The organism is Leisingera sp. ANG59 (genome assembly GCF_013317235.1).
Classification (GTDB): Bacteria; Pseudomonadota; Alphaproteobacteria; order Rhodobacterales; family Rhodobacteraceae; genus Leisingera.
The window spans coordinates 57,095-112,632 of record NZ_WLCM01000014.1; the positions used below are offsets into that span (position 1 = coordinate 57,095).

Consider the following 55,538-nt stretch of genomic DNA (forward strand, 5'->3'; position numbering starts at 1 on the left):
GAGGAGACCGAAGAGCAAGGTGTAGCCATCGGCATCGGCTGTCGCGGCTGTGCGATAACCAATGTTTGAACTGGCGCCCGGCTTGTTCTCAACGACGACCGGTTGTCCGAGTTTCTGTCCCAACCGGTCCGCGACAAACCGCGCGGTCGTGTCCGCGCTGTTTCCCGGCGGAAGTGTCATGATCATCTTGATTGGACGGTCCGGATAGGACCCCTGGGCAAAACCGGGGCGTGTAGCGAGCACGGCCGGTGCCGCGATCAAAGTTGACAGCACCGTGCGGCGCGTGAGCGTATTTTTCGTGTCGGTCATAGGGTCTCCTCCCTTTATGGATCAACTATGCCGTCCAGGAACGGATAGTCGGTATATCCCCGGTGATCCGGAGAATAGATGAAGTCCTTGTTCAACGGGTTCAGTGCGGCGCCTGCTCTCAAACGGGCGGGCAAATCTGGATTGGCGATGAAGAGACGCCCGAACGAGATCATGTCCGCATGGCTAGCCAACGCCGCCTCGGCCTTGGCGAGGCCGTCGAAACCATTGTTCGCCACATAAAGCCCCGGAAACAGCCGACGCAGAGTGGGGTAGTCCAGTTCATGCGTGGCTGGGTCCGCTGTTGTACTGCCTTCGACCATGTCGACATAAGCGATGCCAAGCATGCCGAGTCCGCGCAACGCTGTCGCCACAAGTGTGGCCGGGTCGCTGTCATGTAGGAAATAGACCGTCGGGTTGGTGAGCGACATGCGCACCCCGACACAGTCCTTGTCCCAAACCGAACACACCGCTTCGACCACTTCGAATAGCAATCGGCAGCGGTTTTCCGGCGTGCCGCCGTAGGCGTCATGGCGCAGGTTGGCGCTATCGCGCAAGAACTGGTCGAGAAGAAATCCGTTGCCCGCATGCACCTGAATGCCGTCGAATCCGGCACGGCGTGCGTTTTGCGCAGCCGCACGGTATTCGTCAACGATGCCCCCGATCTCAGTGACGCTCAACTCGTGGGGAACCTCAAGCGGCTTGCGCCCATCCAATGTACGGATCGTGCCCGGTGGCAGGACCGCCGACGGACCTACGGGTCGCGCGCCTCCCGGCTGGGTTAGCACATGCGAGTTGCGCCCGCAGTGCCAGAGCTGGCAAAAGATGCGCCCGCCTTTGGAATGGACTGCATCCGTTACCAAACGCCATCCCGCAACTTGCGCATCCGAGAAGATGCCCGGCGTATTCGGCCAGCCAACTCCCCGCGCTGAGACCGCCGTCGATTCGACAACCACCAGTCCCGCCCCTGCGCGCTGCGCATAGTAATGCGCGTTCAGAGCGGTCGGGAGACCGCCGAAGGATCGGTCCCGCGACATTGAAGACATCACGATACGATTTGGTAGGGTCAAGGGCCCGAGCTTGATGGGATCGAACAGGACGTGGGCCATGGGTCAGGCGAAGCCCACGCTTTGATCTGACAACCGAATGTTAGCACGGATATTGCCCTCGTTTACGCGCCATCGATGCAAGGTATAGGATCGGATGCCCTTGGCATGGAAAGGATCACGGTCCGCGATTGCTCGCGCCTCGTCAAAGCTATGGGCACGGATGACGATCATGCCCGCGAGCGGCGTGTCGGAGCCATCCAACGTCAAGGGTCCGGCTAGGAACAAGATGCCTTCGTTCTCAAGCCGCACCTGATGGTCCAGATGTTCCGGCAGGACGGCGAGAGTTTCGGGCGATCGTGCCGGGGAACTGGTGATAACGTAAAGCTCAAGCCCAAGCATTTCGCGGGTCAGTGTGGCTTCATCCTGAGAGGAGTCCATATCATGATCCTTTCTCTTCGCGGACTTGCGGAACAGATCGGCAGCTACGGCAGGAGGCGACATTCGGGCCTTAGGACACTCGGCCCGAATGGTTTACTTCCGCTCGATGCCCGCGGCGTCGATGGCCGAGTTCCAGTTGGCGATCTGGGTGGCAACGATCTGCGCCATCTCGTCCGGTGTCGAGGCAGCGGCTTGTCCCCCGAGCGCGGCCAGCTTGTCGGCAATGGCCGGATCATCCAGTGCCGCGACCACAGCCCCGTTCAGGGTCGACAGCACGTCGTCGGACAACCCGGCGGGACCCGCCAACGCGATCCAGGAGAACACGTCGAAGCCTGGCGCAACCGTTTCAGCAACCGTGGGAACCTCCGGTGCGCTCGGCCAGCGTTCGGCTGAGCTGACCGCGAGAAGTTCAACCTGCCCCGACTCGGCCTGCGAAAAGAGGCTGGTGCCGACAGCAACGACCATATCGACCTCGCCGGACATCAGCGCGGCGACCGACCCTGCATCGCCCTTATAGGGAATATGCTTGATATTGGCGCCGGTCGTCTGCGCCAGAAGCTCGCCGGTCAGGTGTTGCGTAGTGCCGAAACCCGCGCTGCCAAAGGTCAGACGATCTGCCTTGCCGGCCTTGATCAGCTCATCCAGCGACGCGAACTTGCCGGGCTGGACCGCGATGAAGAACGGGAAGAATGACAGCCGCGACACAAAAGTGAAGTCCTCGACCGGATCGAAATCAAGCGCGCTCATCATTGCGCCAGAAACAGCGTGACCACCCGTCAGAATGATCAGGTTTTTGCCATCCGGCTCCTGCTTGGACAAGTAGGACGACGCGACATTGCCCCCCGCGCCCGGCTTGGGTTCGACGACGAAAGGCTGGCCCAAGGCTTCGGTCAACGGTTCTGCGATGATCCGCGAAACCGTATCCGCATTTCCACCCGCAGAGAAACCGTGGAAGATTCGGACCGGGCTGTCCGGGTAAGTTTGGGCGATCGCACCACCCGCTATCATGAGCAACAGCATCGTGACGCATGCAAAGAGTGTCTTTTTCATTTTCAGTCCTCCAAAATTGTCGTGGTTTCGCCTGTTTTGGCCCTGCGGCGACGCGTCAGCGCCGCGAAGACCGGCAGTAGAAGAAGAAGGATGGTCCAGGCCATGAACACGCCGCTGAGAGGGCGGGTGAAGAACACGCTCAGATCGCCGTCATAAAGCAACATCGTTCGGCGCAGATGCTCTTCGAGCATCGGTCCCAGGATGAAGCCAAGAAGGAGCGGAGGTGCCGGGAATTTCAGCCGCGCCATCATCACGCCGAGCACGCCGAAAGCGAGCGTCGTGTAGACGTCCACGATGTTGTTGCGGAACGAGTAGACCCCAACCATCAAGAAAACCAGTACCGCCGGGTAAAGCGCCCAATATGGAATGGTCAGGAATTTGACCCAGAGCCGGATCAACGGAAGGTTCAGCAGGACCAGCATCAGGTTGCCCACCACAAAACTGGCGATCACGCCCCAGAATAGCTCGGGATTCTCCGTGACGACCGTCGGTCCGGGCGTAATACCGTTGATTATCATCGCACCAAGCATCAGCGCCATGACCGGGTCGCCTGGAATTCCCAGCGTCAGGGTGGGAATGAATGCGGTGATCGACGCCGCGTTGTTGGCCGATTCCGGCCCCGCAAGCCCCTCGGTGCGTCCAGTGCCAAATTCTTCGGGCCTCTTTCCAATTCGCGCTTCCACCGCATAGGAAACGAATGTGGCAATGGCGGCTCCAGTGCCAGGCAGAGCGCCGAATACCGAACCGATGACACTACCCCGCGCAGTTGCTGCCGGAAAGCCCTTGAGATCCTTGCGCTTTGGAAAGATGTCGAAAATCCCGCTGGACCTTTCGATCTTTGCAGCTTTCCCGGAGACACCGATGTTGCCCAGAATTTCGGCGACGCCAAATATGCCCATTGCCATTGCCATCAGACTGATGCCGTCCGCAAATGCGTCATGAGCAACGAAGCGGTAGACCCCGGTATTGATATCCGTGCCGATGAAGCCTAGCAGAATTCCGAGAATCGTCATTGCGATTGCACGCATCGGCTTGCCGGTGGAGACAACTGAGGCACCTACTAGACCGAGCAGGATCAGCGCAAAATACTCAGGCGCACCAAAACTCAACGCGAAACGTGAGACGGGAAGCGCGCCAATAGAGACGATTACCATGCCAAACACACTGCCGATAAGGGAAGCGAAAGCGGCGATCTGCAGCGCCTTCCGGGCTTGGCCCTTCTGGGCCATTGGGTAGCCGTCGAGACAGGTAATCAGGGCAGTAGGCGTTCCCGGAAGTTTCAGCAGGATCGATGCAATGGCCCCACCATATTGGGAGCCGTAATAGATACCCGCCAGCATGATCAGAGACTGCGTCGGGTCCAGATAGAACGTTAGCGGCAGCAGGAGCGAAATTGCAGTCATCGCTCCGATACCGGGCAGCACGCCAACGGCCTGACCGAGCAATACGCCGAGAAATACATAGAACAGGTTGTCGACCTGTAAGACGGTCGCAAAGCCCAGTTGAAGGCTGTCAATCAGGGTCATGGACTATCCCCCAAAGGCCGAAACGGAGATGGAAAGCAGCCGAATGAAGAGCACATCGGCCAAGATGGTGATCCCTAGGCTGACCAGCAAGACACGAGCGGGGCGCACCGGCCGCTCACCAAGCATAGCAAGTAGCGACGCCACGAACACGGCCGGGTCAAGACCTGCGATCTCGACGAGAAGTCCGAAGGCCAGCATGGCCGCGCTGACCCAAATTGTCGCCTTCCAGTTGGTGGCCTGAGGTGGGTCGTCATTGTGACGAGAAAGCGCATCAAGCGTTTCAACACCGCCAAGAACCAGGAGCAATATGCCGAGACACATGGGAAGGAAGCCGGGGCCCATATCGCTGATCGAGCCAAGGTCAAAACGGATTGCGCCGATTGCGAAACCTAAGCCGGTGAGAATAAGTGCGATCCCACCGCCAACGTGCCAGGATCTCTCGGTATCTCGCACCAATGACCTCCCCCTCATCTCGTCGAGCACCCAAGCGCGGCCTCCCGTCCGCGGCTCGGACTGTCTGGACTCTTGACGCGCACGCCCGACACCTGACATATACAGACTTTTACGCCATTATAAAATATTTTCGAAAAAGTTCCCTACACTCTACAATTGGCGCCTCGGTCTGGCAGTATTGCCAGATCCGCAATGGGCGTATGCCAAGCGATAACAATTGCTGAAAGAGTCCGACGCCGACGCTTACGCTCGTACGAACTCCGCGAATGCCGCGATCCGTTGGGTCACGAACTCGGCGGTAGAGAGGTCAGTTAGCCGCGAAGGGTTAGGAGCAATCTTAGCTTTGACGTTCGAAATCTGCACCTCTGGCCGAGCCAGAATTCGGCAGTCGAGCGCATGCAACACGTTGCGAATCGGCGGATGCGCCCGCGCACCACCAAGCAGACCAGGAGAACAGGTGAATATCGTGACGGGCTTGTCGACGGTCGGCTTAGATTCAAGCCGCGACAACCAGTCAAGTGCATTCTTGAGCGCGCCCGGAATGGACCAGTTATATTCGGGCGAGACGATGATAAGCCCATCGACGGCGCGCACAGCCTCGGCAAGATCGGCAACCGTTTGCGGCACGCCATCTTCATCGAGCAAGTCCTGATCAAACAATGGTAGTGCGCCGACCGTCGGCATCTCCGAGATCTCGATATCCGCACCGGAGAGCGCAGGTAGGCTTTCAGCCAACACACGGCTGAAGGACCCCTTCCGCAAGCTTCCGGTAATAGTTCCGATGCGCAGTTTCGGCTCTTCTGTTGACATTGCGACCCTCCCATTCAAGGTCAGTAGATCAAGTGGACGAGCCAGAGCGACAGGAACGGCAGCGCGGTCAGCAACACGACACGCAGAATGTCTGAAATCACAAAGGGTGTGACCCCGATGAACGTCTCGCGGAGCGTGATCTCCTTCGACATCGACTTGATGACGAACAAGTTCAGCCCCACCGGCGGTGTGATCAGGCCGACTTCAACCACGACCAGAACTAATATGCCGAACCACAAACCGAAATCGTCGCCCTGCAGACCGAAATCGAGTTGCGAGAGAGCCGGATAGATGATCGGGATCGTCAAGAGGATCATCGAAAGGCTGTCCATCAAGCAACCGAAGATCAGATACAAAAGCAGGACAACAACCAGAATGAGCCACGGGCTGACCGCCAGAGTGACCGCATAATCTGCTACATTCTGCGGGACCTGTGCAAGCGATAGGAAGTTGTTGAACACGGAAGCGCCGATCACGATCATGAAGATCATCGCCGTCGACTTTGCTGTCGCCTCAAGCGAAGTCCTCAAAGCCCTGAAGCTTAGCGTGCCGTTTATTACAGCGAGTAGCGCGGTCGCCGCAGCGCCCACGGATGCGGCTTCGGTCGGTGTGAAAATCCCCGCGTAGATGCCACCGACAACCACCACGAAGACCGCGATCACGGGAAGAACTGGCCCGAGCCCGCGCAGCCGATCGACGTAGTTGGCCCGAGGCCCACGGGTCGCGGAGTCCGGGTAAAGCCGTACATAGATTGCGATGGCGATCATGTATCCTGCCGCGGCCATCAATCCGGGAATGAAAGCCGCAACAAAGAGCTTGGCGATGTTCTGCTCGGCGAGGATCGCATAGATCACCAGCACGACCGATGGCGGGATCAATACACCCAACGTCCCACCCGCCGCCAATGTGCCCGCCGCCAGCCCGTTGGCATATCCGTATTTTCGCAATTCCGGCAGGGCCACCTGCCCCATCGTGGCGGCTGTCGCCATGGACGAGCCGCAAATCGCGCCAAATCCAGCGCAGGCTCCGATAGCTGCCATGCCGACGCCACCCTTGCGATGACCCAACCATTGCTCGGCGGATTTGAACAGAGCGGCAGACATGCCACTGATGGTCGCGAATTGTCCCATCAGCAGGAACAGCGGCACTATCGATAACGAGTAGCTGGAAAAGGTTGTGACCGTCAGTGACTTGAGCTGATTGAGGATCGCCAGGGGCGTGCCCATCACTATCCAATTGCCGACGAAACCGACAGTGAACATCGCGATCCCGATGGGCATGCGCAGGAACAAAAACACCATTAGGATCGGAAACGAGATCAGACCAAGATCGAAACTAGACATACTTCGTTCGTCCCCAAGCAACGATATCCCGCACCATGCAATAAATCGCTGTCAGCAGAAGTCCGACCGCCCCGAACAGGCACAGCGCGTATTGGAGCCAGACAGGAAATCCGATGATGAGCGTTGTCTCGGCATAGAGATGCTTGTCGAGCATACCCAGCATAGTCCGCCAGGTGATGAGGGCCGCGAAGCCGAGCATCAGCAAATCGGCCGTCAGGTCGAGCAGGCGATTGAACCATTGCGGATAGCTCGTCGCGAACAGATCGACCGTCGCGTGGGACCGCGCGAGATGACAAAGCGGCAGGAAACAGAACACGGCGAAACCAATCCCGATTTCGACCCATTCGAAATCCCCAGATACCGGGCCAAGCCCAAACCCGGACAGCGACCGCCCGGTGATACTGATGCAGGTCAGCACGATCGTCGCCAGCAGGGCCAGACCGCCAATCCACGCACTGAGCAATGCTAGGCCGCGTGTCAGTCGGCTGAACAGTTCGAACATATGATGTCTCCGGCGCGTCTAGGCAGCGCCGGCCGACGCTGCCCGTTGATTTGGCTTGAACGGTTACTCGCTATGCGCCAAAATCGAGGCCGCGACCTGATCAACAAGCGCTCGCCCGTCGATGTCCCGCGCTTTCATAGCTTCGTACCAACGTTCGTAGACCGGCTTGGCGGCGGCTTTCCAGCGCGCAACCTCGGCTTCGTCAAGTACGATTATTTCGTTGCCGCTGCTCTTCGCGGCGTCACGCCCAGCCTGGTCGTTCTCTTGCATGATCCGGCCGGCGGTGGCGCTCAGCTCCATGCCGGAATGCTTGTCGAGAATGGCGCGCAGATCCTCGGGAAGACCGTCATATTTCAACTTGTTCATAACCAGAACGATCGCGGTCGTGTAAAGACCGTTCGCGCCCGCGAAATCAGTGTGATACCCGACCAGTTCGTTCAGCCGCAGGGCGGGCACGACTTCCCATGAGATCACGGTGCCGTCAATGACACCCTTCGACAACGACTCGGCGGTCGCCGGGAGGGGGATGCCGACGGGTGTCGCGCCCAGCTCTTTCAGCAGGTCGTTCGATACGCGGGTCGGCGCTCGCAGCTTTTGGCCAACGAGATCCTCAAGCGACCGGACGGGGTTCTTGGAGTGGATAGCGCCGGGTCCATGGACCCAGCCAGCGAGGACCTGGACATCCTTGAACTCACCGTCCTGAAGCTCGCTTTCGATCAAATCCCAATAGGCGCGAGAGGTCGCCTCTGCGGAGGTCATGATGAAAGGCAGCTCAAACACTTCGGTGCGCGGAAACCTGTTCGGCGTGTAGCCGACGATAGCCATGGTAATGTCCGCAACGCCGTCACGGGCTTGATCCATCAGCTCGGGCGGCGTGCCTCCAAGGCTCATTGCATCGAAATGCTGGATACGCAGACGACCACCCGAATCTTCTTCAATTGCTTCGGCCCAGGGCTTGAGAATCTGTGCAGGTACCGTTGCGGGTGCGGGCAGGAACTGGTGCAGCCGGAGGGTCACATCCTGTGCCCACACACCCGATGCAAGACCAGCGCCAACAACTGCCGCGATCACTATTGATTGTCCGATTTGTTTAATCAGCTTCATGGCTTCCTCCCAATGCGTCGCACGTCGAGCGTCTGAACTCGAAGCACAAGATGCAACTTTTTTCGCAACAGTCAATCATTTTCGAAACTACTAGAAAACGTCCGCTGTTTTTGGTACTTGGCGAAACTGGAGAGGCGATGAAGTTAGCCGTGACAAAGAAGCAGGGAGTTTAAGATTCGATATGATCGATAGTGTACCGACCGCCACAGGAAGCTTGGCTGATCAATATGACGTAGCGATCATTGGAATGGGCCCGGTCGGCATCACGTTGGCCAAACTGCTAGGCAGTTTCGGTGCAAATGTGTTGGCAATCGACGCTGCACCGGACATATACGACTTGCCACGGGCCATCGGGATGGACCAGGAGGTCATGCGCGTCTTCCAACAGATCGGCGTGGCCGACGACCTTGCGCCTTTCATCAGTACCTACCGCCCGTCCGAATATCGCACCTCGGGTGGCGAGGTCATTCGCCGCTTTACCTCGCAGACGCCGCCCTACCCGTTGGGTTGGGCGCCGTATCTAACGTTTCTCCAGCCTGATCTCGAGCGTGTGCTCCGTCACCATGCCGCGACCGATTCCAACATCGACATGCGCACCGGGTGGGAGCTGACCGACATCAAAACGGACGGTCAACTTGCGACCCTAACTCTGCGCGAAATGGTTACTGGAGTGGTTCACACGACCGCCGCGCGCTTCACCGTCGGCTGTGACGGCGGCACCAGTTTCGTGCGCAAGCATCTAAATATCGCGTTCGAAGATCTCATCTTTGACGAGCCGTGGCTGGTCGTGGACATGATCGTGAACGAAGACGTCGAGCTTCCGGATGTAAACATCCAGTTCTGCGATCCCGCGCGGCCTCACACCTTCGTTGTCGGGCCGAACAATCTACGCCGTTGGGAATTCATGCTCATGCCAGGCGAAACACCGGACGAAATTTCAGAAGTCGACTCTGTCTGGACCTTACTCAAGCCCTGGCTCGACCCGTCGCAAGCGCGCCTCTGGCGTGCAGCGACCTATAGGTTCCACGCGCTTGTGGCCGAGAATTGGCGCAAGGGTAACGTGTTCCTTGCTGGCGATGCTTGCCATATGACGCCCCCGTTCCTCGCACAGGGCATGGTTCAGGGCATCAAGGACACGGTCAATCTGGCTTGGAAGCTCGATGCCGCCCTGAAAGGCGCCGACCCCGCCCTGCTCGACAGTTACGAAGGCGAGCGGCGCCCCCTCGTACGAGAGGTGATCTCGGTCACCAAAGATCTCGGGCGGATCATCTGCGAAACGGACGTGGACAAGGCCGAAGCGCGCAACGCGCAGATGCGGCAGGACATGGTCAAGGGTCGCGGCGAAACTGTTCGGCAGAACCTATTCCCGCCGATTGGACCCGGCCTTTGCTGCATGGAGAGCGACACATCTGACGCGCCAGGGCGACCCGCGCCCCAACCCCGTGTGGAAACGGCGAATGGCTGGCTCTTGCTGGACGAGATCACAGGCCCGTGTTGGACGGTTCTGGCTACGGACACATTCGATATCGCCCCAGAGACGCGCGCCAAGGCAGAGGCCCTGGGCGTGTCCGTCAACGCGATCGGCCCCGGCGGGCTGAGCGAGGAAGACAGCGTCTTCGTCGACTGGATGACCACGCACAAAGCCAAGGCCGTCGTTACCCGCCCCGACCACATGGTCATGGCCGCGCTCGACCACCCCTCTGGTCTGGATGCCGTCCTCGACAGGCTTGCAAGATTGCTATCACCTACATCGTAGCCTCCGGTGCCCACATGACAGCGTTACTCTACTTTGACGATATCGAAATCGGCCGCCGCGACGTCTGCGGTTCGGTCACAGTCGACGGCGACGACATGCTGGCCTTTGCCCAAAAATGGGACCCGCTGCCGATTCATGTCGATATGGTGGTAGCGCAACGCGCAACCGGTGGATTGACCGCGCCTGGGCTCTATGTGCTCGCGCTTAAACAGAGGCTCGTGCACGCTGCTGAAACCAAGGCGGCGGTCATAGCGTCGATGGGCTACGATGAGGTTCGTTTCCACAAACCGGCCCGAGCGGGCGACAGGCTGACGCTGACGATCGACTGGACCGATAAACGTCTTTCGAGCTCGCATCCGGATCGTGGGATCGTGACGCATCGCCTGTCTCTTCTGGACGATAGCGGCGATCCAGTGATGTCACATTTCGACACCATTCTCGTGAGGCGGCGCTCCCCGGACTAGTCCAGGGAGCGCGTTCGATCAACTTTCGGCCAGCTTCACCTTGTGCCAAGCGATCATATCCATGATCTCGGGCGAAAAGGCATCGTAGGACGGGATACCGGCGTCCGAAAGCTGTGCGCGAATAGCGCCCATGCGCGCAGGTTCTGTGCCCGTTTCGACTAATGACGATACAAACCCCGCGAATTCAGGACGCGGTGCGGGACCGTCCACCAACTCGGGATGGATGAAATCCAATCCGTAGAAGTGGTGATCAGCATCGTCGACCCGGCCATACATGTGCGTGCCGCAATCGCGACAGGCATAGCGAACGATCTTTTGATCGCCATCCACCGCCGCGAGCTTTTCGCCACCGCTGGTGACCTCGAGATTGCCTCCGGAAACGACCGCGATCATCGCTAGCAGTGCTTCGGCTGGCTTCCAGCACTTCGAGCAGCCGCACAGGTGGTTGTGATAAACTGGACCATTAATTTTCACCTCGACTTGCGCGCAGGCACAGCCGCAGCGCAACGTCTGCCCCACAAGAGATTCGGAGGCGTAGCTGCCGCCATCCACGGCAGGGTGGAGTGCGGGTTTCTCGCTCGCGTAGCTTTCGGCGCGCAACTTTAGCGCTTCGTTCATTTTTTCATAGGCCGCGCGACCGAGTGTGTTGATCGGCTCCCAGACCTGTTCGAGGAACGTGCCCGCGAAGTCCTCGTTGTGGGTCAGGTTGGTAATGTCGTCGTTGGTCTTATCGAGGACAAAATAGTGCTCCGCGCGGAACTCGCCCGGCGTGGGTCGCTCCGAAAGCCAGCGCAGTTCGCGTGCGCCCACGATCGCGGTAAGTGTCGGCTTGAGCGGTACAGTCGGCATCCCCTCGCGGGTCAACACACCCTCAACCTGCTGGTCCACGGTCGTGCGCCCGCCAAGTTCGGGCACTAGCGGGTTCCACTCTGGGTAGCGTGCGATGTCGTCCAAAATGGCCCAAACCGTATGCGCCGGCGCTTCGATTGTAATGTCTGTGTCGAGCGTTTCTTTCATGGGCGTCTCCCTGTCTTTGATTAACGTGCGAACAGCGCCGCGCGAGTCTCGTTGAAAATGTCCTTGATCGGGCGGTGCGGGTCGGCGATTGCCCCGGGGTCGGGGGTGAGTCCGTCGAGGATCAGCTTGCGCCCGACCTGATAGGCGCGCGGCGAATTGAGAGCGTCAATCGCCGCAAGAACCCCATCCCGGTAATACCAGTGCGAGCGGGCGCCTATGGTCGAGATGCGAACGACAATCATGTCGCCCGGCTGCGCGCGCCCGGCGATTTGGAGCTTGAGATCGAATTGATCCGACCAGAACCAAGGCTTTGGGGTGTATCCTGCGCCGCTCTCAAGAATGGAACCCGCGACAACCTCGCCCGTGTCGATGGCATTGCCCACGCTTTCCAAGCGCAGGTCGCCATCGGGCAGCCGATAACAGGCGCAGTCGCCCGCCGCGTAGATTGCAGGGTCGGAGGTCCGCCCGGTCGCGTCGACGAGGATACCGTTGGCAATGTCCAAACCGGCGGCCTCAGCCAGAGCGGTGCGCGGAGCAGCACCTATGCCGACGATGACAACATCGGCGGAGATCTCGGTACCATCAGCCAAGCGCGCACCGGTCACTTGGGTTTCGCCGGTCAGTTCTGTGACTCCCTGCCCAATGTGAAGCCGCACGCCCCGCTCCTCGTGCAACTCGGCAATGGCAGCAGCCGTTTCGCGGCAGGCGACACGGCCCAAGAGCGCCGGGGCCGCCTCAACGACATTGACCCCAAGGCCAAGCCCGCGTGCGACCGCAGCCATTTCCAACCCAATGTAGCCGCCTCCTATGACCAACACGCTTTGGGCTGCGTCCAGTTCGGGGCGCATCATTTCGATATCAGAACGGTCGCGGATGGTATGGACGCCGCTGCGGCCACCCAAAAGGTCTTCGGGCAAGGGCCGTGCCTCGGCACCGGTGGCTAGTACCAACGCGTCATAGGACAATGATTTACCGTCCGACAACGTGACAGCCTTGCCTGCGCGGTCGATTGTGGCGACCGCGACGCCGGTGCGCAAATCGACCTGATGTTGGTCATACCACGTCAGCGGGCGAAGCAGCAGCCGTTCGGCATCAAGATTGCCGAGCAGGTAAGCTTTCGACAAGGGCGGACGCTGGTAAGGCGCGTCCTTCTCATTGCCAATCAGGGTAATCTCACCCTCAAAACCGTCCGCGCGAAGCTTCGCCGCGCAGGAAAGCCCAGCCTGCCCGGCGCCAATAATTACGATTTGCTTCATGTCTCTTCCTCCGTCTTGGTCAAAGCCGCGCCGCGTGCCACGCGATGTGATCGGCCATGAAGCTGGAGATGAAGTAGTAGGAGTGGTCGTAGCCCTCCTGGATACGCAGAGTGAGCGGTTGGCCTGCGGCGTCACACGCCCGTTTCAGAAGCTCTGGCTTAAGCTGTTCCGTCAGGAACGTGTCCGCCGTCCCATGATCGACCAGAATATCAGTCACTCGTGCGCCATCCTCGATCAGAGCGCAGGCGTCATACGCACGCCAGCTCGCCTGGTCGGACCCGATATACCCACTCAGAGCCTTGTCACCCCAAGGGCAATTCAATGGCGAAACGATCGGAGCAAAGGCGGAAACCGACTTGAACCGGCCAGGATTGCGCAAGGCGATCGTCAGCGCGCCATGTCCTCCCATTGAATGCCCTGTGATGCCTTGCCGGCCCATGTCCGCGGGAAATTTCGCCGCGACAAGGGCGGGCAGGTCGATTTCGATATAGCTGCGCATCCGGTAGTGGCGCGCCCAGTGCGGTTCAGTGGCATCCACGTAGAAGCCGGCACCCAAGCCGAAGTCATAGGCGCCGTCTGTGTCGTCCGGCACTTCGGGGCCGCGCGGCGAGGTGTCGGGGGCGACGAAGATCACCCCGTGCTCGGCGCAGGCAGCGCGGTATTCGCCCTTCTCGGTCACGTTGGCATGGGTGCAGGTCAGGCCCGAGAGATACCACAGCACCGGAAGCTTTGCCCCCGGCGCGTGATCCGGCACGAAGACGGAGAAGGCCATCGCCGTCCCCGTCGCCTGGGAATGGTGCTTGTAGACCCCTTGGGTGCCTCCGAAGGCCCGGTTTGTCGAAAGGGTCTCCATCAGAAGACCACCACCGAGCGGATGCTTTCGCCGGCATGCATCAGGTCAAAGCCCTTGTTGATCTCTTCCAGCGTCAGGACATGTGTGATCATCGGGTCGATCTCGATCTTGCCATTCATGTACCAGTCGACGATCTTCGGCACGTCCGTCCGACCCTTCATCCCGCCGAAGGCCGAGCCCTTCCAGACCCGTCCCGTGACCAACTGGAACGGACGGGTGGAGATCTCTTTCCCAGCCTCCGCCACGCCGATCACGGTGGAGACGCCCCAGCCGCGGTGACAGGCTTCCAGCGCCTGGCGCATGACGGTGGTGTTGCCGGTGCAGTCGAAGGTAAAATCGGCGCCACCGTCTGTCATGGCGACCAGGTGGCACACGATGTCGCCGTCGATCGTCGTGGGGTTCACGAAATCGGTCATGCCGAACTTCCTACCCCAGTTTGCCTTGGAATCGTTGATGTCTACGCCGATGATCTTGTCCGCACCGACCATCCGCGCACCCTGGATCACGTTCAGCCCGATGCCGCCTAGGCCGAAGACCACGACATTCGCTCCCGGGGTCACTTTGGCGGTATGGGTCACCGCGCCCACGCCGGTGGTTACGCCGCAGCCGCAGTAGCAGGCCTTGTCGAAGGGCGCGTCCTCGCGGATCTTCGCGACGGCGATCTCCGGCAACACGATGAAGTTCGAGAAGGTCGAGCAGCCCATGTAATGATAGATCGCCTCGCCCTTGTAGGACATACGCGAGGTGCCATCCGGCATCACGCCCTTGCCCTGCGTGGCGCGGATCGCAGTGCAGAGGTTGGTCTTGCCGGAGAGGCAGCTTTTGCACTGGCGACATTCCGGCGTGTAGAGCGGGATGACGTGGTCGTCCTGTTTCACCGACTTCACGCCGGGACCCACTGCGCGGATCACGCCCGCGCCCTCATGACCCAGAACCGACGGGAAGATGCCCTCGCTGTCGAGCCCATCGAGGGTGTAGGCATCGGTGTGGCAAATGCCCGTCGCCATGATCTCAACCAGCACTTCGCCTTCCTTCGGACCTTCCAGGTCGATCTCGACGATTTCCAGGGGTTTCTTGGCCTCAAAGGCCACGGCTGCGCGCGATTTCATTTATTCTGTCCTTAGGCTGTGGGGACGCGCACGATGATGCCGTCCATGTCCGGGGTCACTCGCACCTGGCAACTCAAGCGGCTGCAGGTTTGGCGCGGAGCATCCGCGAAATCGAGCATGTCTTCCTCATGCTCCTCGGGCGCACCCAACCGGTCGAAGACTTCCTGCGGCAGCACTACATGGCAGGTCGCGCAGGCCGCAGAACCGCCGCACTCCGCAACGATCCCAACAACTCCGGCCCCCTGGGCCGCTTCCATGAGGCTGCGACCGTTCATTGCCGAAACGAGTTTCTCAGATCCGTCCGGCTGGATGAATTTGATAGTAATCATAAGTAGCTCCTCTCAGACGTCCCAGACAACCGGCAGCGACGTCGGACCGCGGAACACCCAGCCACGTACCGTCACCAGGTCCGGATTTTTCAGGCGCAGGTTCGCAAGACGCGCGAAGACCTGCGGCGCCACAACCTTCGTCACCATGATCCGCGCTACCCAAGTGCCCGCGCAGAAATGTGGACCGGAGCCAAATGCCAAGTGTGGCGTCTTGGAACGGAATGCGTTGTATTCTTGTGGAGCCTCGAAACGCGGCTCCTCGTGGTTCGCCGCGGCTACCGAAAGACCGATCTGTGTGCCCTTGGGCAAGATGTGCCCGCCAAGATCGACGTCGCGGGTCAGGAGCCGCGGATACATTCCGATTGGGGAAATCCAGCGCACGGCCTCTTCAAACGCCGGCTGCCACAGCGCCGGATTGGCTAGAACCTTTTCCTTTTGGTCCGGGTTCAACAGCAGCCCGTAGATCAACGACAGGATCGCATCGCGTGGCTCATTGTAACCGCCGCCGACAGCAACTTTGGTATTGCCATAGATTTCCTTGGTGCTCAGACCCGACTGCAGCATCGAAGACAGAAGCGACTCGTCCGGTGCATCGAGCAAACGCGGACAGTTTCGGTCGACAGCCTCTTCGATCTCGCGGCTGACTTCCAGCGCACGGGCCGTTAGCTTGGGATCGCCGGAGTAGTTCCCCGCGCCGTCCATCATACCTTGTGACCAAGCGGCGATGGTTTGCCAACTGACGTCTTCGAAGCCTACTATTGCGGCAAGCGCCCGACCGGAAATCGGGGCGGCGAGCGCATCGAACAGGTCCGCTTCGCCATCCCTTTCAAAGGCGGAAATCACCTCGTCGACAATGCCTTCCAGCGCCGGCCCCCAGCAGCGAGTCGCGGTGCCCGGGCGCACCGTCGGCTCGATCGCCTTTCGTTCGCGCTGATGCGCCTCTCCATCTTTGCGCATGAGGTTGGGCCCGAAAAGCTTGACTACGTTCGATTCAGGATTGTCGGAAGAAAATGTTGCTGGATCGCGTTCGATCGCGACGATGTCCTCGAAACGCGTCACAAGCAGTAGGTTGGCCGCCTCTATCCTAACAACAGGCCCCAAAGCCTGCGCGCGTTTATAGATCGGATAGGGATCCCGCATCAGGTCTTCGAACGAGACGTCGATGATAGCGGGAATCTCGTTGCGTGGAATCGTGCTTTCCATATGCTCCTCCCAAAGCTGTTTTTCGAAAATTACGTGAATTTCGTCATTTAACAACACGATTGATTCAATCCGTTAGATCGATATATTCAATCCAAACAGGCGGAGGTCGTAAAGTGAGAGACTTGGGGAAACTCGACGTCAATGCTCTCCGTACGCTGGTTGCTATCTATGACAGGCGCTCTTTCACCGAGGCAGCGAAGCTAACCGGAGTGAATCAATCAACCACCAGTTACGTGGTGAAAGCCCTGCGCGACACATTCGGAGACGCGCTTTTCATACGCTCTGGACACAAGGTAGTGCCCACAGAACGTTGCCGTGAACTCGTTGATGGGTTGCGACCAATTCTCTATGGTCTGGATGGTCTCGCCGCACGAGCGCCGTTTGACCCGTCCAACACATCAGGAGATATCGTCATCTCGTGCAACTATCACGAGCGCCGCGCAATCCTGCCCGACACGATCCGCAGTCTGCTCGCAGCAGCGCCAAATTTGCGCATCCAGCTGCACGAAGCGGCCGTGGACGGGAAGCGCCAATTGATCGAAAACACCGTCGACATCGTTCTGGGGCCGGTCAGTATCCTGGGCGACATCTTTTACCGCAGACACTTGTTCACTGATCGGTACGTCTGTGTCGTTGACCGCGCCCATCCGCTCGCAACTGTTCCGATGACACTCGCCCGTTTTGCGGAGGCCAGGCATCTTGCGGTGACGCATAACGGGCAGTGGGAAGCCATGTTCTATCCCATCCTCCGCAATCAGGGTATTGATATTCGGCCCGTTGTGTCGGTACCCAGCCATGACAACATATCCGACATGCTGCGTGGCACGCAGCTTTTGAGCTCGATCCCTCAGCGCCTTGCCGGCGCGTTTTCAGACGAGTTTACGATCCTGCCTTTTCCCATCGACGTGCCGATTGCCATCGACATGTATTGGACGGAGCGGACCCATCACTCGGGTCCGCACCAATGGGTTCGCCAAATCTTGGGGCAGAATGCACAGTGTCTTTAGGGCGATTGAGCGATGCCGGGGATCAGAGGCCGCCCCGCAGAAGGGTCGTACCCTTCTCATCGATGATAATCTGCGTGAGATCCTCGGCAACGACGAGGGGTCCCGAGTAGGTCGTACGCGTGCGGTCGACGATTTCCCGCATCGAGATGCGTCTGTCCTTGCCGAAAAGCCTCACGACGTGGGAGTAAACAGCAAGACCCGGCTGCGCGTCGCTAAAAACACGGCCGACATCCTCGGGGCTGGTATGATGATCAAGGATATTCTGGATGATCGGATTATCCATGACATCCTGTGGGGCTGCGCCGGCTTCGTGCACTAAGACATCGGCACCGCGACCTGCTTCGATGACTCGCGTGTCATACTTCGTGTCGGAGCTGAACACGACAGAGTGACCGTTATACTCGATGCGATAACCGACCGAGGGGTCAATCTTCTCGCCATGTAGCACCTTGAACATCGTCACCCGCACACCACTCCGCTCAAACACAACCCCCTCATCGAATTCATGAGCATTGATCGACGTGGCCGCCTCGGGAACTCCTTCGTCCAGCATGCGCGTATCAATGTCGGATTTGAAGGCGAGCCGCAGCCCTTCGGCCAGACGCGCGGTGCCCGCTGGGCCGTAAAGCTCAAGGGGTTCGGTGCGCCCGCCAAGTGTGGGCACGCGGATATAGCCGGTAGCAAACACGTCTCCCAGACCGATGGTATGATCGGAATGGAAATGGGTGAGAAACACGCCATCGACCTTGCCAAGGGGAATGCCGAGCTGCCCCAGTCGAATACTCGTGCCCCGACCAGCGTCGATCAGCAGCGTCAGCCCCCCGGCCTGAACCAGATTCGAGAAGCTGAACCGGTCCGGTTCGTTCAATGGCGTCCCGGTGCCCAAGAGCGTGACGACAAGCGCGCCATCATCCTGCGCCTGTGCGGGCTGTGCCACTGAGAACAAAGCCAACGTCGCGGCCGTAAGCGCCACCCGGGTTGTGCGAACGAGCGCCTCAGTCAAGGTCATTTCTGTCTCCTCTTTGCCTATAAATTCCGGATCAGTGACCGAGGAAGGCCTCCGCGATCATCGGGTCATTCATCAGCGTGTCCGCATCGCCCTCGCCCACAATCCGTCCCGCCTCGATCACATAGCCGCGCATGGCAAGGTCAAGGCTGGCATGGACATTCTGTTCGACGATCAGGATCGACATACCCGAATCACGCACCCGCTTGAGGGCCTCAAACATCTCGCCGACGACGATGGGGGCGAGGCCGAGGCTCGGCTCGTCGAGTAAAAGCAGGTCTGGTTGCGACATTAGTGCGCGGGCGATGGCGACCATCTGCTGTTCACCCCCTGACATGGTACCGACAATCTGTCGGCGGCGCTCGGCCAGCTTGGGGAACATCTCCAATACTTCGCCGCGGCGCTCATTCTGCGAGCTTCGCGCTCGAACCGGGTTCCCTCCGAGACGTAGGTTGTCCTCGACACTCATTTTGGTGAACACGCCKCGACCCTCAGGCACATGAGCGATGCCCAATTCGACGATGCCAAAAGCCGGCACATCGCTGATGTCCTGCCCACGATAGCGAACCGACCCGCCTTGCGCACGCGGGGTCAGCGCCGTAATGCCGCGCAAGAGCGACGACTTGCCCGCCCCGTTCGCGCCAAGGATGACGACGCATTCGCCCTCACCCACGCTGAGCGAGACGTCGTCGAGCGCCAGGTGTTTGCMATAGCGAACCGAGATGTTGCTTGCCTCAAACATGCGCTTTCCCCAAATAGGCTTCGATGACATGCGGGTCTGCAAGCACGGTGTCTGTTGACCCGTCGGCGATCTTGGTGCCTGCACTCATCACGATGCAGCGTGGGCAGAGCGCGCGGACGGCCTCCATTATGTGCTCGACGAGAAGGATGGTCATGCCACTGTCCCGCAGTCCCGCGATCAGCTCCATGGCGGCGCGCAGTTCCGTCGGGTTGAGCCCCGCCATCCATTCGTCGAGCAGAAGCATCTTGGGATTGGTGACAATCGCGCGGGCCAGTTCGAGCCGCTTCTGGTCGATATAATTGAGGTCGTGGACCAGTCTGTCACCACGCCCCGCCAGCCCAACCTGTTCGAGTGCTGCGTCGGCGCGTTTTTCCGCTTCTCTGCCGAACACCGGGAATACCCCAAAGGCCAGCGGCAAGATCACGTTGTCGCGGATTTTGAGCGACGGCGTCAGCCGCACAAGCTGGAAGGTACGCGACAGTCCAAGCTTGGCGATGCGATGCGGCGGCCTGCGGTCGATACGCTGCCCGTCGAAATCGATCTCGCCCAGGGTGGGCGGCAGGGCTCCCGAGATCAGGTTCATCACTGTGCTCTTGCCCGACCCGTTCGGCCCGAGCAGGCCGACCACCTCCCCCTCCTCAACACTGAAATCGACGCCATTTACGGCAACGAGACCTCCAAAGCGTTTCGTGAGATTGACTACTTTAAGCATGGGACTGCTCTCCGGATCCGCGCGCGCGCCATTTGTCGATCAGTGACAACAGACCGCCGGGTACAAGAAAGACGATGGCGACGAACACCAGTCCGAGGATGACTGCGTTCTGGTCGGGAAAGCGCGTGGCAATCCACTCAAACAGAAAATACAGCGGCACGGCGCCTGCAACCGGTCCCCACATACGCCCCGGCCCGCCCAGAAGCGCCATGACCAAAGTGATAAAGCTGATCGTCGGGTTGAACACGATGGACGGCTCGACATAGGTCCAGCGAGGTGCCTGGATCGCACCCGCGAGCGTGATCAGAACCGAGGACACAGCGAACAGCGCCAGTTTGACGCCCGTTACATTCACCCCCGCGTGGCGCGCCACAGTTTCGTCGTCGCCGATGGCATGAACCGCCAAGCCAAGGCGGCTCTGTTCGATCCACCAACGCAGGGCCAGTGTGATGACCGCGAGGCCGAGCAGCAGCCAATAAATCTGGACGGTGGTGATCTCGACAAAGATGTAACGTCCGAGCGTGTGGGTCACACTGGTCTCGAACCAGGTGATGAGCTGGCGCACCAGCTCTGCGAGTCCGAAGCTAAAGATCACGAAATAGACCCCGGCGAGCCGCAGCGTCGCCATCCCGACCAAAAGCGCGACGCCTAGCCCGATCACACCGGCAACTACGAGGATTGCGCCGAACGGCAGGTGATCGGCCAGCACCGCCACCGTGTATGCGCCGATACCGAAAAAGGCGACGGTAGCCAGAGAAACATAGCGCGTCGGCCCCGAAAACAATGCCCAGGCCGATGCAAGCACGATATAACTCATCATACCCACGAGCACGCCGTGGCCGTATTCACCGATACCGAAAGGCAGCGCGGCCATGGCTGCGGTAAGTACGACAAAGGCTAGGATTCCAAATTGTTTGCTCATCTGTTACCCCTTTCAGGCGAACAGGCCCTTGGGTCGCCACAAGAGCACGCCAAGGAAAATCGCGTAGGTTGCGGCGAGCGTCAGCCCGGGGTCGATGGCATAAGACACAAAAGCCTCGACCACGCCGATCAACAGACCCGCCATCAGTGCACCGCCGAGGTTGCCGACACCGCCCATGATCACGATGACCAGCGCTTTCATGGTCAGAAATCCGCCGTCGATGGCCGTAAAGGGCTGATACATCGACAGCACCGCGCCGCCCGCCGCAGCGATTCCACCGCCCAGTCCAAAGGCCATACGCGCCGCCCGGTCACGGTCGATTCCCACCAGCGGCGCGAACTCGGGATGGTTGGCAACCGCGCGAAGGTTCACGCCCCAACGCGTGCGCTGCATCGCAATCCACAGCCCGCCACCGATCAAAACCGCGATCACAAGGCCAAGCATGCGTCCCGCCGCTATCTTCGCGCCGAGCAGGTTCACCGGCACCTGAAGCCAGTTGTAGCCCTTGAATTCTGAGCCGAAGAACATGGTGAACAGACCCTGCGCCAGAAACATCAGCCCGAAGGTCACAAGGATCGAGTCGATCTCAAGCTGGCCGCCATGGGTCGCACGCTTGACCAACGGGTGCAGCACGACGCCATAGACCAGCCACGAGATCGCAAAGCCGAGTGGCACCACTAGTATCAATCCAAGGATCGGACTGAGACCCATGGCCGACACCAGCATGAGGACAAAGAAGGCTCCGGCGATGGTGATTTCGCCGTAAGCCAGATTCATGATCCGGGCGATGCCGTACTGGATGGTGAGGCCAAGCGCGATGAGCGCATAGGTCCCCCCCAGTACAAGCCCGATGACAAGCGTCGACAAGAACATCGCCCGAACCTTTCTCAATTCCAGTCAGGTTTGGGAATGACGGCGTCTGCAACACCCGCCTTGTCTGTCGGCGAGATGCCCACAAAGTTGCCGTTCTGCCATTGGCCGATATACCAAAGGTCCTTGAGCTGATTGTCCTCGAGCGACAAGCTGCCGAGAATGGTATCGAACGTACCGCTCGCCAGTTCCGCACTCACCGCTTCGCGGTCAAGGCCCTTGCGTTCGATTGCCTGCTGCAACATCTGAAGCGAGGCATAGATCACCGGGCTCGCCCAGCTGTCAGGTGCCTTGCCCAGGATCTCGGCATGGCGCGCGAGGTAGTCCTGAATTGCCGGGCTGTTCGCGTCGATCCCTCCCAGGCTCATCACGCCTTCCACTTTGCCGTCGTTCATGGGTGCATAGACCGGGAAGTTGGTCCCGACCCCGGGATGGAAGACCTTCGGATTGTAAGAGGCAAGCTTGGCCTGTGCCGTGATCGCAAAGGTGTCGCCCGGATAGGAATAGGCGACGAAGATGTCCGCGCCGCTTCCCTCTGCTTCTTGCAGAAGCGTTGCGAAGTCTTGCGTTCCGAGCGGATAGGTCTTGTCCATGACCAGATCGAGTCCGGCGTCTGTGAACGCCTCGCGGGCTCCGGAAGACAGTTCGATCCCGAACCCATCAGCGATGGAGATCATTGCCACCTTCCCGTTCAACGCACCATTGTCGACGGCCGGTTTCAGCACATCGACCAGCGAGTGTGCGTACGCCTCAGATGAACCGAGCAGCCAAAAGCTGTTGGGCCAACGATCCGACAAGCCGTCGATATTGGGCACCACCGAAGTGCCTGCAAGCTGCGGATAGCCAAAGCGCGCAAACAGCGGCGCGACGGCCAGGTTGAAACCTGTGCCCCAGGGTGCGAGAATGAAATCGACCTCGTCCTGCCGAGCCAGACGCTCGACCGAACGTACAAGATCTTCGGTCGCGGAGCGGTCATCATAGGCGATGATCTCAAGCGGCAATTTCGAGCCGTCGGGCAACGTAAGACCGCCCGCGGCTTCGACATCTTGCGCCCAAAGCTCGTAGTTGGGAATTGTCGTGGTGTTTGCTCCGGCCGCATTCACGCCTGTCTTGGATACGGCATAGCCGATCCGGATGGACGTGCGATCCTGCGCCGCGGCCATACCCGAAAACGAAGTTAAAGTGAGCGCGCATACAGCGGTTGCAGCCACGAGGCCGCGTCGTGTGAAGTCCATGTTTTCCTCCCTTGGAAAAAGACAATTCGTAGCCATCACGCTGAGGTCAGCGCGGGGAACACTCTTGTTCGGTGTTTTAGGTCACAGTGCCTGTCCCGGCCGGCCGAACCCGATCCGCCGAGTGCTCTAGATGATCAAGCGCTTTTTGCGCCGAGCATCACGAACGAAACCGTCGCTGGCTCCGTCCCCGGATTGCGCCAAGCGTGGCGCACTCCGTGCTGGACGACTGCATCGCCCTGCTTCAAGGTGACCGTTTTGCCATCGTCGAGTTCGAGCACGACCTCGCCTTTAACGACGGTCGCAAAATCGAGCGTCGGGGTCGTGTGCATCCCCGGATTGTCCATCTCGAACGTCTCGACAATGCCCGGTGCGCCCTTCATGTGCTCCATGCCTGCCTTTTCGGGATCCCAGCCCGGCTCAAACATCACTGAGTCCGGCGGGAAGGTGACGACAAGGAACACCGCGCCACCTTCGGGGGCGAGGATGCTACCGTCGCCGTCCATTGTCTCGGCATGGCCCTTGGTCAGGTCCGGGGTTTCCTCCACCATCCAAAGCGGCGACGAGACAAAGCCCTTAGTGTGCTCAAAGACCAGTTCGCGCGGCGAATGGCCATCCGAGATTACGACAGATTTGCCGGCGTCGTTCTTTGCGGTGACGATACGTCTGATTTGCATTGGGTCTCCTCCCTGCAAGCGTGAAGCTGCCCGGCCTCTCCCCCAGGCCGGGCATGCATGTGTTACGGATGGATCACGAAGTTCGAGAAGCCGCCATGGCGCTCTGCGATACCCGAGATCGCTTTGTTCACGTCCGCCAGCGGCGTCGCATGCGTTTCGAGGACAGAGAAATCGACAATGCCGGACCCGATCATATCGGCCATTTCCTGACCCTCATGGGTGGTGAACCATGCCGAACCCTGAAGCCGCTGGTTGCGGTCCATCATTGTATGCACGTCCATCGGAATCTCGCCCATGACCGCACCGATATCGACAGCGATACCGCCCCGGCGCAACGAGCGCACGCCTTGTAGGAAAGCATCGTGACCGGCACCCGGACCGTTGCAGTCGAGGAAGGCATCGACGCCTTCGCCATTTTCGGTATGGCTGCGCGCCCACTGTTCGATGTCGCCATCGCTGATCGAAAATGTTTCGATCCGGTTCGGAGCGAGCGCCTTGAATTCGGCGAGCAGATCTTTGTTGCGCGCGGTGCCGAGGATCTTCTTCGCACCCATCGCAAGTCCGAACAGCGCGCAGGAAATCCCAAGCGTTCCGGTAATGCCATTGACCAGGATGGTGTCGGTCGGGCCGACACCCGCCTTTTTCAGCGCCGAGTATCCAGTTCCCATATACCCCAGACGCGCGGCCTCATCGAAGCCGAGGTTGTCGGGCAGCTTAACGATAGCATTGGCTGGCGCGGTCATGTATTCACCCAAACCGCCAGTGTCATAGTCGCCATAGGTCTGCAGTGCGTGCTGCGAAAAGCCGAAATAGCCCTGGAATGCGTAGTGTTGGCACGACAGGCCGTCGCCTCGGCGGCAGTGGCGGCACGACCCACAGGACCGCCCCGGGTTTACGTATACTCGATCGCCAGGCTTCAGGTTGTGCACCTGATCGCCGACTGCGGCGATTTCACCCGCCGGGTCGAGACCGAAGATCGCCGGCAGCGGCGGCAGGGGCATGTGCGGAAACCACGTGGTCCAGTTGGCCAAGATATTTCCGAGGTTAGGCACAATACCGCAAGCCCGGACTCGAATGAGCACGTCCATCGAGCCAGGCTTTGGAGTCGGTACGTCCTCAATCTTGAGTTCACCGCCCACCTCGTGCATCCGCGCAGCCTTCATGGTTTGCGGAATGACATCAACTTTCACGTTCATAGTTTTCCTCCCGTGTTCAATGGGCCGAACAACGTTAGAAGTACGACCCAAATTCTTCCTCGTCGCCCATCATTCACAGACTTTGCGACAAATCAAGTCTTTTTCGAAATTATTGGATTGCGACTGCTGGACTTGCTTTCACTGGCTTGATGCATATCCCATCACGCACTAACCCAGGTTTCCGGGAGCGCTATCAAATGGCTAGATGTTAACTTTTAGAAACGTCGGAGTGACGAGGTCTTCGCTATGCGACGGACGCGGCGGCTTCATCTTGCAAAAAAAGATGTCCGGCAAACTCGATGACGTTCTCGGTCGTTTCGCGGATATGGCGTTCGATCAGTTTCAGAGCGTCTGGTTCGCGGTCTAGCACGGCATCCATGATTGATTTGTGCTCTACGTCTTTGGGGCGCCACTTTGTCCGGAACTGCGAAGACATGCGACGATATCGGTTTGCGCGATCGAAAAGATGTAGACGCATATCTAGCAGCACAGGCGACTTGCAGGCACAAACCAAAGACCTGTGGAACGCACCGTGGAGGCGCGCCCACTCCTCGTCGAAGTAGTAGTGAGCGCCGAGGCGGGACTGGAGTCTGTCCATTCGATGATAGCTCGCCAGTATATCGGCTTCCCACTTGTCATCACCGTACTCCATTGACAGCCGCAGCACTTCGCGTTCAAGCAGGACCCTCGCATTGGTCAGGTCTTCGAGATCGGCGACAGACACCGGGGCGACAACGAAGCCGCGCTGACCTTCCGAGACAACGAGGCTCTCAGCGGACAGCCGGGCCAAAGCTTCCCTCAAAGTTGAGAAACTAACGTCGTATCTATCTTTCAAGCCTTCGAATCTCAACTTTTCACCAGGCTTGAGTTCACAGCTCAAGATGTCATCGCGCATACGCGTGTGTACATCACTCGCGCGGGTTTCGCCTTTGGTCTTCATCTCAACTGCCTCCGTCCATCCGATTTAGAACTGCTAGCGCGACGCGAACGGTACATGGTCTGCCTGCCAGCACAGAGTAGCGCCACCAACCACTCAACAACAGGCAAAATTTCGCAAATCGTCTCGATTTTCCCTACCGCACACCCAGTGTAACATGATTTGTGCGAAACGCGCTTGTTTTTTCGAAATTTTTTTAGTTAACCTGATATCGAAGCACTTGTGTAGCCCAATCAATTCTATGGGAGGGACCGTGAAACTTGTAACATTCGAATACTTGGGCAATCGAGGTTTCGGACAGGTTCTTGAGGACAAGATCGAGCCCATCGACACGGCCACAGACCTGCGCGCCTTCCTTCCCGCCCTTATGCGGGGCGAAGCGCCCACGGCCGATAGGCGAAAGCCGATTCCGCTCAGTGCTGTTGAATTGCTTCCGCCGATCACCGATCCGTCCAAGATCTTCTGTGTGGCGACTAACTTTCACGAGCCGTCGCGCTCGGGAAAACTCGACCCGAGATTTCCGCTCATGTTCACCCGATGCGCCGACGCACAAACTGGCCATGATCAGCCAATGCTCAAGCCTCAGCACTCCGAACAGTATGATTTCGAGGGTGAGCTGGCGGTCATCATCGGGCTACCGGGACACAAGATCCATCGTGCCGATGCGATGAGCCATGTCGCGGGATACAGCTGCTTCAATGATGGCAGCGTCCGAGATTGGCAGAAGCACTCCACGCAGTTCACTCCCGGCAAGAACTTCTATCGGAGTGCGGGATTTGGCCCATGGCTGGTCACGACTGACGAAATCCCTGACCCAACAGCACTTGAGCTAGAAACCAGAGTCAACGGCGTCGTGAAACAGACCATCGGCATGGATCAAATGATCTTCGATATCCCCTGGCTGATCTCCTACATCTCGACCTTTGCACCGCTACGCGCCGGGGATGTGATCGTTACCGGAACACCGTCGGGTTTCGGTTCATCGCGCGATCCCAAAGAGTTCCTGAACGATGGCGACGTGATTGAGGTCGAAATATCGCGCATCGGTACGCTAAGGAACGTGGTTCAGCAGGACAGCGACCCACGCGCCGTCATGTTTTCGCAATAATTGTTTTTTTCGAAATTTATTGCGATCCACGGCTTCCCTGTGTAAGGACACACGGAAGCGCGAGCACACTGACATTGAAGGGAGGCGCCAGATGGCCCAGATCGTTCATGCCGCCGGGCATGTAAAACTCAATACAAACCGCGTCGAAGACGTGGTGCGCGATTCCACCGATATCCTCGGTCTACGCGTTACTCGAGAGGTCGGGAACCAGGTCTGGCTTAGCTCGAACGGCCGGGCCGCCGAACTCGTGGTCGTCGAAGCCGACGAGAACACGATCAACACCATCGGGCTTGAGGCGCTCAGCGTCGAAGACGTCAACGAAGCCGCCTCGCGGGTCGAAGGCGCAGGTTGCACATTGGTGTCTCAAGAGCCGTCGATGGACTGTATGGACGCCAGCATGACCTTTGACACGCCCGAAGGCCTTCGGTTCGAGATCCACACGCCGACCCGCGACGACATGTACAACCCGCGGTACAATACCGTCGGCGTCGGACCACGCCGGCTTGACCACATGAACATCCTGACACCCGATCCGGAAGCGACCGCTAAACAGCTCATGGCAATCGGCGACGTGCGCCAGTCCGAGCGCATGGTGAACTATGCATTGAGCTGGTATTACGGCGGCAACCGTCAGCACCATATTCTGGGCCTCGTCAAGAGCACCGCGCCGGGTCTGCATCACTACTCGTTCGAATTCCCTGAATTCAACATGTATTGCCGCCTAGGCGATATTCTTGACCGTCATGACCGCGAATATCTCTGGGGTCCGGGCCGCCACCGTCCCGGCGACAACACCTATGCCTATTATCTCGACAGCTCTAACTGCATGGTCGAGATTTCGGGACCCATGGCGACCGTCGCCGACGACGCGAACTTCGAGCCACGCGTCATCACCAATCTCGAACGGCCGGGTAATGTGCGCGATATGAACGTGTGGGGCACGCCCGCACCGCTCGAATGGCGCGAGCATTTCCACCCATTCATGAAACTCGGGTAAGCGAAAGGCGGCGGCAATGCGTAGCAACCTGATCGCAGGGGAATGGGTGAACGGCACTGCCGTGCCGAACATCAACCCGTCCGATACGTCCGACGTAATCGGCGAGTTCGCATCTGGCACGGCCCAGGATGCGACCGATGCCATCGCCGCCGCCCGCGCGGCTTTCGACACCTGGCAGTTTTCGGCTCCACTGGAGCGCCACGCGATCCTCTCGAAAACCGCCGCTGAACTAATGGCCCGCCGGGATGAGCTTGGCGAACTACTTGCGCGCGAAGAGGGCAAGACCCGAGCCGAGGCCACGGCCGAGGTTGGCCGGGCTGCACAGATCTTTGATTTTTTCGCGGGCGAGGCGCTACGCTTGACCGGCGAGGTCGGCGCATCGACTCGGCCCGGCGTCGAGGTCGCGGTGACGCGCGAGCCCGTCGGCGTCGTGGGCCTGATCACGCCATGGAACTTTCCCATCGCTATTCCCGCCTGGAAAATCGCACCGGCACTCGCACACGGCAACACGGTCGTGTTCAAACCCGCAAGCCTCGTGCCTGCCTCGGCCCATGCGCTGGTTGACATCCTTCACCGCGCGGGAGCGCCCGCGGGCACCGTAAACCTCGTGATGGGACCGGGGCGCAGCGTCGGGCAGAGCCTGATCGAGGGCGATCTCGACGCGATTTCCTTTACCGGCTCGACCGGAACCGGCGCGCTGATCGCCGCCGAATCCGCCAAACGCATGCGCCGCTGCCAGCTTGAGATGGGCGGCAAGAACCCGATGGTCGTGCTGGATGATGCCGATCTAGACATGGCTGTCCGCGTCTGTCTGGATGGCGCGTATTTTTCAACCGGGCAACGCTGCACCGCCTCGTCGCGCCTGATCGTGACCGAGGGTATTCACGACCGCTTCGTCGCAGCCCTGGGGGAGGCGATCGCGGGGTTGAACGTTGGACACGCACTTCACGAGGGCACCCAGATCGGCCCGGTTGTCGATCAGGGCCAACTCGACAGCAATCTCGCCTATGTCGCCCAAGGCGAAGCCGAAGGCGCCATGCGCCAAATCGGCGGCGAGGTCCTGAACCGCGACACCGCAGGGTTCTTCCAACGCCCTGCCCTGTTCACAGGCTGCACCAACGATATGACCATCGCGCGCGAGGAGATCTTTGGCCCGGTCGCGGCCGTCATCCGCGTGCGCGACTATGACGAAGCGCTGCACGTCGCCAATGATACACCGTTCGGGCTGACCTCAGGCATTTGCACGCGCAATCTCAAACACGCCAGCGATTTCCGACGCAAGTCGCAGGCCGGCATGGTCACGGTCAACCTGCCCACGGCGGGCGTAGATTTCCACACACCTTTTGGCGGGCGCAAAGGGTCGAGCTTTGGCCCCCGCGAACAGGGCGCATATGCGCGGGAATTCTATTCATCCATCAAGACAGCATACATCAACGCCGGTTGATCCACGCATCTGGAAAAAAAGGAGCACCTCTATGCAGGAAAAGGTCACATTTGAATCCGACGGGCTTAAATTGTCCGGCGTCATCCATATCCCAGACGGTTACGATGGCACGCCACTACCTGCGTTCATTGTATGCCACGGCTTCGTCGGTTCCAAGGACGAAAGCCACGCGCAGATCCAAGCCGAAATGCTGCAGGAATTCGGCTACGTCGCCTTGCGTTTCGATTTCCGCTGTTGCGGCGAAAGCGAAGGCGAACGCGCTCAGGTCCGCTGCATGGATCAGGTTGCAGACGCCAAGAACGCACTTACCTTCCTGTCGAAGCGCCCCGAAGTCGATGCCGAAAAGATCGGCATCACCGGTCATAGTTTTGGCGCAGCGGTATCGGTCTACACCGCGGGTGTGGACGAACGCGTGGCCTGCTGTCTGTCGTCCTGCGGTTGGGGCGATGGCGAGCGCAAATTCCGCGGCCAGCACCCGACCGAAGAAAGCTGGAACAAATTCGTGGATATCCTCGACAAGGGTCGCCAACACAAACAAGAGACGGGCGAAAGTGCGTGGATGAGCCGTTTCGATGCGGTGCCGATTCCGCCCGCCCTGCGCAAGAACCTGTCGCCCAAAGCGATCATGGAAATTCCGACCGAAACCGCTTGGTCGATGCGCAATTTCCGTGCCGATGATGTAGTGGCCAACATCGCGCCTCGTCCGCTTTTGCTGTTCCATACCGCGAACGACATCATCACGCCGACCATCGAGTCAGTGCGGATGTGGGAAAAGGCTGGCCATCCGAAAGAGCTTATGCTCATCGACACGACTGCCCATTTCCCGCTCGCACCCAATGACGCACCGCGAACGAAAATGATGATGAAGGGCTGGCTGGACAAGTTCTTCCCCACCCCACTCGCGAGCTGATCCCGAAAGGACGACACATGCCGACCATCCAAGCCGACGTCCTTCGAAGCTTTGCGAAAGATCTGCTGACTGCTGGAGGATTCTCGACGAAGGACGCTGCGCAAACCGCTGACCTTCTGGTCTGGGCGAACCTGCGCGGCGTGGACAGCCACGGGGTGCTACGCATTCCTCGCTACATCGAGATGATTGAGCAGGGCATTATGACCTCGGGGGGGACACCAGAAACCATGTGCGAATTCGGGGCGGTGACGGTGCTCGACGGGGGTAAATGTCCTGGCGCGGTCGGCATGAATGCAGCCGTCGAAAAGGCGGCAGACAGCGCGGTCAAGTTCGGCCTCGGATGGTGCGCCGCGCGCAACATTTCCCACGCGGGCGCGGTGGGGTATTTCACCTCCGCGCTTGCGGCCAAAGGGTTAGTCGGCATCGCCATGACCGCCTCGAAACCGCTGATGAGCTATGTAGGGGCCAAAGGCGAGGCACTCTCGACCAACCCGCTGTCGATTGCGATCCCGACAGGACCGGACAGTGATCCCATCGTGCTCGACATGTCGACAGCATCGGTCGCGCTTGGCAAGATCATGGCCGCCAAGGATGCCGGACGCGACATTCCCGAAGGCTGGGCGATTGATGCGGACGGCAACCCGGCCACCGACCCGAATAAGGTCGCGGCGCTTCTGCCGATGGCTGGTGCAAAAGGGTCCGGCCTGTCGTTGATGATCGAAATGCTCACCAGTGTCCTCGCGGGCAATGCTGTGATCGGCCCTGTTCTAACCGGCCTCAAGAAGGGTGGGTTCAACGGGCTGGTGCTCGCCGTGAACCCCGAGGCATTTGGCGAACGCGAAGCGTTCCAGACCGAGGTTACCCGGCTGGCCGGCGCGATCCACGCACTCGACCCGGCGGCAGGGAACGCCGCGGTGTTGCTCCCGGGCGAGCGCAGCGCGCAGACCGGGCGCACGCGCAGCGCTGCAGGAATCCCGCTTGCCGCCGGGACTGCGAAACGGCTCGTCGAAAAGGCTTCTCAACTAGAGGTTTCCGTACCAGACAGTCTCGCATGATGCAGGCGCCGGATTCGAAAGCAACGCGAGGGGGCTGGATCGACGGCCCCTTTTTCGTACTGTTCATCGCAGGACTGATGAGCAGTCTTGCGCTGTCGCTCGACATCTTCTTACCGGTGCTGCCCGAAATTTCGACCGCGTACCAGCTAGAAGACAGCACGCAGATCCGCAGCATCCTGACGGTTTTCATCTTTTCTTTCGGGGTCGGGCATCTCTTCGCAGGCATCCTGTCGGATCGCTACGGACGCCGGCCAGTCCTGACCGGAATGCTCGGGCTCTACGCTGTCATGGCCGTGTTCTGCAGCGTTGCGCCGACCTTCGATGCACTTGTTCTTGGCCGCCTCGTCCAAGGGTTTGCCGCTGCTGGTCCACGTGTGATCGCAGTGGCGATCGTGCGCGATCTGAGGTCGGGAACCGAAATGGCACGAACCCTGTCGATTGTGATGATGTTCTTTATGGTTGCGCCGATCCTCGCGCCCTTCCTGGGCGAGATTACCTCGGCCATCGCCGGCTGGCGCGCGGTTTTTGCTGTCCTCGCGATTTTCGCGCTGCCCCTTTGGGCAGTGGTGCAGTTCATCCTGCCTGAAACCTGCCCGCCCGAAAACCGGGCCCGCATTCGGGCGAACGTCATCTTCGGCAACCTCGGCCGCATGATCCGCGCGCCACAGACACTCGGCAACACAGCGGTCGCGACCCTGATCTACGGCGCTATGTTCGGATTCATTGGCATCGCCCCCCTGATTTATGGAGAGATCTACGGCATCACCACAGGGTTTGCGGCCTATTTTGCAACATTCGGCATGGGGATCGCTGGCGCCGCCTATGCCAACTCGAAATTGGTGGTGCGCTATGGTCCGACGCGCGTATTGTTGCGGGCGTTGGTGTGCCTCACTGTGATCGCGATCGGCTTCACCGTCATTACTCAATTCATCGCTCCGCCACTATGGTTGTTCCATCTCACCACCATGGCTTTGATGTTCACCAAGGGGCTAATCTACGCCAACTGCAATACGCTGGCCGTCGATCTGCATCGCGGCTTCGCGGGGTTCGCCTCGGCCATGATCGGGGGGATGACGATGCTAGGCAGCGCTGTTATCGCGCATATGATCGGCGGTGCTTATTCCGGCAATGTCACTATCCTTGGAGCATCTTATGCTTTGATTGGCGCACTCGCGACATTGATTGCACTACAGGCGAACTGCGAGCTCTGAGCAGGCGCGCTAGGAACTAGCGCTGTGCGTTAGCCAATCACGAAAGGCGACCAGCGGGGCATAGCTTTCCTTTTCGCCTGGCCAGACAAGCCAATATGCTCCGCGCACGGGCACTGCATGCTGCATAACAGGCACCAGCCGCCCTTCCGCAATCTCGATCTGGGCAAGATAATCAGGCAGAAGCGCGATCCCAAGACCGGAAATGGCCGCTTGGATCATCATCGAAAACTGATCGACCAGCATTCCGCCTGCCCCTGACGGCACGCCCCCTTGCCCTTCGAACCAGTCGGCCCAGACGGTCGGTCGGCTTTCGAGATGCAGCGTCGGAACATCGACCAAATCGTCCAGACTTGTCAACGGGCGCGAGGCGGCGAATTCGGGCGACACGCAGGCGGTGACGCGTTCGTCGAACAGCTTCAAATGCCGCGCGCCGTCCCAATCTGGCTGGCCGTAGTAGATCGCAGCATCGAACACCTCCCCGGCGAAATCGAACCGTCCGATCCGCGTCGACATGTTCACGCCGACTCCGGGGTGCGCGTTCAGAAAACCGCCCAGACGCGGCCCCAGCCAGCGCGTGGCGAAGGTTGGTAGAACCGCAAGTGACAGTGTGCCACCGTCTGGATTTGTCACCACAGACATCGACGCACGCTGAATCATGTCGAGGGCGCGCGCGACGTCGCGCTGGTAATTGATCGCGGCGGAATTGGGGATCAGTCGACGGCGCTCGCGCGTGAACAGCTCTTTTCCGAGTTGCTCTTCGAGGGTCAGGATCAGGCGGCTTACAGTGCTTTGGGTCAGGTTCAACTCGGCCGCAGCAGCGGTTACCGACCGATGACGTACGACTGCATCCAGCGCCATCAACAACTTGACCGAAGGGAGAAACCGTCTTTGCCGCATTTCATTCATCTACTACATGTTTTGATGTATGAATATCGTTATCCCATGCGTTTTTCCATGCATATTATCGCTGAAAAATAGATTTTCCGATTCGGTGCCCAAGAGGAGACCCGCAATGTCCGCAACATCCCACAAAGGGGTTCAGTTTAACTGGGCCGACCCTTTCCTGCTTGACGACCAGATCACCGACGAAGAGCGCATGATCTCAGAAAGCGCGCACCAATTCGCTCAAGACCGCCTGCTCTCGCGCGTTCAAGAGGCCTATCTCAACGAACAGACTGACCCTGAGATTTTCCGCGAGATGGGCGCGCTCGGTCTGCTCGGCGTGACCGTGCCCGAAGAGTACGGCGGTGTGGGCGCGTCTTACGTTTCCTACGGGCTTGTCGCCCGCGCGGTTGAACGCGTCGATAGCGGTTATCGTTCAATGATGTCGGTGCAAAGCTCACTGGTGATGTTCCCGATCTACGCCTACGGCTCGGAAGAGCAGAAGCAGAAATACCTGCCCAAACTTGCCAGCGGCGAGTATATCGGGTGTTTCGGATTGACCGAACCGGATGCAGGCTCGGACCCGGCGGGGATGAAGACCCGTGCGATCAAGACCGAAGGCGGCTACCGTCTGATCGGCTCGAAGATGTGGATTTCCAACAGCCCCATCGCCGATGTGTTCGTCGTCTGGGCAAAGTCCGAGGCGCATGGCGGCAAGGTTCGCGGCTTCATCCTGGAAAAAGGTATGAAAGGGCTGTCAGCTCCCAAGATCGGCGGCAAGCTGTCCCTGCGTGCCTCCATCACCGGCGAGATCGTGATGGATAATGTCGAGGTCAGCGAGGACGCGCTGTTGCCGAATGTTCAGGGCATGAGCGGTCCATTCGGTTGTCTCAACCGCGCGCGCTACGGCATCGCCTGGGGTGTGATGGGCGCCGCCGAGGACTGTCTGCACCGTACGCGGCAATACGGGCTCGATCGCAAACAGTTTGACCGCCCGCTCGCCGCCACGCAGCTCTACCAGAAAAAGCTCGCCGATATGGAAACCGAGATCGCGCTTGGCCTTCAGGCCTGCCTGCGGGTCGGTAGGTTGTTCGACGAGGGTCGCTTCGCGCCCGAGATGATCTCGCTCATCAAGCGCAACAACTGCGGCAAAGCACTCGAGATCGCGCGAAATTCTCGGGACATGCATGGCGGAAACGGTATTCAGATTGAATACCACGTGATGCGCCACGCGCAGAACCTCGAGACGGTGAACACCTACGAGGGCACCCATGACGTGCACGCCTTGATCCTCGGGCGCGCGATCACTGATCTGCAAGCTTTCGCCTAAGCCATGACCAATGACGCGCCCCTCAAGGGCCTCAAGGTCATTGAATTGGCCCGCATTCTGGCCGGCCCATGGATCGGTCAGACTCTGGCCGATCTCGGTGCCGAGGTCATCAAGGTCGAGGCCCCCGAAGGCGACGATACGCGCCGCTGGGGACCTCCCTTCATCGAACGCCCGCTTCCCGAGGGTGGAACCGAAAAGGTCGCCACCTATTTCCACGCGGCCAATCGCGGCAAGCGGTCGATGACTTGCGACTTCTCGAACGCCAAAGATCTGGCCCGGCTGCACGACTTGATCGCCGAGGCCGACGTACTGGTCGAGAACTTTAAAGTCGGCGGCCTTGCGAAATTCGAGCTCGACTATGAAACCGTTTCGAAACTCAATCCCCGCCTCGTCTACGCCTCCGTGACCGGCTTTGGTCAGGACGGTCCTCGCTCCAAACAGCCCGGTTACGATTTCCTGATCCAAGGCATGTGCGGCATCATGGACCTGACAGGCGAACCTGACGGTGAACCGCAAAAGGTCGGTGTCGCATGGATCGACATCTTTACCGGCCTTTACGGTGTGATCGGTATCCAGGCCGCATTGGCAGAGCGCGAGCGTTCGGGCCTTGGCCAGCATGTGGACCTGTCCCTGCTGGATTGCGGCGTGGGCGTCCTTGCCAACCAGGCCACCAACCTCCTCCTCGGTGGCCTTCTCCCGAAACGGCTCGGAAACGCCCATCCCAATATCGTGCCCTATCAGGTATTTCCCTCCTCCGACGGTCACCTGATTATTGCTTGCGGCAACGACCGGCAATTCGCCGCGCTCTGCCGGGTGCTGGGCCTCGATGGGCTGGATGCCGATCCGAGCTATGCCACCAACCCTCTTAGGGTCGAACATCGTGAGGCACTGTGCGCGACGCTCACCCAAGCCACGCAGGGACGCTCCAAGGCGGATCTGATTGCTGGACTAGAGGCTGCTGGCGTGCCGGTTGGACCGATAAACACGGTCGCCGAGGCCCTTGACGAGCCCCAGATCAAGGTGCGCGGCATGCGCATTGCGCCCGAAGGTATCGAAGGCCTGCGCACGCCGATCCAGTTCTCGCGAAGCAACATGACGCTTGATCGCGCGGCCCCGTTGCTCGGCATGGGTAATGCCGCATTTGGAGAGGTTGAATGACCCTGCAGACGATTTCGGTCATCGGCGCGGGCCAGATGGGCGCGGGCATCGCTCAGGTCTGCGCGCAGGCAGGCTACGACGTTCGCCTCAACGACGTTTCCGATGACGTTTTGGAAAGTGCCCGCGCCGACCTCGAAAAGCGCCTCGCCCGGTTGGTCGAACGGGGCAAACTCAGCGGCGAGGATCGATCCGAAACGCTTAATCGTATCACCATGACCCGTGATCTCGCCGTGGTCGGCGCCGCGGACCTCGTCATCGAGGCTGCCACCGAGAACGAAACGCTCAAGCACAAGATTTTCGAAGGGCTCGCACCGCACCTGGACCGCGACACCATCCTTGCCTCGAACACCTCGTCAATCTCGATTACCCGGCTGGCGGCGCGCACCGACCGCCCCGAGCGCTTTATGGGCGTGCATTTCATGAACCCGGTACCGGTGATGCAACTGGTCGAGTTGATCCGTGGCATAGCCACCGACGAGGCAACGTTCGCGTCCTGCAAGGATCTCGTCGACCGGCTTGGCAAAACCGCGACCACCTCCGAAGACTTTCCCGCCTTCATCGTCAACCGCGTCCTGATTCCAATGATCAACGAGGCGGCTTACGTTCTCTACGAAGGCGTCGGTAATGTTGCCAGCATTGACAGCGCGATGAAACTCGGCGCGAACCACCCTATGGGACCGCTGGAACTGGCCGATTTCATCGGACTGGATACGTGTGTTGCAATCATGAAAGTGCTGCACGAGGGGTTCGCGGACACAAAATACCGCCCCTGCCCTCTTCTAGTGAAATATGTCGAAGCCGGCTGGGTCGGCCGCAAGTCGGGCCGAGGTTTCTACGACTACCGGGGAAATTTCCCGATACCAACGCGATAAGGAAAAACTCAATGAAGATACTCGTCCCTATCAAGCGGGTAGTTGATTACAATGTTAAGGTTCGTGTTAGGGCGGACGGCAGCGGTGTCGATCTTGCAAACGTGAAAATGTCGATGAACCCGTTCGACGAGATTGCCGTCGAAGAGGCCATCCGCCTGAAAGAAGCTGGTGTCGCGACAGAAATCGTCGCCGTATCGATCGGAGTGAAGCAAGCCCAAGAGACACTGCGCACCGCGCTGGCCATGGGCGCCGACCGTGCGATCCTGATTGTTGCCGCCGACGACGTCCACACCGACATCGAGCCGCTGGCCGTTGCCAAGCTGCTGAAAGCCGTGATCGAGGCGGAGGCGCCGGGACTGGTAATCGCGGGCAAGCAAGCCATCGACAACGACATGAATGCAACCGGCCAGATGCTGGCAGCCCTCCTGGGTTGGTCTCAGGCCACCTTCGCATCCGAAGTCAAAGTCGAAGGTGACATCGCCGTCGTGACCCGCGAGGTTGATGGCGGCCTGCAAACCATCAGCGTCAAGCTGCCGGCGATCGTGACCGCCGACCTGCGCTTGAACGAGCCGCGCTACGCGAGCCTGCCGAACATCATGAAGGCCAAGAAAAAGCCGCTGGATGAAAAGACCGCCGCCGACTACGGCGTCGACGTCAGCCCGCGGCTGGAAGTGGTGAAAACCTCGGAACCCGCCTCGCGAAGCGCAGGCGAAATGGTGCCCGACGTCGACACGCTTGTGGCGAAACTGAAAGATAAGGGGCTGGTGTGATGGCTGTTCTCCTTCTGGCGGAGATCAACGACGGCGCGCTGGCGCTGGATGCAACCGCCAAGGCTGTCAGCGCGGCCGGCAAGCTGGGCGACGTGACCGTGCTGGCCGTAGGCGCCAAGGCCGCAGAAGCGGGCGCCGAAGCCGCCACGATCGCGGGCGTCTCCAAGGTACTGGTGGCCGAGGATGCGCTCTATGGCCATCGCCTGGCCGAGCCGGTTTCGGCCCTGATCGCCGGGCTGGCCGTGAGCTATAGCCACATCGTGGCTCCTGCCACCACCGACGCCAAGAACATCCTGCCGCGCGTCGCCGCGCTCTTGGACGTGATGATCCTGACCGACGTGACCGCCGTAGTCGACGCCGATACCTTCGAACGCCCGGTCTATGCCGGCAACGCGGTCCAAACGGTTAGATCGAAGGACGCCAAGAAGGTTATCACCTTCCGGACCTCAACCTTCGAGGCCGCGGGTGCGGGTGGTTTGGCCGCCGTCGAGACCGTCGCCACGGGCGCGAACCCGGGCGTATCGGAATGGGTCGAGGACAAGCTGGCCGAAAGCGACCGTCCCGAGCTGACCTCGGCCAAGGTCGTGGTGTCGGGCGGGCGCGGCGTTGGCTCGGAAGAGAACTTCGCGATCATAGAGCAGCTGGCCGACAAGCTGGGTGCCGCCGTCGGTGCAAGCCGCGCGGCCGTAGACAGCGGCTTTGCCCCAAACGACTGGCAGGTGGGCCAGACCGGCAAGGTCGTCGCCCCCGAACTTTACATCGCCGTCGGCATCTCGGGCGCGATCCAACACCTCGCTGGCATGAAAGACAGCAAGGTCATCGTCGCCATCAACAAGGACGAAGAGGCGCCCATCTTTCAGGTGGCCGACTACGGGCTTGTGGCAGACCTATTTGAGTCCGTGCCAGAACTTGTGGAAAAGATCTAGCCTTACCAAGATTTCAAATAATATCTAAACCCGGCTTTCGATAGGAATTTGATTTCTCGTCATAATTCGTCCTCCAAAACCTCCCGGTGGGCGAATTCCTGGCGGCGCCGGGTCTCCCGGTGCCGCCTCCTTTTCCAGCGAGGCGTAGGGAACCCAGCAAAGAACCGCACGCGACACTAACTCGCACAATTCGAGTGGCTACCGTAGTCGGCACAGAAAGGCAGGTACCGATGGATACCAGACAGGACGAAGGCACAGCGATTGCCCGTTTGGTCGGTGGCTCCTCGAGTCGGACTGTCGGCTGGGTTTATCTCTGGAACACATTCGAGCTTGGCGTGCTTTGGCTGCGCCGCGATCTGGCACCCGAACGCATCGAACCGCCCTTGAGTCCAGAGGTTCTCGCGAGGGCCAAGTCCGTTACAACCGACGAAATCACGGCGATTCTTGATAGACTTGCCCCAGGTGGCACACCCAAATAGATTGAGGATGTCGGACGTCAGACTCAACCATTCATTGCTATATTTCGAGTGACATTGCTATATTATTGGTGAATGATGCGGGAAACCTCCATCATGATGGACTCCACCCATGCTTCGCTCAACCGCCCGCTTCATTGCCGTCGCCGCCATCGGCGCTCTCCCGATCCTTGGCGGCGCGAACCACGCTTCTGCGCAATCCTACCCGATCGATTGCGCGATCCTGCTGTGCCTGTCCGGCGGGTGGCCGGCCTCCGCTCCATGCGCGCGCGCGCGCGCCGAGTTCATCCGGCGGATCACACCCTGGCCCGTTGAACCGCCTCTACAGATCTGGCGCTGCCCGATGGGCGCGTCGTTTCATCCAAAGGGTTACGGCGACCACAGCGGTCGTATCTACGACATCCTGTTTGACGCTGCCCCCCTGCCCCAAAGCCTTGCCGTAGGCCGGAGGCGAACCGGGACTGAGCCCACACCAACGGTGCTTTCTCTGAAGCCGGATCGAGATGCCAAGCTGCCGAAAGGGCTCCCGCTGCACCTGGTACAGGACCGGGCGGACATCGATATCAGCGGACCCGAATTCAATTTCGTGCGCTCGATCCGAGTCTATGACGTGCGATACGCCCGACAGCATGAATCCGGCCGCGATGGGGATTGCAGTCGAACCGCGACGGTCCGCCTCGGAACCTACGGGGTGCAGGGCGATTTCGCCTGGACCACGTCCTCTCTAGCGGACCTGCCCGACGCCCACGTGGGGCTTGAACGATGGGGCGAGCATTGCCCGGGCATCTTTCATCGGTCGGTGTTCGTCGACTGGCGCGACTACGAGGGCAACTATGGATATGAACAGGTGAATTACTAAGTGCCAGTTCCTGTCCGCACGTCCCGTGAGAATGCAAGAAGCGACTGTTCGACGTGATCCTGCCCCTCCTGACGGAGCCGTTGGTGTCCTTGCGTCGCCAATCGCGGACAGAACCCGTACAATACTATAATAATGTCTCCTGAGCACGCCGCGAGTTTGCCGCCCCGACAGTTCTTTGCCCGTGATGCCTCTGCCGCAAGCATTGTGCCAACGCCCATCGACTGAGGCCCTTTTCATCCTTCAGATCCTATGATCCGGCTCCGTCGCCGCCTTGGCCGCCGCCAGTAGCGTAACCGCATCGATCTGCAGAGCGCGCGCGAGCACGATCAACTCAACCACGTCGACCCTACGCTCTCCGCTCTCCAGACGAGCGACGAAGGACTGGTGGCATCTGAGACGCAAAGCGAGCTCGGCCTGCGTCATACCAGCCGCCTTCCGCGCCGCAATCAAAGCGTCGCGAAGTGCCTCATGTCCCGAACTCCTGATCGTTTTCGCCACGTGTCACAAACCTCTTGTGACAGGGCTAATCTACTTTATAGATTATCTAAAAAGTGGATAACGGGCGTTTACGTGATGATAGAGATTCCGAATTGCACGCCGCCGATACGGCCGGATGTCAAAAGACGACGCCCCTTAGGAAAGATCACGGTCACATCACTCGCCCATCAATTCCAGGAAACGCCCGTAGTCCTGGCTCACCTCCCGCGCCTCTTCGAACGCCCGGGCGCGCTCCTCCTCAAGGCACCGAAAATAGCTCTGGATGTCCCGGATGTAGACTTCAAAGTCGCTGCGGATGAGGTCAGCATAGTCCCGCGCGGCTTCGAAATCGCTCGGCACGAAGGGCCTGGGCGGCGGCAAACAGGACGCGGCGGAGACTTCGCCCGGCAAACCCGTGACCAGAAGTATAGCTTGTGCCACGGCCGACGCGCACAACCTGAGGGCGTCTAAATCCCTTATTTTCTTGATCAAATGCATGGGAACCGTCTATTCGTTAATTGAGCAAGAATCCGCTTGTCGCATCAAAAGTTTATCTTGTGCGTCAATACTATATCATCGTATGACTTGGTTTCAACACCGGAAACCTGGTCATTCGCCCTATTGGAGATCGTGATCCGGGTGATGGACCTAGAAAAAGAAGCCCCTAATGTGGTCACCGAACCCAGATTCCGCGATCTGGTCGCCAGCGGCTATCGCGTCGAAGTTGTCTGCAAGGAGGACGCCTTCAAGAAAGGCCCCAACTGGCACGGGGTGTGGATTCTGCGGGCGGTCAGCGACGAAGGCGTCGAAAAACTCCTGGTTACGGCCCGGACCCGGACCTCGCGCAACGATATCAAGATCCGCGAGATCAGGACCGTCACCGGCGTCATCTCCTTCCTGCAGGGCATCGGCTTCTCCCATGCCGACATCCCGCTCGAGGAAGGCAAGCGGACGGTCCAGAAGCTCTCCGGCGAGGAGATCGCCGCCAGCCGGGGCTAGCGCCCTCCTTCTTGCCTTCCTGAGCTTTCCGGCGTCAGCCGAGATGGTGCTGGTGATGGGGCGCGACGGATCGCTCTCCCCGTCGGCCGCGCAATCCGGCTTCGCCCGCACCTATAATGACGGGATCGGACAAGAACCTGCTTCGGACGGGCTGCGTATCTTTGGTGAGGGCAAGGATGCTGCGGAGAACGATAAGTTCCGGATCGCGGCTATCGCACCGAATGCGCCCGCGCCTCGCCCGGACATCCTCGCGGCGATCCAGGACACCGGCCTGCGCTATGCCGGCCACCCGGGTCTTCGCGCGGCGGACATCACCGTCACCGACTGGCTCAATCTCTATCGCGCCAATATCGAGATCGAGAGCGCCTACGACCCGCGCGCCGTCTCCCGTGTCGGGGCGATCGGGCTCGGGCAGCTCATGCCGGACACGGCCCGCGCGCTCGGCGTCGATCCCCATGACTGGCGGCAGAATCTCGACGGATCGGCCCGTTATCTCGCCTTGATGCTGGCCGAGTTTGGCGACGCGCGCCTCGCGCTCGCCGCCTACAATGCCGGGCCCGACGCCGTGCGCGAGTATTCCGGCATTCCACCGTTTCGAGAAACCCAAAACCACGTCCAGCGGGTGCTGGCCGTCTTCAACCGGCTGGAAGGAGCGTCCCCATGAAGCCATTGACGAAACCCCTGATCACCCTTGCCGCTCTCCTCATCGTTGCGGCAGAGCCGGCCCTGGCCCAGAGCATCGACCTCTCCCCGATTCAGAGCTTGCTTCAGGGCATCGTGGACGCGCTGACCGGGCCGCTTGGCGTCGTCATCGCCACCCTCGCGGTCCTCGGCGTGTTCCTCAGCTGGTTCTTCAACATCATCGATCTGCGCCAAGCCCTCTGGGTGCTGGTGGGCATCGCGGGTGTTGCCGCCGCGCCGACCATCGTTGCCGCCGTCTTCGGGTCGTGAGAGGAGGCGAACGTGGCCGAACGATCGCCGCTCTTTCTGGGCCTCGTACGCCCGCCCAAGCTCCTCGGCCTGCCGATCATGTATGCCATGGTCTGGCTCTTCGGGTCGGTGCTGCTCTTCGTGTGGGTGCAGCACTTGGCTGTCCTGGGCATCGCCGCGATCCTCTATCCGGTCCTCTGGAAGGCGGCTGACTGGGATCCCCGCTTCATCGACGTGATGATGACCGCGCTCCAGGAGACCCCGCCGACACGGAACCGGTCCATCCACGGGGGCGACAGCTATGCGCCATAGTAAAGCCCTGGACGAGACCGTCGATGAACGCACCCTCATGCCCGACTGGTATGCCCGCGAGAAGCGCCTCGCGCATATGCTGCCCTATGTCAGCCTCGTCGATGACCAGACGGTCCGGACCCGGGTCAACGAACTCTTCCAATGCATCCGCCTGAGCGGGGTGAACAGCTACACCACTGACGATACCTACCTCGACAAGGTCACGGCGCTCTTCGCCCGGATCATCGCGCAGCTCGGGCCGGAGTTCAGCTACTACGTGCACAAGGTCTCGAAGTCGATCACCCCGGACCTGCTCCCGGTTCAGGGTGACGGCTTCGCGGCGGCGGTGGATGATGTCTGGCGCGCAAAGCTGGCCTCGGCAGGTCTCCGGGACAAGACCCTCACACTCACAATCATCCACCGCCCGCCGCCCAGGAGCTTTCTTGGATTCGTGAACCGTTCCGCGCCGGAGCGATTCAAGGAAGAAACGGCCAAACGGGTCCGGCGGCTCAAAGAGGCAGTCGGGGCCTTCACCTCCGGCCTTGCAGAACTCAAGCCCCGTCTCCTTTCGGCGGCCTCTGGCGAGTTGGTTGGGTTCCTCGGCGCGCTCAACACCGGCCGCGAACTGCCGCTTTACCCCGCCAACCGCTACGGGTTCCTCGCCTACAACGTTGCCAACACGCGGGTGACGTTTCTGGAGGATCACTTCGAGCTTTCAGATGGAGTGGTCGGCCACCGCTTCGGCAAAAGCTTCACCATCGGCGAATATGCTGAAGGCACCACCTGCACCATGTTCGACATGCTCAACCTGCCGGTCGACATGATCGTCACCCATTCCTTTACACCGATCAATTCGAACCTGATGGCGGGCCGGATCAAACGTCAGAAGCGCCAGATGCAGGCCTCCCAGGATGCCGCCCTCTCGCTCCTCGAGGCGCTCGACATCGCCCATGACGATCTCGAGGCCAAGCGGCAGAGCTTCGGCGAGCACCATATGGTGGTGACGGTGTTCTCGGGCAGTCTCGACGAGCTCCAGACCCTCGGGGCCGAGATCGTCAACGCCGCCGCGGCCGAGGGCATAAAGATGATCGGCGAGCGGATGGCGGCGAAATCGCACTATTTTAGCCAGCATCCGGGCAACCAGCCGAAACGGGTCCGGGCCAGCGCCGTCACCAACCGCAACTTCGCGGATTTCGCGGCGCTGCATCGCACTCAGCTCGGCAAGGAAAAACACCAGTTGCCCTGGGGACAGGAGATCACACTCTTCCCGACCCCGGAACAGAGCGCCTATCGCTTCTCATACCACGAACAGGGCAGCCCAGACAAAGAACCCACCAGCGGCCACACCCTCATACTCGGGCGTCCCGGCTCCGGTAAGTCGGTCCTCTCGGCCTTCCTGTTGACGCAGGCCCGGCGGGTGGGTGCGCGCGTCTTCGTCTTCGACTACCGGCTCGGCATGGAGATGGCGGTTCGTGCCAATGGCGGGCGCTACGCTTCGATCAAGGCCGGGCAGGCGACCGGTCTCAACCCGCTCTGGACCGAGATCGACGCCCGCGGCACGGCCTGGCTCTCGGACTGGCTGGGATCGCTTCTTCATCGATCCGACAAACCGCTCACTCCGGCCCAGACCAACCGCATCCAGGAGGTGGTCCGCCAGAACGCCACCGCGACCGACCCCGCCTTGCGGAACTGGCGGGATTTCGCGTCGCTCTTCGTCTCCACCGATGACAATGGCGACCTGCACCAACGGCTGCTGGAATGGACGGAGGACGGTCGCTACGGCTGGATCTTCGGCCAGAGCCTCGAGGACACCTTCTCGCTCGAAGGCGATGTCGTGGGGTTCGACCTGACGGGCATTCTCGACAGCGAGAGCGAGAGGGAACGCATGGCGGTCCTCTCCTATCTCTTCCGCCGGATCGAGCGGGAGATCGAGGACCGGCGACCCACGATCATCGTCATCGACGAGGCCTGGAAGGCGCTCGACAATCCATACTTCGCCGAGCGTCTGTCGAACTGGCTGGTGACCGCCCGGAAGCAGAACACGGTCGCGGTGATGATGACGCAATACGCGAGCCAGTTAGAGCGCACGCGGACCGGCAAGACCATCGTAGAGGCGGTGCCGACGCAGATCCTGCTCCCGAACATCCGGGCTCATGCGTCCGACTACGCGATGCTGAACCTCTTCGAGAAGGAGCTCGACGTGCTTTTGAACACCGGCAGCGACAGCCGCCTCGCGCTCATCCGCGACGACAGCGGCTCCGTGGTGGTCGACGCCGACCTCTCGGCGCTCGGCCCCCTCCTGACCATCCTCGGCGGCATGGAGAAGGGCGAGGCCCTCGTCGGAGCCGACTACCGCGACCGGCCGGATTTCTGGAGGCTCTCATGATCCGCATCCTCGCCCTCTTCGTCGCCTTCGGCGCGTTGGCTTCCTGCGCGCAATACCGCGAGCCCCAGGCCAATTGCTTCGCCTTCCGCGCCTCCTTCGATGAGGCCGAGCCCGATTGCGTCTTCACCCCCATCGGAAACCCGGAAGACGGCATTGACGTCTAGGGTCGTCCATATCCTCCTAGCGGCTCTCCTGCCGGCAGCCGCGCTCGCCCAGGGCGTGCCCGTCAACGATTCCGGGCTGACGGCCCGCGATATCGTCGAGACCGGCGACCGGGACGCGGACCTCGCCGTCCAGCGCGACAAACTGGCGGTGAAGGAGCTCCTGACCGCGATCGAGCAGGAACAGCTCGCCGTTCTGCGCGCCATCCTCGACGCGCAGACGAGTTTCGGCGGCCAGGGCCTGCCGGGAATGGTTTCTGACCTGGAGGCCGGCAGCGGCGACGCCGAACGGTCCGCAGAGGCAGTCTACGGCTCGGGCGACGTCGATCCCAATCCGGGCGGCGCGAGCATGTTCGGGGATGCCGCGGAGAACATCGAACAGCTGATCATCCGGGTCGCCCGGGAGACATCCGGCCTCGCGGGCGTCGGCCGGGCGGGTCTCTCGGTCGTGCAATGGCGCGCGCTCCTGCAGGCGCTGATCTGGCAGGAGAGCCGGTTCTCCATCGGCGCGCGCTCGCCCGTCGGGGCCTTCGGCCTGACCCAGATCATGCCCGACACCGCCAGCGATCTCGGGATCAATCCGGAATATTATGACAGCCCCTATCTTCAGGTGACGGGCGGTGCGCGCTACCTCGCGGCCCAGCTCGCCACCTTCGATGGCAACATCATCAACGCGCTTGCGGCCTATAACGCGGGTCCGGGCCGGGTGTTCGAATATGGCGGCGTGCCGCCCTTCAAGGAGACCCGGCACTACGTCACGGTCATCCCCGAACGCTACAACCTCTACCTCGCCCGCATCGGCGGCATCGAGGCGCTCGGCACGATCGATCCCGCGCTTCTCGCCAACTCAAATCTTTCGTTCATGGGCCACGGCGCAGCTTTCTACGGCAACAATTCGCCCGCCGCGATCCGGCAGGCGGCACTGCGGATCCAGGACATCGTCACCCGGATCGGCAGCACCGAAGACCTCCAGGAGAGCATGGCGCTCAACACCTATGCCCGCGCCGAACTGGTCCGCCTCATGGCCGCGCGCATTCGCCTCAAGGCCGCGCGGACCCGGCCCCTGAGCGCCGCCCAACTCGCTCAAGCGGCGGCCCGCCTGGCCGAAAACGAATTCATGGAGTTCACTTTGGAGGATCTGGATTGATACCCCGAATAGTTACAGCAGCAAGACCGCTTCGCACATTTGCGTTTTCCTGCGCCTTGGCCCTCAGCGCGCCATTCATGACCTCAACCCCGGTCCTCGCTCAGGGCGTGCCGGTCGTCGACACCCAGAACATCGCCCAGAACATCCAGCAGCTCCGGCAGATGATCGAGGATGAGATCCTGCAGAACGAGCAGCTCACCCAACTCCGCGAACAGCTTGCCACGCTCACGGACCAGCTCGCGGAGTTGCAGCGGACCTATGAGGCGCTGACCCGTCTGGCTGAACTGCCCGAGATCATCCGCACGCAGATGGAAGACGAGCTGAACGGCCTCCTCGACCAGGAGTTCGGGGATATCCTCGCCACGATTCAAGCGATCAAGACCGGGGATTTCTCCGGGCTCACCGGATCCGGCGCCGGCGAGATCGAAACCCAGATGGACCGGGTCCTGGCCGATCTCGGCTTCGACGAGGACACGCTCTCGGAGATGGCCCGGAGTGGCAACCCCGGCGCGGGCCGGGTGGCGACCATGGCCACGACCGGCGCGCTGGTCTCGGCGGCGGCGCAGAACAGCTATGAGGATGCCGGGCAGTCCCTCGAACGCGTCGACCGGCTCGTCGGCCTCATCGACGACATGGACGAGCTGAAAGAAAGCGTCGATCTCAACACCCGCGTCACGGCGGAGCTTGCCATCGCGCTCGTCGCCATGTGGCAGCTCGAAGCGATCCAGACCGTCGGCGACGGCACCGGCGGTGTCATCGATGCCGCCACCATCGCCGAGGAACAACGCTTCATGGAGTTCACTCTCCCGGACTTGAATGCGGACTGAGGACTGATTTTTGGACGAAGAAACGGCCATCATCGAGGAGGAACTGGTTTACGGCGCGCTGAGACGGGAACGGCTCTGGCAGCGCCTGGGCCTCCTCGGCATGGTCTTCGGCATTCTCGGCTGCCTGAGCGCGGCGGCCGTCGCCATCCTCGATGTCGACCCGCCGCCCGTGGTCGTGCCTTACGACCCGGAAACCGGCTTCGCCCTGCCCGAAGCCTCGGTCGGCGCCACCACCGTCACCGAGAACCGCGCGATCATCGAGGCGGAGGTCTTCCGCTACGTGACCGACCGCGAGGTCTACAACCAGCTTGACAACGACCTGCGCATCCGCGGCGTATTGCGCCGCTCGGATCGCGCGGCCGGGGCCTCGTTGCGCCAGATCTGGAATTCGGCGAACGCGGACTATCCCCCGAAGGTCTATGGGCCGAACGCCCGTCTCGACGTCGAGGTCCTCAGCATCAACCTGATCGGCAGCAACCGGGCGACCGTGCGGCTCCGCAAGCGCCTGACCTCGATCCAGGGCGTTCAGGCGGGCCTCTTCACCGCGACCCTGCTCTTCGAGTTCCGCCCCGAGACCCGTCGCACAATCGACGAGGTCTGGACCAACCCGTTCGGTTTCACCGTCGTCGAATATTCGATCCGTTCGGACAGATTGGAGAACTAGGTGAAGATTTGCCTCATAGCGCCCCTGTCCCTGCTGTTCTCGACCGGGCTCGCCCTTGCCGAAGCGATCCCGCGCGGCGGGCCGAATGACAGTCGCGTCCGGATCGCGACCTACCAGGAGGGTCAGGTCTACCGGCTCAGCGTCTCGCTCACCCATGTCACGACGATCGAGTTTGGGACAGGCGAGAGCATCCGTTCGATCATCGCCGGTGACACGGAAGGGTTCGAGATCGACGGCGTGCCGGGCGGGCGCGCCTTCGCGATCAAACCCGTGGCGCGCGGCGTCCATACCAACGTGACCGTCTACACCAACCGGCGGAGCTACTATTTCAACGTCAGCGAGGTCTCGAGCCCGACCTTCTATGTCGTGCAGTTCCGCTACCCTGAGGACAAACGGCGCCCGGCAAACGCCATCGCGCAGGCCGCCCCGAACTACAATTATGGTGCCAGCGCGCGGACCGAGTTCACCCCGACCCGAGTCTGGGATGACGGCACCTTCACTTATTTCGCCTTCCCCCGGAACGCGCCGGTCCCGGCCATCTTCCGCTTTGCGGGCGGGCGCGAACGCACGGTGAACACAGGCGCCGTGGAGGACGGCGTGATCCGCGTCTCCGGCGTCAGCAGGCAATGGGTGCTGCGGCTGGGCGAGGACGTCGTCTGCATCGAGGCTGCCCCGCCTCAGGGTGGCACCTCATGAGCGACGACACAAACCCCGATCTCGAACGGCGTCTGGCGGCCCTCGAACAAGGCAACAGGCGCCCGGGCGCATCCACAAGGCGGCGGTCCCCGCTCCTCGCATTCCTGATGATGGGCCTCATCCTCGCGGGCGGCCTGGTGCTCTACCTGTTCTCGCAGCCGGAAGACGAGGTCGCCCTGCCGACGGCCACCCCGGACGAGTTCCAGCTCGAGGGCGACGGCTTCGGAGAGATCGAACCCTTCGTGCCGCCCCCCGCCCCAGACCCGGAAATCGTCCTCGTCGAACCTGCACCGTCCGAACCCAATGCCGAACTCCTCGCACAAATCGAAGCCTTGCAGGCCCAGATCGAGGAGCTGAAGAACGCGCCGGAGCCCGTCGTCGAGGGGGACAGCGCCGCGGCTGAGGCGATCGAGGCGCTGACCGCACGGATCGCCGCCCTACAGGACGCCTCCGAGAATGCTCAGGAACAATTCCAGGCCGAACTCGCCAAACGAGATCGGGAGCTGCAACAGCTGCGTATGGACCTGGACCTCGCGCGGCTGGAGGCCAACAAGCCGACACCCGCCCCGCTCGGACCCACCGACGAAGAGTTGCGCGCCCGCGAAGAAGAGCGGCTGCGGCTCGAAGAAGAGGCGCGGCGGCTGGCCGAGCTGCAACGCCGGGCCGAGGAGGAGCGTGCCTTCCAGAAACGGCGGATTTCCTCCCCCGTCATCGCCTTCGGCGGAACGGGCGGCGCCAATGCGGGCGAGACAGAACTTACCGAACGCAGCTTCGGCGAGGTGACGGATTTCGTGCTGAACGGCGCGTTGCCGAGCACCATCACACAAGCCGAAGTCATCGCCAACCCCTCAAACACCGTCATCCAGGGCACAATGATCCAGGCCGTGATGGAGACCGCACTCGACAGTTCGCTCCCCGGGCAGACCCGTGCCATCATCTCCGAAGACGTCTTCAGCTATGACGGCTCACGGCTCCTGATCCCGCGCGGCTCGCGCCTGATCGGACGCTATCGTTCCGGTATCGAGATCGCGCAGCGCCGGGTCACCATCGCCTGGGACCGGATCGTCCTGCCCAACAACCAGACCGTCCAGATCAGCGCCTTCGGGGGAGACGCGTTGGGCCGTTCGGGTGTCACCGGCTTCGTAGATACCCGCTTTGACGAGCGGTTCGGTTCCGCCGCACTGATTTCGATCATTTCGGCCGCCCCGAGTGTGGCCGCCGCCCAGGTAGAGGATGAGACCGCCGCAGACGTACTTGAAGATGTGGGCGATGACTTGGCGGACGCGACCGACAGTGTGATCGGCGACTACCTCTCCATCGGTCCCGTTATCTACGTCGATCAGGGCGCGCGCGTCACCGTGATGGTCGACCGGGATCTGGAGATTTTCTGAGATGACGCTCTCCTACCTCCAGACCTCGCTCGATAAGCTGAAGGACGCCGCCCGCGATGACGTGATCGAGATATGCATCAACCCGGATGGCTCTTGCTGGGGTGAGTTCCAGGGGGACCACTTCATGCGGGCACTGGATCAGCGACTGTCGGTTACGGAGGTGCGCGATCTTGGCAACCAGATCGCCTCCTCAGCCAACACGACAATGAGCAAGGACAAGCCCATCGTCTCGGTCTCGATCACCTATCGCGACCGCCCCATCCGCGCCCAGGTCGTGACCCCGCCTGCCGTGCTCTCCGGCATGTCGATCTCGCTCAGGTTCTTCTCGAGCCTGCCGCTGGACCAGATCGAGCTACGTTTCCTCTATGGCGAAGAGCGCAAGCTCGAGGAGTTGCGACAGGAGAAAAACCGCGTGCTGCGCGAGGTCGTCGCCGCCGGCGACATCTACGCGGCCATCCGCTTCTGCGTCGAGAACAAGCTCAACATGATCGTCTCCGGCGGCACCTCGACCGGCAAGACCGTCGCGGCTCGGAAAATCCTCTCCTACGTTCCCGATGAGGAACGGATCGTCACCATCGAGGAAGCCGCAGAGTTGCTCCCGGCCCAGCCGAACGCGGTGACCCTGATCGCCAACCGCGATGCGGAGTTCCAATCCGCCGATGTGCTTCTGACCACGACGCTGCGCATGAGGCCCGACCGGATCATTCTCGGCGAAGTCCGCGGTAAGGAGGCCATGACTTTCCTCGAGGCGATCAACACCGGCCATGGCGGTTCGATGACAACCCTCCATGCCGAAACCCCGCAGCTCGCCGTCCAGCGTCTCGCCATCGCCGCGCTCAAGACCGAGATCCCGATGACCTATCAAGACATGGTCCAATACATCGAAAGCTCGATCGACGTGATCATCCAGGCGGGCCGCGAAGACGGCCAACGCGGCATCACCGAATTCTATCTCCCCGGAACCGATCTCAGCGGAGGCATGACCCATGAAGAAGTTTGAATACGACATCTTGTTCTGCAAGGTGAAGAAGCAGAAGGACTATGAAGAGATGCGGCGCGCCCTGAACGAGCGAGGTGCCGAAGGCTGGGAGGTGATCTCCGCCGAGGCGGGCGATTATGGCTATACCGCGTTCCTCAAACGCGAGGTCATGGACCGACCGGCGGAGTCGGTGACATGAAACGCACGACCTCTCTCGTCTGCCTATTTCTTCTTTTGACGGGCACCATTGCATCGGCCAAACGCGACTTGGTCCCGACGCTCGATAATCAACCCGATGTCTGCCCCGATCAGCCGCCCGAGCCGGAGTGGATGCGGAACACCGAAGCGCGCGATGCCCACAAACGGCTCCTGGTCCAGCAAATCTACCGGTTTCAGAGCATGGAACGCATCGTCGACGCGCAGAGCTGCACATGCGTCACCCGGTATCCGTCTTGGGAGGCCGCCGAAGCGGTCTATTTTGATCGCTATTCCGCAGCTGACTATTGGAGCGTGGTCGAGGCGACGTCAGACTATCGCCGACAGGCGAACGATCTCCGAAAGCAGGCCATGCCGATCTGCGAAGCGGCCGGCAACTGGTAGCGGGGCATGAGCGTCGTCGCGTATTTCGTGGAAACCGCCGAAGGCTATCTGGACTCGGCAGCGGAAACCCAGTTCGGGGCCGTGGCCGCCACGGTCGGAACGATGCTGGTCCTTGGAACGACGCTCGTGGTCATCCTCGTCTGTCTCAACATGATCTACCAATACCGGTCCATGGACGGCCGGACCGCCTTCTGGCTCGCCGTGAAGATCGGCTTGATTGGCATATTCGCGACCAACTGGATCCAGTTCAACGCACTCGCATCCGCCATCCTGAACGGAATAGACAGCATCGCAGGATCGCTGGTCGCGTCGGTCGGCGGCGGGACGCCAGGACCGTCAGGGACCTTCGCCGAAGAGTTCGATCAGCTGATAGCCGCGCTTGGGGATTACTTGAACGCTGCGGGGTCCGAGTTGAACTGGATGGCTGGCGCGCTTCTCGACACGCTCGGCGTTCTCCTGCTCTCGATCCTCGGAGGGCTGGCGGCCTTCATTGTCGTCGCCTCCAGGCTCATGATCACGCTTTTGATCGGGATCGCTCCGGTGATGATCTTCCTGACCCTCTTCGAGGTGACCAAGGATTATTTCGCACGCTGGCTCTCGGCGCTGATCTCCTTCGCGATCTACCCCATCGTCATCGCCGGCGTTTTCGCGACCATCACCGGAGTCTCGCGCGCATTGCTCGCCGAACTTGGTGATCCGGAGGGGGCTTCGAACATCGGCGCCCTCCTGCCTTTCTTCATGATGGTCCTCATGGCCAAGGGGTTCATCATCGCCACCCCGTTTATCGTCCGATCGGTCTCCGGAAACATCATGATGCCTGCGCTCTCGGCAGGCTTTGGCGGAAGCTACGCCTTCGCCCGGGGCCTGGCAGGCAGCCAGCAGGTTTACAACCGATACGCCATCGGAGGCGCGACTGGTGCCGAATATGCCGCTCTTCGGGCCAGGCAGTTTCTCGGCGTTCAGGCGCTCCCGACCCGCCCTAATGCCGCGGGTGGCGCGCCGGCTGCACCTTCAGACAACTCATCCGGCACCGGTGCCCGCATGCTTGCGCAACTGGCACGGCTGAGCAGGTTGGGCAGACGGTAGCGCAGACTGGACGAGGCAGGTCTACCCGGAACAGGCTGTCCGCGGACAAAATCTTTGCTGCCTGCTGGGATCATGACAAACAGCATGAATGGTTTTGCGTTGGTGGCATCGTGCCGCGTCTGGGGACGCCACTCTGCTATAGGATCAGGCGCTACGGCATCAGCGCCGGTGTTGCTGTCTGGGACGTCCGTCCTGTATCCCGTTCTCAGATCAAAGCATTTGACGGCAAGCTTCCTATGGGAAATTGCCGGTAGCGGGCAGTAAATTGCAGCGATGTTCTCGTTGAATTTTAACTTGTCACTTGACAATTTAAGAGAGTGGAGTATCTAAGGTGCCAAGGAAGAAGCACACAGCAAAGGAAATCGAGGCTGTCATCCAGGAGCTCGAAGAGTTGGGGTGGGACCTTATTGAGGGCAAGGGGCACGCGTGGGGAATCCTCCGATGCCCGGCCAACGATAAGGATTGCCGCTGTGGCGAGTTTTGTCAGATGTCTGTCTGGTCGACCCCGAAGAACCCGCAGCAGTTCGCGAAAAGGATCCGACAGAAGGCTCTGGCCTGCGTGAAGCTTCAGAAGAACGACGAAGGTAATGCCAATGGCTGAAGAATTCGAATTCGAACTGGTCTTTGCGCTCCCCGACGGGGAGCACGATGCGTTCGCGCTCTCTGACGCGATCTTTGAGGCGGGTTTTGAAGATGCCCTCGTGGGCACCGGCAATGCTGGTCTTCTGGGTGTAGAACTGGAACTTGAAGGGGATGAGGCCGAAAGCGCGATCCTTGAAGCGGCGCGGGCGCTGATCAAGGCGCTGCCGCAGGGCACTGTCCTGCGCGAGGTCCGTCCCGACCTGGTGTCTCTCGCGGATGTCGCCGAGAAGCTCGAGGTGAAGCGACAGGCGCTCCAGCAGCGCAAGATGCCCCTCCCCGTTGCGGGTGGCCTCTACCGCATAGATGAAATGATCGAGGTTCTGATGGAGGCCTCAAACCCGGCAAAGGGGCAGCGCCGTCCGCGCTTCAACCTCGCTTCCGCCGCAAAGTGGTTTCGTGCGGGCCCCGCGGCCCGCAGGGTGAACGCCCAGTTGACGATGCGTGAGATCGACCCTGCGACGATTGAGCGAGCCCCTCGACCAGAGCGCGACGACCCTGGTTTTCTTCACCCGTGACAATGGTCGGCTCAAGGGCGCGGCCACAAGACGCCAGCGCAGCATTCTTTCGTGTCACCCGCATGTCGGCTTAGCCAAGCCCGAATTTCTCGCCCGTCTCGCTGACCTTTGCTTCCGAACCGGACATCTCCGCCTCCAACCGCTCCAGATCACTCACGGCGTCCTGTACCCGGACGACGTCGTCTTCTGTCGCAGCCTCCACCTCCAGATCTGCCTGCCACCCGAAATCCATCTCAAACTGCCGCTGATCGTCCGCGAGGACTGCGGCACGACCGCGCCGAGGCGCTTGAGCCGGACCGGGCTCAATGGGTGCATTTCCTCCGGTTTCCGTAAGTCCCATCCTGGCCTCGAAATCGCGCTCCGTCAGACCTGACCCTCGCGGCGCCGAAGGCATCGCCCGGACACTCAGGGGCAACTCCCCCATTGGCGGGACCGGCCCCTTCGGAAACGGCAGATCCCCCTCCTGCGCCGCGTGGATGCCTTTGAAAAACGGATCCTCGTAGTAAACAACCCGCTTCGCTCGGACCGGCATCTGCGCGTCCACGACCACCACGATCTCATCAAGCGGCAGACGTCGCGCCTCGTCCTCGGGCAGGAGCGCGACCTCCTCCGTCCGCTCGGACTGGCTGCGACCCTCGAACGGGTTCTTGCCGACCGCGCGGGAACGTGTGACCACGGTCTTGGTCGTCTTGCCCACGGCCTTGCTCAACTCCTCGACGGTCTTTTCGTCCGAGGGCGTGAGGTAGAGCTTGATCCCGGCGTTGCCCTGCAAGGCCCGCCGCGTGTTCTCGCCGTAGATCTCGTCGATGGCGGGGATGGTCTGGGTGACCACCGCGAGATGCCCGCGATAGGCGCGCAGCACTTCGATGCTCTCGGCCACGATCGGCATCTTTCCGAGGCGATTGAACTCGTCGAGCATGATCATGACCGGCCAGGGCTCGTCCGGACCCGGCTCCTTGTCCTGAAGCGCCGAAAGCAGGTCCGAGAAGAAGAGCCGGATCAGCGGTGCCAGCGGCTTCACCATAAGGGGCTGGACGACGAGATAGACGCTGAAAGGTTTCTTGCGGATCGTCCGGAAGTCAAAGTCTGAGGTCGCCGTCGCGTCGTCGATCGCCGGGTTCTGCCATTGATCGAGACCGGAGGTCATCAGGAGCGAGACATAGGAGGTCAGCGTGTCGTTGTTGGTGGACGCCAGCCGCGTGAAGATCAGCCGCGCCGCGGCGTTCTGGACCTCGTGGGCGCGCGCGAGATATTCCTTTTGCTTCTGCCCACCCGAGGCGGCGATGCGGTAGATCTCTCCTAGCGTCGGTCGACGACGCTGGAAGGCCAGGAGCCCGGCCGCGACGAAGAGATCGATCCCGCCTTTGAGGAGCCCCTGCACCCGGTCGTTGTCGTTCTGCAGGAAGAGCGTGGCCAGGAGCTGCAGCTCCATCTGCTGGCGGGCCGGGTCTTTAAGCTCATAGATGCGCAAGAGTGGATTGTAGCGATGCGTGCGCCTGTCCTCCCAATCCGTGGGCGCGAAGCGGAACACCGCGTCACCCTGTGCCGCCCGGTGGCGCGCCGAGGCCTCGAAGCACTCTCCCTTCACGTCCAGCACGACGGCTGAACCCTGCCAGGTCAGCAGGTTCGGGATGACGAAGCCGGTGGTCTTGCCGCGCCCGGTCGGGGCAACGATCAGCGCATGCGGGAAGGTCCGGGAGCAGAGGAACGGCGCCCGCGATCCGGGCTTGCCTAGCTTGCCGATGACAAAACCCGTGCCCGGCGCGCCGAAGAAGCCGTTCCGCTTCATCTCGCGGCGGGTCTGCCAGTGGGTGTAGCCGAACCGGGTGAGGGCCGAGCCCGACATCGCCAGGCTCATCATGAGGCCCGCCAGCAGATGG

Annotated in this window: 61 protein-coding genes (1 of these 61 cut by a window edge); 32 read left to right on the plus strand and 29 right to left on the minus strand. The window is 60.8% G+C overall.

Annotated features, from left to right (window positions below):
- The 10 genes from GKC28_RS13975 to GKC28_RS14020 all read right to left on the minus strand — a co-directional run.
- On the minus strand, positions 1–309 hold the 5' end (the start) of the coding sequence (locus GKC28_RS13975) for a tripartite tricarboxylate transporter substrate binding protein (RefSeq protein WP_174147518.1). It extends 675 nt beyond the left edge of the window; 309 of the gene's 984 nt are visible here — the first part of the coding sequence; the start codon lies at positions 307–309; the stop codon falls past the left edge of the window.
- A 14-nt stretch (positions 310–323) separates the two neighbouring features.
- On the minus strand, positions 324–1,415 hold the full coding sequence (locus tag GKC28_RS13980) for an alkene reductase (protein WP_174147519.1): 1,092 nt from the start codon (positions 1,413–1,415) through the stop codon (positions 324–326).
- A 3-nt stretch (positions 1,416–1,418) separates the two neighbouring features.
- Positions 1,419–1,856 (minus strand): YciI family protein, encoded by a 438-nt coding sequence (locus GKC28_RS13985; RefSeq protein ID WP_217434085.1) that lies wholly within the window; start codon positions 1,854–1,856, stop codon positions 1,419–1,421.
- A 30-nt stretch (positions 1,857–1,886) separates the two neighbouring features.
- Complete coding sequence (locus tag GKC28_RS13990; RefSeq protein ID WP_174147521.1) at positions 1,887–2,843, minus strand: tripartite tricarboxylate transporter substrate binding protein; 957 nt, start codon at positions 2,841–2,843, stop codon at positions 1,887–1,889.
- A 2-nt stretch (positions 2,844–2,845) separates the two neighbouring features.
- On the minus strand, positions 2,846–4,369 hold the full coding sequence (locus GKC28_RS13995; protein ID WP_174147522.1) for a tripartite tricarboxylate transporter permease: 1,524 nt from the start codon (positions 4,367–4,369) through the stop codon (positions 2,846–2,848).
- 3 nt (positions 4,370–4,372) lie between these two features.
- Positions 4,373–4,822 (minus strand): tripartite tricarboxylate transporter TctB family protein, encoded by a 450-nt coding sequence (locus GKC28_RS14000; protein ID WP_174147523.1) that lies wholly within the window; start codon positions 4,820–4,822, stop codon positions 4,373–4,375.
- A gap of 243 nt (positions 4,823–5,065) precedes the next feature.
- Complete coding sequence (locus tag GKC28_RS14005) at positions 5,066–5,632, minus strand: NADPH-dependent FMN reductase (protein ID WP_174147524.1); 567 nt, start codon at positions 5,630–5,632, stop codon at positions 5,066–5,068.
- A 20-nt stretch (positions 5,633–5,652) separates the two neighbouring features.
- Positions 5,653–6,975 (minus strand): TRAP transporter large permease, encoded by a 1,323-nt coding sequence (locus tag GKC28_RS14010; protein WP_174147525.1) that lies wholly within the window; start codon positions 6,973–6,975, stop codon positions 5,653–5,655.
- Positions 6,968–7,477, minus strand: a complete 510-nt coding sequence (locus GKC28_RS14015; RefSeq protein WP_174147526.1) for a TRAP transporter small permease — start codon at positions 7,475–7,477, stop codon at positions 6,968–6,970. Before GKC28_RS14015 ends, GKC28_RS14010 begins: the two co-directional genes overlap by 8 nt.
- Before the next feature lie 63 nt (positions 7,478–7,540).
- The gene (locus GKC28_RS14020) at positions 7,541–8,581 is read right to left on the minus strand and encodes a TRAP transporter substrate-binding protein (protein ID WP_174147527.1); all 1,041 of its coding nucleotides are present in this window, start codon (positions 8,579–8,581) and stop codon (positions 7,541–7,543) included.
- Positions 8,582–8,762: 181 nt separating this feature from the next.
- On the opposite strand from GKC28_RS14020, the gene GKC28_RS14025 reads away from it, so the two are divergent.
- Positions 8,763–10,337, plus strand: coding sequence for a bifunctional 3-(3-hydroxy-phenyl)propionate/3-hydroxycinnamic acid hydroxylase (locus tag GKC28_RS14025; protein ID WP_174147528.1), 1,575 nt, complete (start codon positions 8,763–8,765; stop codon positions 10,335–10,337).
- A gap of 14 nt (positions 10,338–10,351) precedes the next feature.
- Positions 10,352–10,801, plus strand: coding sequence for a MaoC/PaaZ C-terminal domain-containing protein (locus GKC28_RS14030; RefSeq protein ID WP_174147529.1), 450 nt, complete (start codon positions 10,352–10,354; stop codon positions 10,799–10,801).
- A gap of 18 nt (positions 10,802–10,819) precedes the next feature.
- Here the strand turns inward: GKC28_RS14030 and GKC28_RS14035 are convergent, their stop codons facing one another.
- The 6 genes from GKC28_RS14035 to GKC28_RS14060 are packed head-to-tail and all read right to left on the minus strand — an operon-like array spanning position 10,820 to position 16,568.
- Complete coding sequence (locus tag GKC28_RS14035) at positions 10,820–11,818, minus strand: SRPBCC family protein (protein ID WP_174147530.1); 999 nt, start codon at positions 11,816–11,818, stop codon at positions 10,820–10,822.
- A 20-nt stretch (positions 11,819–11,838) separates the two neighbouring features.
- Positions 11,839–13,074 (minus strand): NAD(P)/FAD-dependent oxidoreductase, encoded by a 1,236-nt coding sequence (locus GKC28_RS14040; RefSeq protein WP_174147531.1) that lies wholly within the window; start codon positions 13,072–13,074, stop codon positions 11,839–11,841.
- A 19-nt stretch (positions 13,075–13,093) separates the two neighbouring features.
- Positions 13,094–13,927 (minus strand): S-formylglutathione hydrolase, encoded by an 834-nt coding sequence (gene fghA / locus GKC28_RS14045; RefSeq protein ID WP_174147532.1) that lies wholly within the window; start codon positions 13,925–13,927, stop codon positions 13,094–13,096.
- Entirely contained in the window at positions 13,927–15,036 is a 1,110-nt protein-coding gene (locus GKC28_RS14050) for an S-(hydroxymethyl)glutathione dehydrogenase/class III alcohol dehydrogenase (protein ID WP_174147533.1), read from the minus strand. Before GKC28_RS14050 ends, fghA begins: the two co-directional genes overlap by 1 nt.
- A gap of 11 nt (positions 15,037–15,047) precedes the next feature.
- A complete protein-coding gene (locus tag GKC28_RS14055; protein WP_174147534.1) occupies positions 15,048–15,365 on the minus strand; it encodes a 2Fe-2S iron-sulfur cluster-binding protein in 318 nt (105 codons plus the stop codon).
- Positions 15,366–15,377: 12 nt separating this feature from the next.
- Positions 15,378–16,568 carry a cytochrome P450 gene (locus GKC28_RS14060; protein WP_174147535.1) on the minus strand — a complete coding sequence of 397 codons (1,191 nt, stop codon included), beginning with the start codon at positions 16,566–16,568 and terminating at the stop codon, positions 15,378–15,380.
- Between the two features lie 122 nt (positions 16,569–16,690).
- Between GKC28_RS14060 and GKC28_RS14065 the strand changes: the two genes are divergently transcribed.
- A complete protein-coding gene (locus GKC28_RS14065; protein ID WP_217434086.1) occupies positions 16,691–17,575 on the plus strand; it encodes a LysR family transcriptional regulator in 885 nt (294 codons plus the stop codon).
- Positions 17,576–17,597: 22 nt separating this feature from the next.
- On the opposite strand, the gene GKC28_RS14070 is transcribed toward GKC28_RS14065, so the two are convergent.
- The 9 genes from GKC28_RS14070 to GKC28_RS14110 form a co-directional block, all read right to left on the minus strand.
- Positions 17,598–18,584, minus strand: a complete 987-nt coding sequence (locus GKC28_RS14070) for an MBL fold metallo-hydrolase (protein ID WP_174147537.1) — start codon at positions 18,582–18,584, stop codon at positions 17,598–17,600.
- A 31-nt stretch (positions 18,585–18,615) separates the two neighbouring features.
- Entirely contained in the window at positions 18,616–19,323 is a 708-nt protein-coding gene (locus GKC28_RS14075) for an ABC transporter ATP-binding protein (RefSeq protein ID WP_174147538.1), read from the minus strand.
- Positions 19,316–20,035 carry an ABC transporter ATP-binding protein gene (locus tag GKC28_RS14080; RefSeq protein ID WP_174147539.1) on the minus strand — a complete coding sequence of 240 codons (720 nt, stop codon included), beginning with the start codon at positions 20,033–20,035 and terminating at the stop codon, positions 19,316–19,318. The genes GKC28_RS14075 and GKC28_RS14080 overlap by 8 nt, the downstream gene beginning before the upstream one ends.
- On the minus strand, positions 20,028–20,957 hold the full coding sequence (locus tag GKC28_RS14085; protein WP_174147540.1) for a branched-chain amino acid ABC transporter permease: 930 nt from the start codon (positions 20,955–20,957) through the stop codon (positions 20,028–20,030). The genes GKC28_RS14080 and GKC28_RS14085 overlap by 8 nt, the downstream gene beginning before the upstream one ends.
- A gap of 12 nt (positions 20,958–20,969) precedes the next feature.
- On the minus strand, positions 20,970–21,848 hold the full coding sequence (locus tag GKC28_RS14090; RefSeq protein ID WP_254604234.1) for a branched-chain amino acid ABC transporter permease: 879 nt from the start codon (positions 21,846–21,848) through the stop codon (positions 20,970–20,972).
- Positions 21,845–23,062, minus strand: coding sequence for an amino acid ABC transporter substrate-binding protein (locus tag GKC28_RS14095; RefSeq protein ID WP_174147541.1), 1,218 nt, complete (start codon positions 23,060–23,062; stop codon positions 21,845–21,847). The genes GKC28_RS14090 and GKC28_RS14095 overlap by 4 nt, the downstream gene beginning before the upstream one ends.
- Positions 23,063–23,196: 134 nt before the next feature.
- Entirely contained in the window at positions 23,197–23,736 is a 540-nt protein-coding gene (locus GKC28_RS14100) for a cupin domain-containing protein (protein WP_174147542.1), read from the minus strand.
- Positions 23,737–23,798: 62 nt separating this feature from the next.
- The gene (locus tag GKC28_RS14105) at positions 23,799–24,932 is read right to left on the minus strand and encodes an alcohol dehydrogenase catalytic domain-containing protein (RefSeq protein ID WP_174147543.1); all 1,134 of its coding nucleotides are present in this window, start codon (positions 24,930–24,932) and stop codon (positions 23,799–23,801) included.
- 244 nt (positions 24,933–25,176) lie between these two features.
- Positions 25,177–25,872, minus strand: coding sequence for a GntR family transcriptional regulator (locus GKC28_RS14110; protein ID WP_174147544.1), 696 nt, complete (start codon positions 25,870–25,872; stop codon positions 25,177–25,179).
- Between the two features lie 250 nt (positions 25,873–26,122).
- On the opposite strand from GKC28_RS14110, the gene GKC28_RS14115 reads away from it, so the two are divergent.
- From GKC28_RS14115 to GKC28_RS14140, 6 genes are all read left to right on the plus strand, one after another.
- The gene (locus GKC28_RS14115; RefSeq protein WP_217434087.1) at positions 26,123–26,977 is read left to right on the plus strand and encodes a fumarylacetoacetate hydrolase family protein; all 855 of its coding nucleotides are present in this window, start codon (positions 26,123–26,125) and stop codon (positions 26,975–26,977) included.
- A gap of 91 nt (positions 26,978–27,068) precedes the next feature.
- Positions 27,069–27,974: a VOC family protein gene (locus GKC28_RS14120; protein ID WP_174147546.1), complete on the plus strand. Its 906-nt coding sequence runs from the start codon at positions 27,069–27,071 to the stop codon at positions 27,972–27,974.
- A gap of 16 nt (positions 27,975–27,990) precedes the next feature.
- Positions 27,991–29,418: an aldehyde dehydrogenase family protein gene (locus GKC28_RS14125; RefSeq protein WP_174147547.1), complete on the plus strand. Its 1,428-nt coding sequence runs from the start codon at positions 27,991–27,993 to the stop codon at positions 29,416–29,418.
- 31 nt (positions 29,419–29,449) lie between these two features.
- Positions 29,450–30,328 (plus strand): alpha/beta hydrolase, encoded by an 879-nt coding sequence (locus GKC28_RS14130; RefSeq protein ID WP_174147548.1) that lies wholly within the window; start codon positions 29,450–29,452, stop codon positions 30,326–30,328.
- Between the two features lie 17 nt (positions 30,329–30,345).
- Positions 30,346–31,383 (plus strand): Ldh family oxidoreductase, encoded by a 1,038-nt coding sequence (locus tag GKC28_RS14135; protein ID WP_174147549.1) that lies wholly within the window; start codon positions 30,346–30,348, stop codon positions 31,381–31,383.
- Positions 31,380–32,594: a multidrug effflux MFS transporter gene (locus GKC28_RS14140; protein ID WP_174147550.1), complete on the plus strand. Its 1,215-nt coding sequence runs from the start codon at positions 31,380–31,382 to the stop codon at positions 32,592–32,594. The genes GKC28_RS14135 and GKC28_RS14140 overlap by 4 nt, the downstream gene beginning before the upstream one ends.
- 9 nt (positions 32,595–32,603) lie before the next feature.
- Here the strand turns inward: GKC28_RS14140 and GKC28_RS14145 are convergent, their stop codons facing one another.
- Positions 32,604–33,491 (minus strand): LysR family transcriptional regulator, encoded by an 888-nt coding sequence (locus tag GKC28_RS14145; protein ID WP_174147576.1) that lies wholly within the window; start codon positions 33,489–33,491, stop codon positions 32,604–32,606.
- A gap of 115 nt (positions 33,492–33,606) precedes the next feature.
- Between GKC28_RS14145 and GKC28_RS14150 the strand changes: the two genes are divergently transcribed.
- The 6 genes from GKC28_RS14150 (at position 33,607) to GKC28_RS14175 (ending at position 39,867) form a co-directional block, all read left to right on the plus strand.
- On the plus strand, positions 33,607–34,806 hold the full coding sequence (locus GKC28_RS14150; protein WP_174147551.1) for an acyl-CoA dehydrogenase: 1,200 nt from the start codon (positions 33,607–33,609) through the stop codon (positions 34,804–34,806).
- Positions 34,807–34,809: 3 nt separating this feature from the next.
- Positions 34,810–35,964, plus strand: coding sequence for a CaiB/BaiF CoA-transferase family protein (locus GKC28_RS14155; protein WP_174147552.1), 1,155 nt, complete (start codon positions 34,810–34,812; stop codon positions 35,962–35,964).
- On the plus strand, positions 35,961–36,836 hold the full coding sequence (locus GKC28_RS14160; RefSeq protein WP_174147553.1) for a 3-hydroxybutyryl-CoA dehydrogenase: 876 nt from the start codon (positions 35,961–35,963) through the stop codon (positions 36,834–36,836). Before GKC28_RS14155 ends, GKC28_RS14160 begins: the two co-directional genes overlap by 4 nt.
- Before the next feature lie 11 nt (positions 36,837–36,847).
- Positions 36,848–37,606: an electron transfer flavoprotein subunit beta/FixA family protein gene (locus GKC28_RS14165; protein ID WP_174147554.1), complete on the plus strand. Its 759-nt coding sequence runs from the start codon at positions 36,848–36,850 to the stop codon at positions 37,604–37,606.
- Complete coding sequence (locus GKC28_RS14170; RefSeq protein ID WP_174147555.1) at positions 37,606–38,532, plus strand: FAD-binding protein; 927 nt, start codon at positions 37,606–37,608, stop codon at positions 38,530–38,532. The genes GKC28_RS14165 and GKC28_RS14170 overlap by 1 nt, the downstream gene beginning before the upstream one ends.
- 588 nt (positions 38,533–39,120) lie before the next feature.
- The gene (locus GKC28_RS14175) at positions 39,121–39,867 is read left to right on the plus strand and encodes a hypothetical protein (protein WP_254604235.1); all 747 of its coding nucleotides are present in this window, start codon (positions 39,121–39,123) and stop codon (positions 39,865–39,867) included.
- 240 nt (positions 39,868–40,107) lie between these two features.
- Here the strand turns inward: GKC28_RS14175 and GKC28_RS14180 are convergent, their stop codons facing one another.
- On the minus strand, positions 40,108–40,365 hold the full coding sequence (locus GKC28_RS14180; protein ID WP_174147556.1) for a helix-turn-helix transcriptional regulator: 258 nt from the start codon (positions 40,363–40,365) through the stop codon (positions 40,108–40,110).
- Positions 40,366–40,521: 156 nt separating this feature from the next.
- Complete coding sequence (locus GKC28_RS14185) at positions 40,522–40,842, minus strand: hypothetical protein (protein ID WP_254604236.1); 321 nt, start codon at positions 40,840–40,842, stop codon at positions 40,522–40,524.
- 144 nt (positions 40,843–40,986) lie between these two features.
- Here GKC28_RS14185 and GKC28_RS14190 point away from each other — a divergent pair, with 144 nt between their 5' ends.
- From GKC28_RS14190 to GKC28_RS14270, 17 genes are all read left to right on the plus strand, one after another.
- Positions 40,987–41,343: a hypothetical protein gene (locus tag GKC28_RS14190; RefSeq protein ID WP_028288544.1), complete on the plus strand. Its 357-nt coding sequence runs from the start codon at positions 40,987–40,989 to the stop codon at positions 41,341–41,343.
- Between the two features lie 43 nt (positions 41,344–41,386).
- A complete protein-coding gene (locus tag GKC28_RS14195) occupies positions 41,387–42,007 on the plus strand; it encodes a lytic transglycosylase domain-containing protein (RefSeq protein ID WP_174147557.1) in 621 nt (206 codons plus the stop codon).
- Positions 42,004–42,294 carry a TrbC/VirB2 family protein gene (locus GKC28_RS14200; protein WP_174147558.1) on the plus strand — a complete coding sequence of 97 codons (291 nt, stop codon included), beginning with the start codon at positions 42,004–42,006 and terminating at the stop codon, positions 42,292–42,294. Before GKC28_RS14195 ends, GKC28_RS14200 begins: the two co-directional genes overlap by 4 nt.
- A gap of 12 nt (positions 42,295–42,306) precedes the next feature.
- Positions 42,307–42,585: a VirB3 family type IV secretion system protein gene (locus tag GKC28_RS14205; RefSeq protein ID WP_174147559.1), complete on the plus strand. Its 279-nt coding sequence runs from the start codon at positions 42,307–42,309 to the stop codon at positions 42,583–42,585.
- On the plus strand, positions 42,575–44,950 hold the full coding sequence (locus GKC28_RS14210; RefSeq protein ID WP_174147560.1) for a type IV secretion system protein B4: 2,376 nt from the start codon (positions 42,575–42,577) through the stop codon (positions 44,948–44,950). Before GKC28_RS14205 ends, GKC28_RS14210 begins: the two co-directional genes overlap by 11 nt.
- Entirely contained in the window at positions 44,947–45,114 is a 168-nt protein-coding gene (locus tag GKC28_RS14215; RefSeq protein ID WP_174147561.1) for a hypothetical protein, read from the plus strand. Before GKC28_RS14210 ends, GKC28_RS14215 begins: the two co-directional genes overlap by 4 nt.
- 55 nt (positions 45,115–45,169) lie before the next feature.
- Entirely contained in the window at positions 45,170–46,258 is a 1,089-nt protein-coding gene (locus tag GKC28_RS14220) for a lytic transglycosylase domain-containing protein (protein ID WP_368041124.1), read from the plus strand.
- A gap of 77 nt (positions 46,259–46,335) precedes the next feature.
- Complete coding sequence (locus tag GKC28_RS14225; protein ID WP_174147579.1) at positions 46,336–47,085, plus strand: type IV secretion system protein; 750 nt, start codon at positions 46,336–46,338, stop codon at positions 47,083–47,085.
- Between the two features lie 10 nt (positions 47,086–47,095).
- Positions 47,096–47,749, plus strand: a complete 654-nt coding sequence (locus tag GKC28_RS14230; protein ID WP_174147563.1) for a virB8 family protein — start codon at positions 47,096–47,098, stop codon at positions 47,747–47,749.
- Entirely contained in the window at positions 47,750–48,445 is a 696-nt protein-coding gene (locus tag GKC28_RS14235; RefSeq protein WP_174147564.1) for a TrbG/VirB9 family P-type conjugative transfer protein, read from the plus strand. It abuts the gene before it with no gap.
- The gene (locus tag GKC28_RS14240) at positions 48,442–49,836 is read left to right on the plus strand and encodes a TrbI/VirB10 family protein (RefSeq protein ID WP_174147565.1); all 1,395 of its coding nucleotides are present in this window, start codon (positions 48,442–48,444) and stop codon (positions 49,834–49,836) included. The genes GKC28_RS14235 and GKC28_RS14240 overlap by 4 nt, the downstream gene beginning before the upstream one ends.
- Position 49,837: 1 nt before the next feature.
- Entirely contained in the window at positions 49,838–50,836 is a 999-nt protein-coding gene (locus tag GKC28_RS14245) for an ATPase, T2SS/T4P/T4SS family (protein WP_174147566.1), read from the plus strand.
- On the plus strand, positions 50,823–51,014 hold the full coding sequence (locus GKC28_RS14250; RefSeq protein ID WP_174147567.1) for a hypothetical protein: 192 nt from the start codon (positions 50,823–50,825) through the stop codon (positions 51,012–51,014). The genes GKC28_RS14245 and GKC28_RS14250 overlap by 14 nt, the downstream gene beginning before the upstream one ends.
- A complete protein-coding gene (locus GKC28_RS14255) occupies positions 51,011–51,415 on the plus strand; it encodes a hypothetical protein (protein ID WP_174147568.1) in 405 nt (134 codons plus the stop codon). The genes GKC28_RS14250 and GKC28_RS14255 overlap by 4 nt, the downstream gene beginning before the upstream one ends.
- Before the next feature lie 6 nt (positions 51,416–51,421).
- Entirely contained in the window at positions 51,422–52,501 is a 1,080-nt protein-coding gene (locus GKC28_RS14260; protein WP_174147569.1) for a type IV secretion system protein, read from the plus strand.
- 331 nt (positions 52,502–52,832) lie between these two features.
- Positions 52,833–53,102, plus strand: coding sequence for a hypothetical protein (locus tag GKC28_RS14265; RefSeq protein WP_174147570.1), 270 nt, complete (start codon positions 52,833–52,835; stop codon positions 53,100–53,102).
- A complete protein-coding gene (locus GKC28_RS14270; protein ID WP_174147571.1) occupies positions 53,095–53,658 on the plus strand; it encodes a hypothetical protein in 564 nt (187 codons plus the stop codon). Before GKC28_RS14265 ends, GKC28_RS14270 begins: the two co-directional genes overlap by 8 nt.
- A 70-nt stretch (positions 53,659–53,728) precedes the next feature.
- Here GKC28_RS14270 and GKC28_RS14275 read toward each other — a convergent pair.
- A partial coding sequence (locus GKC28_RS14275; RefSeq protein ID WP_174147572.1) for a type IV secretory system conjugative DNA transfer family protein occupies positions 53,729–55,538 on the minus strand: 1,810 nt, incomplete at its 5' end.

Excerpts from the sequence above, each read along its gene's own strand:
- GKC28_RS13980 (WP_174147519.1), bottom strand. The coding sequence starts at position 1,415 with ATGGCCCACGTCCTGTTCGATCCCATCAAGCTCGGGCCCTTGACCCTA.
- GKC28_RS13985 (WP_217434085.1), bottom strand. The coding sequence starts at position 1,856 with ATGTCGCCTCCTGCCGTAGCTGCCGATCTGTTCCGCAAGTCCGCGAAG.
- GKC28_RS13990 (WP_174147521.1), bottom strand. The coding sequence starts at position 2,843 with ATGAAAAAGACACTCTTTGCATGCGTCACGATGCTGTTGCTCATGATA.
- GKC28_RS13995 (WP_174147522.1), bottom strand. The coding sequence starts at position 4,369 with ATGACCCTGATTGACAGCCTTCAACTGGGCTTTGCGACCGTCTTACAG.
- GKC28_RS14005 (WP_174147524.1), bottom strand. The coding sequence starts at position 5,632 with ATGTCAACAGAAGAGCCGAAACTGCGCATCGGAACTATTACCGGAAGC.
- GKC28_RS14010 (WP_174147525.1), bottom strand. The coding sequence starts at position 6,975 with ATGTCTAGTTTCGATCTTGGTCTGATCTCGTTTCCGATCCTAATGGTG.
- GKC28_RS14015 (WP_174147526.1), bottom strand. The coding sequence starts at position 7,477 with ATGTTCGAACTGTTCAGCCGACTGACACGCGGCCTAGCATTGCTCAGT.
- GKC28_RS14020 (WP_174147527.1), bottom strand. The coding sequence starts at position 8,581 with ATGAAGCTGATTAAACAAATCGGACAATCAATAGTGATCGCGGCAGTT.
- GKC28_RS14025 (WP_174147528.1), top strand. The coding sequence starts at position 8,763 with ATGATCGATAGTGTACCGACCGCCACAGGAAGCTTGGCTGATCAATAT.
- GKC28_RS14030 (WP_174147529.1), top strand. The coding sequence starts at position 10,352 with ATGACAGCGTTACTCTACTTTGACGATATCGAAATCGGCCGCCGCGAC.
- GKC28_RS14035 (WP_174147530.1), bottom strand. The coding sequence starts at position 11,818 with ATGAAAGAAACGCTCGACACAGACATTACAATCGAAGCGCCGGCGCAT.
- GKC28_RS14040 (WP_174147531.1), bottom strand. The coding sequence starts at position 13,074 with ATGAAGCAAATCGTAATTATTGGCGCCGGGCAGGCTGGGCTTTCCTGC.
- fghA (WP_174147532.1), bottom strand. The coding sequence starts at position 13,927 with ATGGAGACCCTTTCGACAAACCGGGCCTTCGGAGGCACCCAAGGGGTC.
- GKC28_RS14050 (WP_174147533.1), bottom strand. The coding sequence starts at position 15,036 with ATGAAATCGCGCGCAGCCGTGGCCTTTGAGGCCAAGAAACCCCTGGAA.
- GKC28_RS14055 (WP_174147534.1), bottom strand. The coding sequence starts at position 15,365 with ATGATTACTATCAAATTCATCCAGCCGGACGGATCTGAGAAACTCGTT.
- GKC28_RS14060 (WP_174147535.1), bottom strand. The coding sequence starts at position 16,568 with ATGGAAAGCACGATTCCACGCAACGAGATTCCCGCTATCATCGACGTC.
- GKC28_RS14070 (WP_174147537.1), bottom strand. The coding sequence starts at position 18,584 with ATGACCTTGACTGAGGCGCTCGTTCGCACAACCCGGGTGGCGCTTACG.
- GKC28_RS14080 (WP_174147539.1), bottom strand. The coding sequence starts at position 20,035 with ATGCTTAAAGTAGTCAATCTCACGAAACGCTTTGGAGGTCTCGTTGCC.
- GKC28_RS14085 (WP_174147540.1), bottom strand. The coding sequence starts at position 20,957 with ATGAGCAAACAATTTGGAATCCTAGCCTTTGTCGTACTTACCGCAGCC.
- GKC28_RS14095 (WP_174147541.1), bottom strand. The coding sequence starts at position 23,062 with ATGGACTTCACACGACGCGGCCTCGTGGCTGCAACCGCTGTATGCGCG.
- GKC28_RS14100 (WP_174147542.1), bottom strand. The coding sequence starts at position 23,736 with ATGCAAATCAGACGTATCGTCACCGCAAAGAACGACGCCGGCAAATCT.
- GKC28_RS14105 (WP_174147543.1), bottom strand. The coding sequence starts at position 24,932 with ATGAACGTGAAAGTTGATGTCATTCCGCAAACCATGAAGGCTGCGCGG.
- GKC28_RS14110 (WP_174147544.1), bottom strand. The coding sequence starts at position 25,872 with ATGAAGACCAAAGGCGAAACCCGCGCGAGTGATGTACACACGCGTATG.
- GKC28_RS14120 (WP_174147546.1), top strand. The coding sequence starts at position 27,069 with ATGGCCCAGATCGTTCATGCCGCCGGGCATGTAAAACTCAATACAAAC.
- GKC28_RS14125 (WP_174147547.1), top strand. The coding sequence starts at position 27,991 with ATGCGTAGCAACCTGATCGCAGGGGAATGGGTGAACGGCACTGCCGTG.
- GKC28_RS14130 (WP_174147548.1), top strand. The coding sequence starts at position 29,450 with ATGCAGGAAAAGGTCACATTTGAATCCGACGGGCTTAAATTGTCCGGC.
- GKC28_RS14135 (WP_174147549.1), top strand. The coding sequence starts at position 30,346 with ATGCCGACCATCCAAGCCGACGTCCTTCGAAGCTTTGCGAAAGATCTG.
- GKC28_RS14140 (WP_174147550.1), top strand. The coding sequence starts at position 31,380 with ATGATGCAGGCGCCGGATTCGAAAGCAACGCGAGGGGGCTGGATCGAC.
- GKC28_RS14145 (WP_174147576.1), bottom strand. The coding sequence starts at position 33,491 with ATGCGGCAAAGACGGTTTCTCCCTTCGGTCAAGTTGTTGATGGCGCTG.
- GKC28_RS14150 (WP_174147551.1), top strand. The coding sequence starts at position 33,607 with ATGTCCGCAACATCCCACAAAGGGGTTCAGTTTAACTGGGCCGACCCT.
- GKC28_RS14155 (WP_174147552.1), top strand. The coding sequence starts at position 34,810 with ATGACCAATGACGCGCCCCTCAAGGGCCTCAAGGTCATTGAATTGGCC.
- GKC28_RS14160 (WP_174147553.1), top strand. The coding sequence starts at position 35,961 with ATGACCCTGCAGACGATTTCGGTCATCGGCGCGGGCCAGATGGGCGCG.
- GKC28_RS14165 (WP_174147554.1), top strand. The coding sequence starts at position 36,848 with ATGAAGATACTCGTCCCTATCAAGCGGGTAGTTGATTACAATGTTAAG.
- GKC28_RS14170 (WP_174147555.1), top strand. The coding sequence starts at position 37,606 with ATGGCTGTTCTCCTTCTGGCGGAGATCAACGACGGCGCGCTGGCGCTG.
- GKC28_RS14175 (WP_254604235.1), top strand. The coding sequence starts at position 39,121 with ATGCTTCGCTCAACCGCCCGCTTCATTGCCGTCGCCGCCATCGGCGCT.
- GKC28_RS14185 (WP_254604236.1), bottom strand. The coding sequence starts at position 40,842 with ATGCATTTGATCAAGAAAATAAGGGATTTAGACGCCCTCAGGTTGTGC.
- GKC28_RS14190 (WP_028288544.1), top strand. The coding sequence starts at position 40,987 with ATGGACCTAGAAAAAGAAGCCCCTAATGTGGTCACCGAACCCAGATTC.
- GKC28_RS14195 (WP_174147557.1), top strand. The coding sequence starts at position 41,387 with ATGGTGCTGGTGATGGGGCGCGACGGATCGCTCTCCCCGTCGGCCGCG.
- GKC28_RS14200 (WP_174147558.1), top strand. The coding sequence starts at position 42,004 with ATGAAGCCATTGACGAAACCCCTGATCACCCTTGCCGCTCTCCTCATC.
- GKC28_RS14210 (WP_174147560.1), top strand. The coding sequence starts at position 42,575 with ATGCGCCATAGTAAAGCCCTGGACGAGACCGTCGATGAACGCACCCTC.
- GKC28_RS14215 (WP_174147561.1), top strand. The coding sequence starts at position 44,947 with ATGATCCGCATCCTCGCCCTCTTCGTCGCCTTCGGCGCGTTGGCTTCC.
- GKC28_RS14225 (WP_174147579.1), top strand. The coding sequence starts at position 46,336 with ATGACCTCAACCCCGGTCCTCGCTCAGGGCGTGCCGGTCGTCGACACC.
- GKC28_RS14240 (WP_174147565.1), top strand. The coding sequence starts at position 48,442 with ATGAGCGACGACACAAACCCCGATCTCGAACGGCGTCTGGCGGCCCTC.
- GKC28_RS14245 (WP_174147566.1), top strand. The coding sequence starts at position 49,838 with ATGACGCTCTCCTACCTCCAGACCTCGCTCGATAAGCTGAAGGACGCC.
- GKC28_RS14250 (WP_174147567.1), top strand. The coding sequence starts at position 50,823 with ATGAAGAAGTTTGAATACGACATCTTGTTCTGCAAGGTGAAGAAGCAG.
- GKC28_RS14255 (WP_174147568.1), top strand. The coding sequence starts at position 51,011 with ATGAAACGCACGACCTCTCTCGTCTGCCTATTTCTTCTTTTGACGGGC.
- GKC28_RS14260 (WP_174147569.1), top strand. The coding sequence starts at position 51,422 with ATGAGCGTCGTCGCGTATTTCGTGGAAACCGCCGAAGGCTATCTGGAC.
- GKC28_RS14270 (WP_174147571.1), top strand. The coding sequence starts at position 53,095 with ATGGCTGAAGAATTCGAATTCGAACTGGTCTTTGCGCTCCCCGACGGG.